The organism is Streptomyces sp. NPDC043870, from assembly GCF_056435785.1.
Map to the genome: position 1 here is coordinate 272,069 of NZ_JBWKDT010000004.1, position 52,634 is coordinate 324,702.

Consider the following 52,634-nt stretch of genomic DNA (forward strand, 5'->3'; position numbering starts at 1 on the left):
GAACCCGAAGAGAGGTGGGGAATGCGCGCTGTGTCTTTTTTCCGTCCCCTCCCCCTCTTCCTCTCTCCCACGTGGGGGGGGCCCTTTCGTTGTCCCCCCCCCCCCCCCCCCCGACGGGCTGGGAAGCAACCCCTTACCGTCGGGCGTGCCGGGAAGTGTCCGTCCTCAAACGCCGGACCGGCCGGAAAGCGGACCGGCAACCCGCCCAGCCAGCCCACACACCCGCACTCACGCGCCCGACCGACTGGAAAATGGACCAGCAACCCGCCCAGCCAGCCCACACACACCCGCACTCACACGCCCGGCGGGCCGAGCCGCGGCGCGTCTCTTACACCTGCGGCGCGTCCGGGAGGAAGCGCAGGGCCCATTCCGCCCGGGAGGCGACGGCTGGGTCGTCGTCCTTGGTCAGGGGCTCCAGGAGCGCGCCGGCCGTCCGCGGGTCCGACTGGACCACGCCGACGATCTCCGTCGCCAGTCCGTCCTGATCGTCACCGAGGTCGACGGCCGAGGCACGCAGCAGCACCGGCAGTACGTCGGTGCCGCCGATCGCCGCGATCACCCCGCCGAGCATCTCGCGGGCGTAGAAGTTCCGTTCACCGATGAAGCGGCCGAGCTCGGTCACCAGGCGCGGGAGCAGACCGCGGTCGCCGGACGCCGCGATGTCGTCGGCCAGGTCGATCGTCTCGTCGACATCGGCGTCGGGGTCGTCGAGGAGCGCGATCAGACGGGTCGTGGGGTCGGTCATCAGAGCTCGGTCACCTTTCCTGCCGCGACCTCGATGCGGCGGGTCGTACGGACCGCGTCGAGCATCCGCCGGTCGTGCGTGACCAGGAGCAGCGTGCCGCTGTACGAGTCGAGCGCGGACTCCAGCTGTTCGATGGCCGGCAGGTCGAGGTGGTTCGTCGGCTCGTCCAGGACGAGGAGGTTGACGCCGCGGCCCTGGAGCAGGGCCAGCGCGGCGCGGGTCCGCTCGCCCGGTGAGAGGGTGGCTGCGGGGCGCAGTACGTGGTCGGCCTTGAGGCCGAACTTGGCGAGGAGGGTGCGGACCTCGGCCGGTTCGGTTTCGGGGACGGCCGCACAGAAGGCGTCCAGCAGCGAGTCGGTGCCGTGGAAGAGGCCCCGGGCCTGGTCGACCTCGCCCACGACGACGCCCGAGCCGAGCACCGCATGGCCCTCGTCCAGCGGGAGGCGGCCGAGGAGAGCGGCGAGCAGCGTGGACTTGCCGGAGCCGTTGGCGCCGGTGATGGCGACGCGGTCGGCCCAGTCGATCTGGAGCGACACCGGCCCGAAGCGGAAGTCTCCCCGCCGCACCTCGGCGTCCCGGAGGGTCGCCACGACCGCACCGGAGCGGGGCGCGGAGGCGATCTCCATCCGCAGCTCCCATTCCTTGCGGGGCTCCTCGACGACATCGAGCCGTTCGATCATCCGCTGGGTCTGGCGGGCCTTCGCGGCCTGCTTCTCGCTCGCCTCGCTGCGGAACTTGCGGCCGGCCTTGTCGTTGTCGGTGGCCTTGCGGCGAGCGTTCTTGACGCCTTTGTCCATCCAGGCGCGCTGCATCTGGGCCCGGCCCTCCAGTGCCGACCTCTTGTCGGCGTACTCCTCGTACTCCTCGCGCGCGTGCCGCCGGGCGGTCGCCCGCTCCTCCAGATAGGCCTCGTAGCCGCCGCCGTAAAGGGTGATCTGCTGCTGGGCGAGGTCGAGTTCGAGGACCTTGGTGACGGTACGGGTGAGGAACTCGCGGTCGTGGCTGACGACGACCGTGCCGGCGCGGAGCCCCTGGACGAAGGTCTCCAGCCGCTCCAGGCCGTCCAGATCGAGGTCGTTGGTCGGCTCGTCGAGGAGGAAGACGTCGTAGCGGGACAGGAGCAGGGAGGCGAGCCCGGCGCGGGCGGCCTGGCCGCCGGAGAGCGAGGTCATGGGCTGGTCGAGGCCGACGGTGAGACCGAGCGAGCCCGCGATCTCCTCGGCGCGCTCGTCGAGGTCGGCGCCACCGAGCGCCAGCCAGCGCTCGAGTGTGGTCGCGTAGGCGTCGTCGGCGCCGGGGGTGCCGTCGACGAGGCCCTGGGTGGCCTCGTCCATCGCGGCCTGGGCCGCGGCGACCCCGGTACGGCGGGCGAGGAACTGCCGTACGGTCTCGCCCTCGCGGCGCTCCGGCTCCTGCGGCAGGTGCCCGACGGTGGCGGTCGGCGGCGAGAGCCGCAGCTCCCCCTGCTCGGGCCGGTCGAGACCGGCGAGCAGGCGGAGCAGGGTGGACTTTCCGGCTCCGTTGGCTCCGACGAGGCCGATCACATCGCCGGGCGCGACGACGAGGTCGAGGCCGGCGAAGAGCGAGCGGTCGCCGTGTCCGGCGGCGAGGTCCTTGGCGACGAGGGTTGCAGTCATGAGGGGGCCGATCCTATCGGGGGCGCAGGTCGGGGCCGGGCCCGGCCGGTAGGGGCCGGGCCCGCCGGGGCCGTCTGGAGCGGCTCAGAGCAGGCCCGCGAGTTTGTAGAGCGCGAGCGATCCGGCGACGGCGACGTTCAGGCTGGCGCCCGTGCCGATCATCGGAATCTCCACGCACTCGTCGAGCAGGTCGAGGGCTTCGGGCGGGATACCTATTCGCTCATGGCCGAGGACCATGACCGTGGGCTCCCGGGCGGGCGCGAGATCGGCGAGACGTACCGCCTCGTCGGCGAGCTCGACGCCCACGATCCGTACGCCGCGTTCGCGCTGCCTCGCCAGCCATCCCAGAGGATCGCCGGTCCAGTGCGTGCAGAGCGGCTTGCGCAGCGTGTTGCCGCGGGCCAGGGCCTCGGGAACCCAGGGGAAGCGCGGCACGGTCAGACACGCGCCGACCGCGTCACAGGTGCGGGCGAGTGTCCCCAGATTGGCGCCGTGCAGCGGCCACAGGGGCGCCGCGTAGAGGTGGTCCCAGCAGGCGTGGGCACGCGGTCTGCGCGATCGGCGCAGCTCCGCCGGGGTACGTGTGCGGATGGACGGACCGTTCCGCCGGGCGCCGCTCATCGGCGCGGGGAGGCGGACCTCCGGTTCGGCTGATGCATGTCGTGTCGGCGATTGACCGGCTCGCCCGGGCCCCTCGGCTGTGTCATCGCGCCACGGGCGCGACCAGCACGCCCCCCATGGCGCGTGCCACCACGAAGGATTGCCCCTTGACCGCCCGCGCGTCCAGCGGAATTCGGTGGGTGCCGGGCTCCAGCATCCCGTCGAAGACGTCGTGCGTGTGGGTGCGGTGGAGCCGGTCCAGGCGGTACGCGACGAGGTGGACTCGGCAGGTGGAGGTGACGGTCACCGTCGCCTCACCACCGGCCGCCGTCAGCCCGGTCAGCCGACGGCGCGCCGACGAGCGGTCGAGGGCGTGCTCGATCTGGGCGACCAGGAGCGGGATGACCGGGGCGAGCCCGTCCACGTACGCGACATCCACCCCGGCCTGTTCGAAGACGGCGCGCACCGCGGCCCGTTCGGGCTCGACGACCGCGCGGCCGAAGGCGACGGCCCCGTAGGTACGGAGCTCCTCGGCGGGGACTCCGGCCGCATCATGGGCGATCTCGGCGCCGATGCCGATGGTGCGCAGGGCGGCGGCGAGTCTGGCGAGGACGGCGACACGGGCGCCGATCAGCAGGACGCGACGGCGCGGCCGGCCCTCCTCGTCGTCGAGGAGCCGTTCCAGCTCCGTGCGGTACTCCCCGCCGCGGAAGCGGAACGGCCCTATCCCGTGGTAGCCGTTGAGTTCCAGGTCGGCGGTCTCGTCGGTCTGCCAGGCGAAGTCCCGCCAGACGATGTCGTCCCCGTCGCGCTCGATGACGGCGGTGACGGCGCCGCAGTCGAGTCCTTCGCACTCGGGGCAGCCGTAGATGACGTAACGCCCGCCGGGAAGCGGGGCCTCTGCCTCCAGCAGCAGAGCGCGGACCTGACGGGTGAAGATCGCGGGCGGGATGTCGGAGGCGAGCGGGGAGACCGCGTCGAGGTCGGAGAGCTGGAAGAGGAGCGGGCAGCCGTCGACGATGAAGTCCATGAAGTCCCGGTGGACCTGGTAGCCACCATCGGCCAGGACTCCCCCGGCTCGCATCGCCGGCGCCAGGGCGAAGGTCGCGTACTCGGCAGACATGTCTGGAGTATCCCCAGCTGTGACGTGATGTGAGCACGGCATCTTCGATTCCGCTACGGTCCGGCCATGAGCGGGGAGGTGAGCGGCGTGGGCGATGTGATCGTGGTGGGCGGCGGGGTCATCGGGCTGACGACGGCGGTGGTACTCGCCGAGGAGGGCCGCCGGGTGCGGCTGTGGACCCGTGAGCCGGCGGAAGCGACCACGTCCGCGGTCGCGGGGGCGTTGTGGTGGCCGTACCGGATCGAGCCCGAGGCGCTGGTCGGCGAGTGGTCGCTCGCGACGCTGCGGGTGTACGAGGAGCTCGCCACGGACCCGGACGGGACCGGCGTGCGACTGGTGGCCGGTGTGCAGTCCGGGGCCCGGCTCGACGCCCTGGGGCCGTGGGCGCGGGAGTTGGCCGGTCTGCGGGAACTGGCGCTGGGTGAGGCGCCGGGCGGCGGCGGGCCCGCGCTCCGGGCCCGGCTGCCGTTGATCGACATGCCCGTGCACCTGGGCTGGCTGCGGGCCCGGCTCGAGGCGGCGGGCGGGACGGTCGAGACCCGCGGGATCACCTCGCTCGACGAGGCGGCGGCGGAGGGCGCCGTGGTGGTCAACTGCACCGGGCTCGGGGCGCGTGGCCTCGTGCCGGACCCGGAGATGTCGCCGGTCCGGGGGCAGTTGGTGCTCGTGGAGAACCCCGGGATCGAGACCTGGTTCACGGCAGTGGACGAGGAGTCGAGCACGCTGACGTACTTCTTCCCGCAGCCCGGCCGGCTGATCCTCGGCGGCACCGCGGTGGAGGGCTCCTGGTCCCTGGAGCCGGACCCGGCGACCGCCGCGGCGATCGTGGAGCGGTGCGCGCGGATCCGGCCGGAGATCGCGGACGCGAGGGTCCTCGGCCACCGGGTGGGTCTGCGCCCGGCCAGGGCCTCGGGGGTCCGCCTGGACGGCGCGCCGGGCCCGTACGGCACGCGTCTGGTCCACAACTACGGTCACGGCGGCGCGGGCGTCACCGCGGCCTGGGGCTGTGCCAGGGCCGCCGCGGACCTCGCCCGGTGAACGGACCTGGACCGGTGAACGCCCCTCGGTGACGGCGTGCAGCGGCCTCAGCTGCCCGGCGGGACGGGGCCGATACGGAGCTCGAAGTCGTCGTCGTACTTCTCGTGGCCGGCGATGACGGCGAGTTCGACGACCTCCTCACCTCGCCGGCCGCGCACGATCAGCGGGTCGTGGCGCAGATCGCGCATCAGCGCGACACACATGCCGATCATCACCAGGGCGAACGGCGCGGCCACCAGGATGGTCAGATTCTGCAGTCCGGCGAGCGCGTCGCCCTGCCCGCCGCCGACGAGGAGCATCACGGCCGCGACAGCCCCGGTGACCACGCCCCAGAAGACGACGACGAACCGGCCCGGTTCCAGGGCGCCCTTCTGGGAGAGCGCGCCCATCACGATGGACGCGGCGTCGGCGCCCGACACGAAGAAGATCCCGACGAGGATCATCACCAGCAGACTCGTCGCCGTGGCGATGGGGAACTGCTGGAGCACGGCGAAGAGCTGTCCCTCGGGCGTCGTCTCCTCGCCGAGCCGCCCGCGTTCCTGGAGCTTCATCGCCGTGCCGCCGAAGACGGCGAACCAGCACAGGCTGACCGTGCTCGGCACCAGGATCACCCCGCCGACGAACTGACGGATCGTCCGTCCCCGGCTGATGCGGGCGATGAACATGCCGACGAACGGCGTCCAGGAGATCCACCAGGCCCAGTAGAAGACCGTCCAGGTGCCCAGCCAGTCGCCGACGCCCGTGCCGCTGGAGGCCTCGGTGCGCCCGGCCAGCTGCGGCAGCTCCCCGAAGTAGGCGGCGATCGACGTCGGAAGCAGGTCGAGCACGATGATGGTCGGCCCGGCGATGAAGACGAACAGTGCGAGGAGCAGCGCCAGCACCATGTTGGTGTTGGACAGCCACTGGATGCCCTTCTCGATGCCGGAGACGGCGGAGAGGACGAACGCGAGGGTCAGTACGGCGATGATGCCGACGAGGAGTGCCGTGCTGACCTTCTCCATCCAGCCCAGTTCGGTGACGCCGCTGCCGATCTGGAGGGTCCCGAGGCCGAGAGAGGCGGCGGACCCGAAGAGGGTGGCGAAGATGGCCAGGATGTCGATGATCCGGCCGCCCGTGCCGTACGCGTGCTTTCTGCCGATGAGTGATTCGAAGACGGCGCTGATGGTCTGGCGCCGGCGCCGCCGGTAGGTGCTGTACGCGATGGCGAGTCCGACGACGGCGTAGATGCCCCAGGGGTGCAGCGTCCAGTGGAAGAGGGTGGTGGCCATGGAGATCTCCATGGCCTCGGCGGCGTCGGCCGGCCTGGTTCCGGGCGGCGGCGTGGTGAAGTGCGCGAGAGGTTCGCTGACGCCGTAGAACATCAGGCCGATGCCCATGCCCGCGCTGAACATCATCGCGACCCAGGAAACGGTGCGGAACTCGGGCTCCTCACCCTCCTGTCCGAGCGGGATCCTGCCGTAGCGGCTGATGGCGAGCCAGAGCGCGAAGCCGACGAAGCCGGAGGCGGCGAGGACGAACGCCCAGCCGCCGTTGTGGATGAGGCCGGAGAGCATGCTGCTGGAGACGCTCTCCAGGGTGTCCGTGGCGACGGAACCCCAGATCACGAAGGCGAGCGTGAGGGCCGCGGTGACGCCGAAGACCACGCGGTCCGTCCGGGAGTCCCCGGACAGGCCGGGGTGGTCCGCCGTCACCGGCAGATCTCCCCGGCTGCCCGGTTTCCGTGCGTCGTGCGATTCGTCGGGCGATTCCTCGTGCGGCACAGGTGGCACCTTTCGGAGGTTCACGGAGCCTGGACTCGCTCTCCGTAAGCCCTCCTACCACAGGTCACGCGGGTCTCGTCGTATCAACAAGCGGTAACAGGATGTCCGGATGTGAGGTGGTATACCGCCCGCTCGTCGAGCAGGAGCGGTACGAGGGCACGCTGGGACTGCCGCAGCGGTACGAAGGCGGCCCCGCCCCCTTCCGCCTTCGCGAGCACGCCGTGCAGGGCGAGTTCGTCCTTCACGTCCGCGTACTGTCCGGCCCTGAGCCGGTAGCCGCAGGGCGGGTCCTGGATGATCTCCTCGGTGGTGGCGGGGTCGTTGTCGGCGCCGCCGGCGTAGACCGGGCCACGGTCCGTGAAGCCCGCGAGACGTGCGGCTCCCGTCGCGGCCTCGATCCGGCCGCGACGCTCGTCGACGAAGTCGAACGCGCCGTCCAGCGCGGCTCGTTGGGTCGCGACCCGGCGCCGGTTGTTGAGGGCCGCGTCCGCCTTCTCGGCGTCGGTCAGAGGATCGACGCGGGTCTCCACGAGCAGCCCGACGGAGTGCTTGATGCCGGCGGTGTTGCGCAGGATGCGCTCCTGACCGTCACCGGCGACCTGCTTCACGGGCTCACCGGTGACCGGATCGGTCCAGATGCCGTAGATGCCGCTGCTGAATCCGGCGTCGTGGGCGGCGGGCCGTACATAGTTCTCGGAGAGCGTGTGCGCTTCCTTGTGGACCCTCGGATCGGTGTTGAGATTGCGCGGCCAGAGTGAGAGCAGTTCCTTGTCGTAGTAGGAGGGCGTGGAGTTGTACTCGTGCAAGTCGTAGATCACGTCCGGGCGCCGGTCACGGATGACGGCGGCCAGGGCGCGGCCCTCGGCGGTCTTCAGGGCGATGTGGTCCCGGTTGATGTCGACGCCGTCCGCGTTCTCCCGGGTGTCGGCGGCGCGGCCGTCGGGGTTGGCGGTGGGGACGACGAGGACGGTCGTACGGTCCAGGAAGCGCCGGGTCCCGGCGTCCTCGGCGTACGCGAGGTCGCGGATGGTGGTGAGGCAGGCTTCGCGGCCCGACGGCTCGTCGCCGTGCTGACTGCAGATCAGCAGCATGGTGTTCGCCGTGGTCCGCTCGCCGCCGATGCGGACGAGCCGGAGCGGGCGGCCCTGCCCTGTCGTGCCGATGGTGTCCAGTGAGACCCGGTCGGCGGCCCGGTCGACGGCGGCGAGGAACTGCCACTCCTCGGCCTGACCGGTCCAGCGCGCGCCGCCCGAGGCTTCGAATCCGGTGCGCGGCAGGCTCTGCGCGGCGGGGGCCGCCTGGGCCGGCGCGGACATCAGGGGCGCGGCGAGGGCGCAGACGGCGACGGCCAGGGCGAGAGTACGGATACGGATACGGATACGGCGGTTCATCGGTTGCTCGCTCCCGGGATCGGGCGGATCGGACGCGGCTCCGCGACACCGTCGAGACGGGACTCGCGCGCGGTGGCGGCCGGCGGGACAGCGCCTGTGGTGGCCCGCACGAAGGCCGGAACGCCTCCGACGAAGGGCAGCCGGGCGGCGGTTCGGACGAAATCGAGGGTGAGGCTCGGCCTCGTGGACGGAGGATCGATGAGGTCCCTGTCGGTGCCGCCGATGATGAGGGCCAGACGGTGACCTGCCGGAACGACATGGTCGGTGGCGTGCAGATCGAGGGTGATGGTGTAGGCCGTGCCGGGCGTGAGCGGGCGGCCCTTGACCGCCGAGGCGTGGTTGCCGAGATCGGCCCAGCCGCGGCTGACCACGGTGTAGTCGACGGCGGCCGTTCGGGCCGCGGTCTCCTTGAAGCAGGAGCTGTCACCGGCCGTGCTCGGGCCCCAGCAGGTGCGCCCGGGGAGGGTCGTGATGCCTTCGCCGGCGGCCGCGTAGTCACGGATGGTGTCCGGGCCGACGTCGACGAGGACCGCGGAGAGATGAGCGGTCGTGGTCGTGGGGGTGGCGGTGACGGTGACCGTGGAGGATCCGGAGAGCCGCAGGTCGCGGCTGAGCACCCGGGTGACGAACCCGGCCTTGGCCGGTGTGGCGCGGTCGATGTCGGCGGCCCAGTCGGTCTCGTCGAGTGCCGGGTCGTCGGTGAATGTCTCCGTGACGCCGGGCGGTGCGGGCTTCAGGGCGAGTGTGCCGACGCCGGGGGTGGCGCCCTTGCCGGGGCGGAGTGTGGTGGTGGCGGTGGAGCGTGGCGGCCAGACACGGTCGGTGGACCACTGGTCGGGAGCGCGCTCGATGTCGGCCATCGGCTCACGGTCGATGCCGTTGTCGTAGCCGAGGAGGTAGTGGTCGAACCAGCGATGCAGCGTCGTGACCCACTCACCGCGGCGGAAGTCGAAGGGGTCGACGTGTCCGGTCCGGGAGAGCCAGACCTTGCGCTCGACACCGTGGTCGCCGAGTGCGTCCCACCACTGCCCGAAGTGCTTCGGGCGTACGTTGAGGTCCTGCATGCCGTGGACGGCGAAGACGCTGGCCCGGACGTTACGGGCGTCCCGGACGTAGTCGCGTTCGCTCCACAGCCGCGTCCAGTCGCCGCTGCGCGGGGCCTCGTCGACGAGCCGCTGCTGGACGGCCCGGCAGCGGGCGCGGGCGTCGGGGCTGTTCACGTAGTTCGAGAGCCAGTCGGGGCCGGAGTCGTACAGCGGCGCGCCCTGGGCGAAGTAGTAGTCGTACCAGGAGGAGATGGCGGCGATCGGGACGACGGTCTTGAGGCCCTCGACCCCGGTCGCGGCGACGCCGTTGGCGATGGTGCCGTCCCAGCTCTTGCCGATCATCCCGACGTTGCCGGTGGTCCAGCCGGCCGTGGCGCGTGCGGCGCCGGTGCGGGTGGTGTAGGCGCGGGCGCGGCCGTTCAGCCAGTCGACGACGGCCTTGGCGGAGTGGATGTCGGAGCGGCCACCGACGTCGACACAGCCGTCGGAGCGGTTGGTGCCGGCGAGGTCGACGGCGACGAAGGCGTAGCCGCGCGGCACGAAGTAGTTGTCGTAGTAGAGCGGGAACTGGACGGGATTCCCGTTCGCGTCGTACGTCTTCTTCTGGCTCTCGTTGCCGCGCCCGCAGCAGGAGTAATACGGGCTGGCATCCATGATGACCGGTATCTTCCGGCCATGTTGCGCCGTTTCACGCGGCCGGACGATGTCGACCGCTACGCGGTCGGTCCTGCCGTCCCCGTCGCCGTCGAGCCGGGTGTCCACCCATACGGATTCCCGGATCGCGTTGTCGTACGAGTAGACGGGTCTGCTCTCGCGGGGCGGGGCGCTCTGGGCGCTGCCCGGCGGTATGAGCACGGATATCAGGGCGGCCGTGGCCGCCACGGCCGGCGATCTGCTCCAAAGGCGGGTGCCCCGCACACGTATCGGCATGGGCGGAAGGTACTCCGGTCAACTCCTGTGCGACAGAGGGCAGTAGAGAACCAGGAGTGGGCCGAGGCGACGGAGGGGACGACGGGCATCGTGTCGGCCGAATGGCGATCGTGTGACAACAGGAGCCGTGGACATGACGGGGCGTCGCACGCATGAATAGGTTCCGAAGAGATCATCCGCCCCGACTATTTGGAGCATTCGTGCACCGCAGAATCCTCGTTCCGAGCGCGCTTGCGGCATCTCTTCTGCTGGCGATCCCGGCATCGGCCGCAGACTTCGAGCCCGGGGCATCGGGCATTGGCGACCCCTACTACCCGGCCAGCGGAAATGGCGGCTATGACGTATCGCATTACGACCTTCGGCTGAAATATCAGCCCAAGACCGATCTGCTGGAGGGTACGGCGACGATCCTCGCCACCACCACGCAGAACCTCTCCCGCTTCAACCTCGACTTCGGCCTGAACGTCAGCGAGGTGCGGGTGAACGGCCGGAAGGCCGTGTTCGCGAAGAGCGGCGACCGGGAGCTGGAGATCACCCCGGCCTCACCGCTGGAGAAGAACCGGTCGGTCTCGGTGGTCGTCCGGTACGCCGGCAAGCCCTCCGAGCTGAAGATCGACGGCTGGAGCGCCTGGCAGCGCACCCCGGACGGCGGCGTCGCCGCCCAGGAGCCGGACTCGGCGGTGTGGTGGTTCCCGTCCAACGACCATCCGCTGGACAAGGCGACGTACGACATCTCCGTCTCGGTGCCGGACGGCACCCAGGCGATCAGTAACGGAGTGCTGCAGTCGCAGAGTTCACGGCTCGGCTGGACGCGTTTCAGCTGGCGGTCGAACAAGCCGCAGGCCACGTATCTCGCGACCCTCGCGGTGGGCAGATTCGACATCACGACCGACAAGACCGCGAAGGGACTACCGGTCCTCAACGCCTACAGCAAGGACCTCGGCGACAACGCGGGGGCGGCGCGGGCCAGCGTCGAGCGGACCATCGAGATCGCGGAGTGGCTGGAGGAGGTCTTCGGGCCGTATCCGTTCAACGCGCTCGGCGGCTACGTCCCGAACGTGCCGAGCGGCTTCGCACTGGAGACACAGACCCGCCCGTTCTACAGCCCGCGGCAGTTCGCCAATGGCGCGAACGCCTCGGTGGTCGTCCATGAGCTGGCCCACCAGTGGTACGGGGACAGCGTCTCCGTCAAGGGCTGGAAGGACATCTGGGTCAACGAGGGCTTCGCCCGCTACAGCCAGTGGCTGTGGTCGGAGAAGGAGGGCGAGGGAACGGCGCAGGAGCTGGCGGACTACGTCTACGCCCTGCATCCGGCCGAGGACCCGTTCTGGACGGTGAAGCCTGGCGACCCCGGCCCGGACAAGCAGTTCGACATCGCCGTCTACGACCGTGGTGCGCTCACTCTGCAGGCGCTGCGGGGAGAGATCGGTGACGAGGACTTCTTCGCGATCCTCAAGGGCTGGCCGACCGTGAACGCCAACGGCAACGGCAGTGTGGACGACTTCGTGAAGTACGCCGAGAGGGTCTCCGGCAAGTCGCTCGCGGAGTTCTTCGACGCCTGGCTGTACCAGCCGTCGAAGCCGGCCGCCCCGGCCGCGGCGGGCGAGCGGATCGCCGCCGGTGCCGACGTCCGGCCGGCGCAGCCGAAGTCCTGGAAGAAGATCGCCGCGACGAACACGATCCACGACCACTGACGTGGGTTCTGATGGTGCCGTCGCCCCTTCGGGGGCGGCGGCACCTGCGGTTACCCTCGTGTCGACACGGTCCGACGCGCCGACGAGGAGCATCCGTTGCCCGATCCGACCACTGGAACCCGGCCCACGCTGGAGGCCGTCGCCGCCCGCGCCGGGGTCTCGCGGGCGACGGTCTCGCGCGTCGTCAACGGCGGGGCCGGTGTCCGCACACCGCTGGCGGACCGGGTGCGCGAGGCGGTGGCCGAGCTCGGCTACGTACCGAACCATGCGGCGCGGAGCCTGGTCACCCGGCGCAGCGGGGCGGTCGCCGTGATCATCGCCGAGCCCGAGTTCCGGGTGTTCTCGGATCCGTTCTTCGAGCGTCAGGTGCGCGGCATCAGCCGGGAACTGGCCGCCAACGACTCCCAGTTGGTGCTGCTGTGGGTGGAGGGGCCCGACGACCACGACCGGATCGCCCGCTATCTCGGCGGCGGCCATGTCGACGGGGCGCTCGCCTTCTCCCTGCACGAGGACGACGCGCTGCCTTCCGTGGTCCGCGGGTCGGGGGTGGCCGCCGTGTTCGGGGGCCGTCCGGGCGGGCCGGGAGCCGGCTCCGAGCACGCGGTCCCGTACGTCGACTGCGACAACCGCGGCGGCGCCCGGGCTGCGGTACGCCATCTGGTCTCCCTCGGCCGCACCCGCGTCGCGCACATCGCGGGCCCGCGCGACCAGACCTCCGCGCTGGACCGGCTCGACGGCTACCGTGACGTACTGCCCGAAGCCGACCCGGCGTTGACCGCCCAGGGCGACTTCACGGCGGAGAGCGGCGCACGTGCGATGGCCGGGCTGCTCGACGGTGGCGCCGCGCCGGACGCCGTGTTCGCATCGAACGACCTGATGGCTTCGGGCGCGCTGAGAGTGCTGCGCGAGCGCGGGCTGCGGGTGCCGGAGGACATCGCCCTGGTCGGCTTCGACGACATGACCCTGGTGGCCGAGACCACCGACCCCCCGCTCACGACGGTCCGTCAGGACATCGAGGGCAACGGGCGGCTGATGGTGCGGCTGCTGATGCGGGTACTGAACGAGAGCGAACCGGGGTCCGGCGCCCCGGCCTCGGTGATCACCCCGACGACGCTGGTGCGCCGCGCCTCGGCGTGAGCCGGGCCGCTTCGCGGGCCGCCCTGCGGGCCTGCCTCGCCAGCGGCAGATAGCGCAGCCGCTCGGGAAGGGCGGGCACCACGGCCCGTACGACGCGGCCCAAGCGCCGCAGTCTGCGCTCCTGCGCGTCGGTCCAGGGGAGCCCTATCGCCTCGCGTGCGTCGGGCGGCATCAGACCGATGGTGACGAAGCGCCGGAAGCGGGCGAGCGGCGGCAGGATCAGCGGCCAAGAGGCGCGCAGCAGCAGCCTGAGCAGGAGCGGCCCGCGGTCCGGTGGCGGTACGGGGCGGTCGGTCGCGGTGAGGTCCTGCACGACGACGGTCGCCTCCAATTCGTCGGCGAGGACCTTGCGGTAGTAGGGCCAGAACTCCTCGATGGTCTGCGGCATGTCCCGGTCGTGGATGCCGAGGATCCGCCCGACCCGCAGCCACTCCGCGTACAGCTTGCGCTCCTGCGCCGCGGTGAACGGGCGGTACAGATAGCGGGCGGCGTGCTGGTAGACCGGGAAGCCGGTGGCATGGACCCATGCGTAGTACTCGGGAGTGAGCGCGTGGTACCGGCGGCCGCGGGTGTCGGTGCCCTGGATGGTCCTGTGCAGTTGCCGCAGCCGGCGGCCCTCCTCGGCCGCGGCTTCGCCGCCGTACACCCAGAGCTGGAGCGAGCGCAGGGACCGCTCTCCGCGTCCCCACGGGTCGGTGCGGAAGACGGAGTGCTCGTCGACTCCGGCACCGACGGCGGGGTGCGCGACCTGCATGGTGAGTGCGGCGGGCAGCATCAGCAGTCCGCGGATGTCGCCGGCGAGGCTCCACAGCACACCGCCGGGCGGTGGCGGTACGGGATCCGGCGGCCTGCTCATGCATGCGCTCCCAGGGTCGGCGGTGGCGGGACTCCGTGTCCGGTCCCTCTCTCCCTTCCAGTATGCGATCACGCCCGTGGTTAGTGTGAGGCCGGCACCCGACCTCTGGAGCTCCCATGACGCACCTCGGGATTCTCGCGCACAGCGCGGAAGGCGCGGCGCTGTGCTTCCGCGAGTTCTGCCGGGAGGGTTTCCGTGAGCTGGGACCGCACGACCATCCGGATGTGACCCTGGACTGCATCGCGCTCGCGCGCAGCATGCCCGCGTGGGCTTCCGGGGACCACGCCACGATCCGGGCCACGCTCGCGGAGAGCGTACGGCGGCTGTCGGGCGCCGGCGCGGACTTCTTCGTCTGCCCGGACAACACCGCCCACGAGGCCCTGGAGCTGCCCGGGGAGGACCTCGCCCTGCCCGGGGTGCACATCGCCGAGGTGGTCGCGGAGCGCGCCGCACGGGACGGGCGCATGCGCGTCGGCGTCCTCGGCACGCGGTATCTGATGGAAGGCCCGGTCTATCCGCGGGCCTTCGGCAGCCGTGGGATCGTCGGCGAGGTGCCGGGGGCGGAGGACCGTTCGGCCGTCGACCGGATCATCTTCGAGGAGCTGGTGAACGGCGAGTTCACGGATGCCTCACGCGCGACGTACGTCCGTGTCATCGAACGGCTGGCGGCGCGCGGCTGCGACGCCGTCGCTCTCGTCTGCACCGAGATCCCGCTGCTGGTGACGCCGGACGTCTCACCCCTGCCGATGCTGGATTCGACGCGGCTGCTGGCCCGCGCGGCATTCGAAACGGCGGTCGGCAGGCGCCCGTTGCCGGTGTGGCGCGGCGGCCCCCTCTGAGTTGTCCGTACAAGTTCCGCGGATGGTGAACCTGCGGAAAGAATTCGGGCACCTAACGGTTACCCGAAGGTAACTCCCGCTGCTTTGATGTGCGCGCCGGTTCAATACCCCCCATCAGAAACGGGAGTTCCAGTGCCGCAATCCGTGCTCCGCCGTATCTCCGGCGCAGCCCTGGCCAGCACCCTCGCCGCCGCCACCCTCGCGGTGGCCGCGCCCTCGGCGTCAGCCGCGCCCGCCGCAGAGGCCGCCGCCGCGACGCCGTCGCTGAAGGTGCTGACGTACAACGTCTTCCTCTTCAGCAAGACCCTGTACCCGAACTGGGGCCAGGACCACCGCGCCGCCGAGATCCCGAAGACCTCGTTCTTCCAGGGCAATGACGTCGTCGTGCTCCAGGAGGCGTTCGACAACTCCGCCTCCGACGCGCTGCAGCAGAACGCCCGCGCCCAGTACCCGTACCAGACCCCGGTGATGGGCCGCAGCAGGACCGGCTGGGACGCGACCGGTGGCTCGTACTCCGCGACGACCCCGGAGGACGGCGGCGTCACGATCCTCAGCAAGTGGCCGATCCTGCGCAAGGAGCAGTACGTCTACAAGGACGCCTGCGGCGCCGACTGGTGGTCCAACAAGGGCTTCGTGTACGTGGTGCTCGACGTGAACGGCACGAAGGTGCATGTCGTGGGCACGCACGCGCAGTCGACCGACCCGGGCTGCGGCGCGGGTGAGGCGGCGCAGATGCGCAGCCGCCAGTTCAAGGCGATCGACGCGTTCCTCGACGCGAAGAACATCCCGGCCTCGGAGCAGGTGCTGGTCGCGGGCGACTTCAATGTGGACTCGCGCACGCCCGAGTACGCGACGATGCTGGCGGACGGCGGCCTCACCGGCGCCGACTCGCGTACCGGCCACCCGTACTCCTTCGACACGCAGGACAACTCGATCGCGGCCGACCGCTACCCCGACGACCCGCGCGAGGACCTCGACTACGTGCTCCACCGGGCGGGCCACGCCAAGCCGGCCGGCTGGAACAACAACGTGATCAAGGAGCAGAGCGCGCCCTGGACGGTCTCCAGCTGGGGAACGGCCTACACGTACACGAACCTGTCCGACCACTACCCGGTCACCGCGTCCGGGCAGTAGCCGCCCGGCAGCGGGCACGGGGCCGCAGCCTCGCGGGAGCAGGCCCGGGCAGTAGCCGCGAGACCGTAGTCGCAAGCCTTTCGCAGCTGGTCAGAGGCCGCTTTTCGACAATGGCTGCAGGGCGGTCCGGCTGCCATGGTGGTGTCCATGAAGGGTCATGGGCACAGTCACAGCCACCGGCATGGACACCACCATCACCATCACGGTGAGCGCATCGACGCCGCGCTCGAGGCCTCCGCCGACGGCCTGCGGACGCTCTGGTTCTCCTTCGGGATCCTCGCCGCGACCACCCTCGTCCAGGCGGTCGTCGCGGCACTGTCCGGATCGGTCGCGCTGCTGGGCGACACCGTCCACAACGCGACCGACGCCCTGACCGCGCTCCCGCTCGCCCTCGCCTTCGTGCTGGGCCGGCGGGCCGCCACCCGCCGCTACACGTACGGCTTCGGGCGGGCGGAGGACCTGGCCGGGGTCTTCGTCGTGCTGGTGATCGCCTCGTCCGCCGTCTTCGCCGGGTACGAGGCCGTCCGGCGGCTGCTGGAGCCGCAGGACGTCAGCCACCTGCCTGCCGTCGCCGCGGCCGGGCTCGTGGGCTTCGCGGGCAACGAGTGGGTGGCCAGGGCCCGTATCCGTACCGGAAAGCGCATCGGCTCGGCCGCACTCGTCGCCGACGGACTGCACGCCCGCACCGACGGGTTCACCTCGCTCGCCGTGCTGCTGGGCGCGGCAGGCTCGGCGCTGGGATGGCGGTACGCCGACCCGCTGATCGGACTCGTCATCACCGGCGCGATCCTGCTCGTGCTGCGGGGCGCGGCGCGGGAGATCTGGCACCGGCTGATGGACGCCGTGGACCCCGCGCTGGTGGACGAGGCCGAGCACGCGCTCTCCCATGTCGAGGGCGTACGGGCGGTGGAAGCCGTACGGATGCGCTGGCTCGGGCACACCCTGCGCGCGGAGACCTCCGTCGAGGTCGACCCGGCGCTGACGGTCGTCCAGGCCCATGCGGTGGCCGTGGCCGCAGAGCACGCGCTGCTGCACGCCGTGCCACGGCTGGCGGGCGCGACCGTCCACGTCGACCACGGGCACACGACGGACCAGGACCCGCATGCGGCCCTGGCCCATCATTTCGCGTAGCTCCCGGTACATGGCTCGAGTGTGACCTCGCGGGTGCCGGGACCGTGGTCCGAGGACCCGTGCGGTACACGACTACAGCCAGGGCCTGTCTTCCGGATCTTGCCGGGCCCCGCGGCGCGTGGAAGGCTGACGCGATGAGCACGGATCTTGTCGACTGGCCGTCGATCGCCGCCGAGGACTTTCCCTTCCCCGACGCCGTACCGGCTTCCCGGCTCAGTGACGAGCTGTCGGCCATGCTCGTGTCTCCTGACCCTGAGGTCCGTGACGACCATGCCTACACCGCGGCCGCGCGCTGGATACGGGAAGGGCACCTGGACGAGGTCCTGGAAGACCTCGGTGACACTGCCGCGGACCGTTTCACCCATCCTGAGATTCAGGCCCGAACCTTCGCTCCGCTGGTGCTCCGGTGCGTTCTGACGCGCGCGGACGCCGCTCCTGGCACCGTGCCGGAGCGGGCCGCGGAGCGCTGGTACGCCGGTTTCGCTTCCTGGTACCCGTCAGAGCGCGACACCCGCGGCTGGGACGACTCCCTCGGCTGGCTGCACGCCGTCGCCCACGGCGCCGACGCGGCCGCGGCGTTCGCGCGGGCTCTGCCTGCTCGCCGCACCGAACTGCTGGAACTGTGCGCCCACCGGATGACGGCCGCACACGCCGACTACCGCTACGAGCAGCTGGAGGACGCGCGCCTCGCCCGCGCGCTCAGCGGGATTCTGCTCGCCCCTGGCCTGACGGCCGAGCAGGCAACCGCATGGTTGAGCGTCGTCGCGGACGCCCTCGAAGGCGGCGGCCCCGGCCCCGTCCCACCGTGGGCCTTCAACACCTTCGCCACGCTTCAGTCCCTTCATCTCCACCTGACCCGCGGCCTCGCCGACGGAGGCGTTCCACCGCACGCTCCGGTGGTGGCCGCGCAGGTTGCCGCGATCCTGCGCCTGCCTTACAGCTGGCTCGCCTGACGTTCGGGTGCGGGGCCGCGGACGTGGGCCGCGGGGCTGTGCGAGCTGGCCGGACAGCCCCGTCGGCCGGCCGACGTGGCCGTCGCTGCTCGGGGCCTGGGTGGCGGTGACGGGACTGGACGGGCGGGTCGTGGGGCCGGCTACCGGTACGCCCCGGCCACGTTGTACGTGTAGAGGGCGACGAGTGCGATCACGCAGACGATGACCACCCAGGACCCGAAGCTCGTGTGCCGTCCGGTTCGTCCGGGCCGCTTGGGTCTCTTGGGTCTCTTGGATCTCTTGGGTCCCTTGGATCTCTTGGGTCCCTTGGATTGCTCGGCCGGGCGGCCGGACCGGGCCGGGCCGCTCGCCTGCATCGCGCCGGGCACGGCATCCGCGGCCGCTTCGGCCAGCAGCCGACGGCAGATCGCGGCGAGTTCGCTCGTCCCGGCGGAGAGCTTCGCGACCACCTCCGAGCGCGCCGGGGCAGTCGTCCCCCCGTCGAGGATCCGGCCCGCACGGACGAGAACCTCGTCCCGGCCGCCCCTGGGGGCAAGGCTGATCCAGCGCTGGACGTGCTCCCCCCGGATGACCACGCCTCCCGCCCGGTCGCGGTACACGGTGTGCTCACGCCACAGGATCTCCGCCAACTCCGTGGCCGTCTCCCTCAGTTGCGCACTCATGCCCTCCCCCTTTGTCGCGCGGCAAATCGAACAAGCACCGCACTCTAGCGCCAGGTACACGCCAAGCCACGGGTGGGGCTACGCGTCGTGGTCGTACACCGTGACCGCTATGCCCCGCGCGGTGAGCCGCTCCGCTATCAGTGGCTCCACCCGCGTCCAGGTGCCGCCCGCCAGCCCGCAGCCGATGCGTGGCATATGGACCGACGCTCCGAGCTCCACCGCCTTGTCGGCGACCGCGCCGAGGGCCGTGCCGATCGCCTCGTACCGCACGGGCACCCCCTTGCTACCCGTGCGCATGCCCCGCTGCCCGACCATGTTCGCCACCCACACATAGCGGCTGACCTGGACGAACTGGACCGCGCCCAACCCGAAGTCGTTCTGCGCCCGCTCGCGGTGCCAGTGCCGGTACGCCGCCTCGGGCTCCGGCCAGCGGCGGGATATCGCGACGACGAAGCCCTTCCCCCAGCCGCCCAGGTCGTTGCAGACATGCGCGATCAGCTTGACGCCCTTGCCGTGCGGCGCGGTGGCGTCCCCCCGTACATACGTGATCCCCGACATGCCACCACCGTACGAGGCACCACTGACAATCCGCCGCGAAGTTTCCGAGCGCTTTCACAACACTGGTGAGACAGCATTACTGTTGCATCGGATGGATGTACGGAGAAGGTGAGGGAGACCATGGCGACCGAGACCGAGGAGCCGACGCTGACCGTCGACGAACTGGCCGCGCGCGCCGGTGTCACCGTCCGCACCATCCGCTTCTACAGCACCCGCGGCCTGCTGCCGCCGCCCGTGATCGGGCCGCGCCGGGTGGGGCACTACGGCGCGGACCATCTGTCCCGGCTGGCGCTGATCGAGGAGCTGCAGCACCAGGGCATGACGCTCGCCGCGATCGAACGCTATGTCGAGCAGCTGCCGGCCGACCTGAGCGCCCACGAACTGGCGATCCACCGGGCCCTCGTGGCTTCCTGGGCCCCTGAGTCGGCGGAGGAGACCACCCGCCAGGACCTGGAGCGCCGGGCCGGGCGGCCGCTGACGGACCAGGATGTCGACCGGCTGGCGGCGATGGGTGTGCTGGGCCGCGGGAGCGCGCCGGACGTGTTCCGGCTCGACGGCGGGCTGCTGCGGCTCGGGGTGGAGCTGCTGGACGTACCCATAGCGCACGAGACGATCCTCGCCTCCCGGGCTGTCCTGCTCGAGCACGCCCGGGCGGCGGCGCACGAGCTGACGCGGCTGTTCCGGGACGAGGTGTGGAACCCGTACCGTGAGCGCGAGTCGGACCCTCATCACGTGGCAACGATGAAGTCGCTGTCGGCCCATATGCAGCCGATGGTCATCCAGGCCCTCGTGACGGCGTTCCAGCGGTCGCTGAGGGAAGAGCTGCGTGCCGCGTTCGGCACCGAGGAGCACGGCGCCGAAGAGGAAGGCGCCGAGGAGGACACCCCCTAGGCGCGGCCCAGCCACAGGCAGAACGGATGCCCTGCCGGATCCAGGCAGACCCGCACATCGTCCTGCGGCTACGCGGCCGGCACGGCTCCCTGGGCCACGGCATGCGCCACGGCGGCGTCCAGATCGTCGACCGCGATCTCCAGGTGGGCCTGCATCTGCTGCGCGCCGGATTCTCCGGGCCATACCGGACGTACGTACCTTTCCTCGGTCTGGAAGGACAGCGCCGTACCGCCCCCGGGCGGGACGAGTATCACCCAGCCCGGCTCCTGTGCCGCCACCGTCCAGCCGAGCAACCGCCGGTAGAAATCGGCGAGTTCGCGGGCGTCGGGGGCATCCAGCGAGGTGCCGCTCAGCACCAGTCGGGGTGATCGGCTCATGCCGAACACCCTGCCCGAGCGGACGGGCCCGCGCCAGTGGCGGGCCCGTCCGCCCCGCGATGCCGGGCCGGGTCAGGCGTCGCTGAAGACCTCGCCCTTCTCCGCCTTCTCCACGAGCAGCGCCGGCGGCTCGAAGCGCTCGCCGTACGCCGCCGCGAGCTCGCGCGCCCTGGCGACGAAACCGGGCAGAGCGCCCTCGTAGCCGTTGATGTACTGGAGCACGCCACCCGTCCAGGCGGGGAAGCCGATGCCCATGATGGAGCCGATGTTGGCGTCGGCGACCGAGGTCAGCACGCCCTCCTCCAGGCAACGGACCGTGTCCAGGGCCTCGGAGAAGAGCATGCGCTCCTTCATGTCCTCGAAGGGGACCGAGACGTCCGCGCGGGTGAAGTGCTCGCGCAGGCCGGGCCAGAGCGCGGCGCGCTTGCCGTCCTCGCCGTACTCGTAGAAGCCGCCGCCGCCGCTGCGGCCGGTGCGGCCGAACTCGTCGACCATCCGGTCGATGACCGCGTCCGCCGGGTGCCCCTGCCAGGTGCCGCCCGCCTCCTCCACGGCCCGCCTCGTCTCGTCCCGGATCTTGCGCGGGAGGGTGAGGGTGAGCTCGTCCATCAGGGAGAGCACCTTCGCCGGGTAGCCGGCCTGGGCAGCGGCCTGCTCGACCGACGCGGGCTCGACGCCCTCGCCGACCATCGCCACTCCCTCGTTGATGAACTGGCCGATGACCCGCGAGGTGAAGAAGCCGCGCGAGTCGTTGACGACGATCGGCGTCTTGTTGATCTGGCGGACCAGGTCGAAGGCGCGGGCCAGCGCCTCGTCACCGGAACGCTCACCCTTGATGATCTCGACGAGCGGCATCTTGTCGACGGGCGAGAAGAAGTGGAGTCCGATGAAGTCGACGGGCCGGTCGACGCCCTCCGCGAGCAGCGTGATCGGCAGGGTCGAGGTGTTGGAGCAGAGCAGCGCGTCCGGCTCGACGATGTCCTGGATCTCCTGGAACACCTTGTGCTTGAGCGCCGGGTCCTCGAAGACCGCCTCGATGACGGCGTCGCAGCCCGCGAGGTCCGCCGGGTCCGCGGTCGGGGTGATCCGGGCGAGCAGCTCTGCGCGCTTGGCCTCGGTCGTACGGCCGCGGCTGAGCGCCTTGTCCAGCAGCTTCTCCGAGTATGCCTTGCCCCGCTCGGCCGCGTCGGCGTTGACGTCCTTGAGGACGACCTCGATCCCGGCCTTCGCGCAGGAGTAGGCGATACCCGCGCCCATCATTCCGGCGCCGAGCACGGCGACCTTGCGGACCGGGCGCGGTTCGATGCCCTTGGGACGGTTCGCACCGGAGTTGACCGCCTGGAGATCGAAGAAGAACGCCTGGATCATGTTCTTCGCGGTCTGCCCGGTCAGCAGCTCGGTGAAGTATCGCGCCTCGATCGTCTGCGCGGTCTCGAAGTCGACCTGCGAGCCCTCGACGGCGGCCGCGAGGATGTTGCGCGGCGCCGGGTACGGGGCGCCGTTCAGCTGCTTCTTCAGGTTGGCCGGGAACGCGGGCAGGTTCGCGGCGAACTTCGGATTCGACGGCGTACCGCCGGGGATCTTGTAGCCCTTGACGTCCCAGGGCTGCTGCGACTCGGGGTTCGCCTCGATGAAGGCACGCGCCTGGGCGAGCATCTCCTCGTTCGTCGCGGCCACTTCGTGGATCAGACCGTTCTCCAGCGCCCGCTGCGGGGAGTACTGGGTGCCCTGGAGGAGCACCTTGAGCAGCGCGTCGGCGATACCCATGAGCCGTACGGTCCGGGTCACACCGCCGGCGGCCGGAAGGAGACCCAGCGTCACCTCGGGCAGACCGATCTTGGAGCCGGGCGCGTCGAGCGCGATGCGGTGGTGGCACGCGAGGGCGATCTCGTAACCGCCGCCCAGCGCCGCGCCGTTGATGGCCGCGACGACCGGCTTGCCGAGGGTCTCGATACGGCGCAGGGCATGCTTGATGCCCATGCCCAGGTCGAAGGCCTGCTGGGCGTTCTCCGGGCCGACCTTGATCATGTCCTTGAGGTCGCCGCCCGCGAAGAACGTCTTCTTGGCGGAGGTGAAGACGATGCCGCGGATGCTGTCCTTCTCGGCCTCGGCGCGGTCGGCGATCGCCGCGATGGAGTCCCTGAAGGCCTGGTTCATGGTGTTGGCGGACTGGTTGGGGTCGTCGAGGACGAGGGTGACGATCCCGGTCTCGTCCTGCTCCCAGCGGATGGTGGAACTCGCCGGCGTTGCTGTCATTGCTGCTTCTCCGTAAAGGAAGGGGAGGGGGAGGGACGGGACGGTCAGAGACGCTCGACGATCGTGGCGATGCCCATGCCGCCGCCGACGCAGAGCGTGGCGAGGCCATAGCGCTTGTCCTGGCGCTCCAGTTCGTCGATGAGCGTGCCGAGGATCATCGCGCCGGTGGCGCCGAGGGGGTGGCCCAGGGCGATGGCTCCGCCGTTCACATTGACCTTGTCCAGGGAGAGTCCCATGTCCCGTACGAAGCGCAGCACGACCGCCGCGAACGCCTCGTTGATCTCGACCAGATCGATGTCGTCGATGGTCAGTCCGGCCTTGGCGAGCGCCTTGCGGGTGGCGGGCGCGGGTCCGGTGAGCATGATGGTGGGCTCGGAGCCGGAGACCGCCGCGGAGACGATCCGGGCGCGGGGCGTGAGTCCGTAGCGCTCGCCGACCTCCTTGGAGCCGATGGCCACGAGCGAGGCACCGTCCACGATGCCCGACGAGTTGCCCGCGTGGTGGACGTGGTCGATCTTCTCCACCCAGTGGTACGTCTGCAGCGCGACGGCGTCGAAGCCGCCCATGTCGCCGATGCCCGCGAACGACGGCTTGAGGGAGGCCAGCGAGTCCGCTGTGGTGCCGGGACGCATGTGCTCGTCGTGGTCCAGGACCGTGAGTCCGTTGCGGTCCTTCACCGGGACCACGGAACGGTCGAAGCGGCCCTCCTTCCAAGCCGCGGCGGCACGCTCCTGCGAGAGCGCGGCGTACTCGTCCACGTCGCGCCGCGAGAAACCCTCGATGGTGGCGATGAGATCGGCGCCGATGCCCTGCGGCGCGAAGTTGGTGTCGAAGTTGGTCATCGGGTCGGCGAACCATGCGCCGCCGTCGGACGCCATCGGAACCCGCGACATCGACTCGACGCCGCCCGCGAGCACCAGGTCCTCCCAGCCGGAGCGGACCTTCATCGCCGCCATGTTGACGGCCTCCAGGCCCGAGGCACAGAAGCGGTTCTCCTGGACGCCCGCGACGGTGTCGGGGAGTCCGGACGCGATGGCGGCGATCCGGGCGATGTCGGAGCCCTGGTCGCCGACCGGGCCGACGACGCCGAGCACGATGTCGTCGATCGCCGCCGGGTCCAGGCCCGGGAAGCGGGAACGGATCTCGTGGATCAGGCCGACGACCAGGTCGATCGGCTTGGTGCCGTGCAGGGCCCCGTTGGCCTTGCCGCGGCCGCGCGGGGTGCGGATCGCGTCGTACACAAACGCTTCGGTACTCACAACAGAGCCTTTCGCATCACGAATGAGGGGTGCGCAGTCGAGGGGTGAGGGGTCAGGGGCCCTGGAAGGGGCGGGAGGGCAAGGGGCTGGCGGGCAAGGGCCGCAAGAGCGAGGGTCAGGAGAGCAACGAGCGGCCGATGATCTCCTTCATGATCTCGGTGGTGCCGCCGTAGATCGTCTGGATACGACCGTCGGTGAAGGCCTTGGCGACCCGGTACTCGGTCATGTAGCCGTAGCCGCCGTGCAGCTGGAGGCACCGGTCCGCGACACGCTTCTGCAGCTCCGTCGCCCACCACTTGGCCATCGAGGCGTGCACTGCGTCGAGCTCCCCGTTCGAGTGGTCCACGATGCAGCGGTCGAGGAACGTACGCGTGACGGCGCACTCGGTGGCCATCTCGGCTATTTCGAAACGGATGTGCTGGAGCTTCGAGAGCGGGCGTCCGAAGGCCTCGCGCTCCTTCACGTACTGGGTGGTGATCTCCAGCAGATACTCGGCGGCGGCGGCCCCGGCGACCGCGATGTTGAGCCGCTCCTGGGCGAGATTGGTCATCAGATGGACGAACGCGCCGTTCAGATTCCCCAGGAGGTTCTCCTTCGGGACCCGCACGTCGGTGAAGAACAGCTCCGCGGTGTCCTGGGACTTCTGCCCGATCTTGTCCAGATTGCGGCCGCGCTCGAAGCCCTCCATGCCCCGTTCGACGACCAGCAGCGACAGGCCCTTCGCCCCGCCCTCCGGGGTCGTCTTCGCGACGACGATCACCAGATCGGCGAGGATCCCGTTGGAGATGAACGTCTTGGAGCCGTTCAGCAGCCAGTGGTCGCCGCGGTCCTCCGCGGTGGTGCGGATGCCCTGGAGGTCGGAGCCGGCGCCCGGCTCGGTCATCGCGATGGCCGTGATGATCTCTCCGCTGCAGAACCCCGGCAGCCACCGCTGCTTCTGCTGCTCGTCGGCGAGCGAGGTGAGGTACGGGCCGATGATGTCGTTGTGCAGTCCGATCGCGAGCCCGGGGGCGCCCGCGCGGGCGAACTCCTCGGCGAGCACCGCGCTGTAGCGGAAGTCGGTGTTTCCCCCGCCGCCGTACTGCTCGGGGACAGCGAGACCGAGCAGTCCCTGCCTGCCCGCCGCGAGCCAGGCCCCCCGCGAGACGATGCCGTCCTTCTCCCACTGCTCGTAGTACGGCAGTACCTCCTTGGCGATGAAGGTGCGGACGGTCTCGCGGAACGCGTCGTGCTCGGTGGTGAAGATCTGCCGTTTCATCTTCCGGTCTCCCTACAGCCAGCCCTTGACGGTTTCGATCAACTTGGCCGGCTCGGCGCCGACGGGAATGACGTTGAGCATGGTGACGCCGGCCTCGCGGAAGGCCTCAACACGCTCACGGACGTAACTCTCCGGGCCGCAGAGCGACATGAGCTCGCAGAACTCGTCGGGGACGGCCGCCTCGGCCTCCTTCTTCCGCCCGGAGAGATACAGCTCCTGGATCTTCTTCGCCTCTTCCTCGTAGCCGTAGGCGACGGCGAGGTCGTTGTAGAAGTTCTTCCCGGGTGCGCCCATGCCGCCGACGTAGAGGGCGATCTGGGGGCGGGCGAGGTCACGCACCGCCGCGGCGTCGTCGCCGATGGCGAGGAGGCCTCCCGCGACGGTCTGCAGGGGCCCGAGTGCCGGGTCGCGCCGGGCGGCGCCCTCGGCGAGGGCGCCGCCCCAGACCTGGTGGGCCTTCTCGGGCACGAAGAGCGTCGGCAGCCAGCCGTCGGCGATCTCGGCGGTCATCCGCACGTTGGCCGGGCCGAGCGAGGCGACGTACAGCGGGATCGTGTCGCGCACCGGCTTGGTGAGGATCTTCAGCGGTTTGCCGAGCCGGCCGCCCTTCTCCGGCGGAAGCGGCATGTCGGTGATGCCGTGGTGGTCGATGACCTCGCGCCGCCAGATCCGGCGGCACAGCTCGATCGCCTCGCGGGTGCGGCCGAGCGGCTTGTCGTAGGGCTTTCCGTGCCAGCCCTCGACGACCTGCGGCCCTGAGGCGCCGAGACCGAGGATCGCCCGGCCGCCGGAGATCGCATCGAGTCCGGCGCCGGTCTGGGCGAGGAGCGCGGGGGTGCGGGAGTAGACATTGAGGATGGCCGCGCCGATCTTCATCCGCTCGGTACGCGCTGCCAGATAGCCCATGATCGTCGGTGAGTCGAAACCGTACGCCTCGGCGACCCACACGGCGTCCAGACCGGCGGACTCCAGCGCGGCGATCTCGTCGGCGGCCCGGCGCGGATCGCCCGCGTAGCTCAACGGAGTGGACAGTTCCATCAGCGGTCTCCCTCCGTGGGCAGGATGCCGGGTACGCCCCAGTCGCGGGCCACCTCTTCAGTGTCCGCGCCGGGCTGGGCGGGCGGGCGGCGCAGGGACCCCGGAGTCACGGAGAACCGCGGCGCGGGGGCCGGCTGGGTGATCCCGCCGTGGTCGGTGAAGGTGCCGCGCTCCGCGAGGTGCGGGTGCCTCGGCGCCTCGCGCAGCGACAGTACGGGCGCGACGCACGCGTCGGAGCCCTCGAAGACAGCGGTCCACTCCTCGCGCGTCTTCGTGCGGAAGCGGTCGGCGACGGCTGCGCGCAGCTCGTCCCAGCGGGCGAAGTCCTTGCGGGCCGGTGTCTCGTCCTTGATGCCGAGCAGCTCGATGAACTCGTTGTAGAACTGCTGCTCAAGGGCCCCCACCGCCATGTACTCCCCGTCGGCGGTCTCATAGTTCCCGTAGAAGGGGCAGCCGCCGTCGAGGAGATTGGCGCCGCGGCGGTCCTGCCAGCCGCCGGCCGCCATCATTCCGTGGATCATCGTGGCCAGATGGGCGGCGCCGTCGACGATCGCCGCGTCCACGACCTGGCCCGTGCCGCCCTCGCCACGGGCGTGCTGCAGTGCGGCCAGCACGCCGATGACGAGATAGAGCGAGCCTCCCGCGTAGTCACCGACGAGATTGGCGGGGACGGCGGGCGGCTCATCGGGTTTGCCGATCATGCCGAGGGTGCCGGTGATCGCGATGTACGCGATGTCGTGGCCGGCGCGCTGGGCGAGCGGTCCGCCCTGCCCCCAGCCGGTCATCCGCCCGTACACCAGCTTGGGGTTGCGGGCGTGGCACTCCTTCGGCCCGACGCCGAGCCGCTCGGCGACACCCGGGCGGTAACCCTCGATGAGGACGTCGGCGCGCTCGACGAGGTCGAGCACCTGCTCCGGTCCGCCGTCGGCCTTGAGGTCGATCAGAACGGACCTTTTGTTGCGATTGGTGAGGTCGTACGCGGGGTCGATCGCGAGTCCCGCCCCGCCGGGGCGGTCGATTCGGACGACGTCGGCGCCGAGGTCGGCGAGCAGCATGGCGGCGAACGGGCCGGGCCCGATGCCCGCCAGCTCGACCACGCGCACCCCGGCCAGCGGACCGCACGGCGGACCGTTCCCTGTCGCTGCCATCAAGCCCCCAGCACTATGACACAACTGATGTAACATCAGTGATGTTAAGAACGGGTTCCACTCCGCACAAGCCCTGTGGGCAAGCGAGCGCTTGTTTTTCCACAAGGCGTGCGGCGGCGGAAGCTCACCGCGCGTCCAGCATCGCGATCAGCTTCTTCGTGGCGATCGTCCGGTAGCTCTCCTCGACCCAGTCGCAGAGCACGTCCGCCGTGGGAGCACCCTTCCGGGCGAGTGGGATCCGCACCCAGCCCGCCTTCCCCAGGCCGTAGCCCGACCGCTCGGCACCCGGGCAGGACAGGGCGTGCGCGTGCATCGCCTCGTCCCTGAGCTTGACGCCGATGCCCAGCGGATAGCTGCCGTCGGTCACACCCATGAAGACGAAGATCTTCTTGTTGACCTTGACGACCGTCTCGCCCCAGGGGAACTCCTCGGCCGCGCCCGGCAGGCCCAGGGCAAAGGACCGCACCTTCTCCCATTTCGCCAGGGCATGCTTCGGTGGTGCCGCCATCCCGTCCTCCCGGTCGCGCGGACTGTCCTGTCTCACGCTAGCCTCGGCCACCGACGTCGGCGCGGGGCGAAATCCTTTCCCGGTCGACGAGCCCGGCGGGATCGGGCAGGCAGGACCTCAAGCCAGGCGGAGGGGCTAGTGAACAGGCAGAACGGGCCGGAGCGGCCGTACGACATCGTGCTCTTCGGAGCCACCGGCTTCGTCGGCACGCTCACTGCCGAGTACCTCGCCGCGCATGTGCCCGAGGGCTGCCGCTGGGCCGTCGCCGGGCGCAGCGCCACCAAGCTGGAGCAGCTGCGCGAGCGGCTCGCCGTGATCAATCCCGCGTGTGCCGGACTGCCTGTGATCGTCGCCGACGCGGCGGACCCGGATTCGCTGCGCGAACTCGCCGAGTCCACCCATGTGGTGGCGACGACCGTCGGCCCGTACGTCTGGTACGGGGAGCCGCTGGTCGCGGCCTGCGCCGAGGCCGGCACGGACTACGCCGACCTCACAGGTGAGCCGGAGTTCGTGGACACCATGTTCGTACGGCACGACGCGCGGGCCCGCGAGACCGGCGCCCGGATCGTGCACGCGTGCGGCTTCGACTCGGTGCCGCACGACCTGGGGGCGTACTTCACGGTCCTGCAGCTGCCGGAGGACGTACCGCTGCGCGTCGACGGATTCGTGCGCGGCGGGGCGATGTTCTCCGGCGGTACGTTCGCCTCCGCGGTCACCGCGATGGGGCGGCAGCGCCAGACCGTCCGCGCGGCCCACGAGCGACGGCTGCACGAACCGCGCCTGGTGGGCCGCCGGGCCAGGGCGCCGTTGTCGGCGCCCCGGTTCAGCAAGGAGACCGGCGCCTGGGCACTGCCGCTGCCCACGCTGGACCCACAGATCGTGGCCCGGTCGGCTGCCGGGCTGAAGCGGTACGGCCCCGACTTCCAGTACCGGCACTACGCCTCGGTCAAGACGCTCCCGATGGCGATCGGCGCCCCCACCGCCCTCGGGGCGCTCGCGGCGCTCGCCCAGATCCCGCCCGCCCGCACCTGGCTGATGAACCGGTACGAGCCAGGCCGGGGTCCCAGCGCGGAGCAGCGCGAACGCAGCTGGTTCCGGGTTCGCTTCGTCGGTGAGGGCGGCGGGCGGCGGGTCTTCACCGAGGTCTCGGGCGGCGACCCGGGCTACGGCGAGACGGCGAAGATGCTCGCCGAGTCGGCACTGAGCCTCGCGTTCGACGATCTGCCGCCGACGGCGGGGCAGGTCACCACGGCGGTCGCGATGGGCGACGCGCTGCTGGAGAGGCTGCGGGCGGCGGGGATCGTCTTCCGGGTCGCGGACGCGCGGTAGGGAGTGCCTTCGAAGTAGCGTCGTCCGTCCGCCGGGCAGACGGACTCCGCCGGGCAGACGGACTGTAAAGACACTCCCCATGGCCCTGTCCGGTGGATCAGGCGAGCCCAGCAGAATCCACCGGCCGGACAGGCGCTGGGCCCCTGCGTTCCCAGGGCGAGTGTCCTCACTCTCCCCCAGGGCCTCCCCTGAGCGGGACGCCCGACGGACTGAAATTCGCCGTCGCCTCACGCAGCGCACGCCGGCAGAGGGCGTCGGCCCTGCGGGTCGACTCCGGAAGGCGGTAGTCCGGCGACAGCGCGAGTGCATGGGCACACGCGTTGTCGAGGGAGACCCGGTGGCCGACCGAGACGAACACGGGCTTGATCCCGGTCTGCGTACGCACCGCCCGGCCGACCTCTTCGCCGTCGTCCGCGCGCAGCGGTGAGGTGTCGCCGCGGGTGTCGCCCGGCGGGTCGTACGAGAACGTGAACGGGTTCTTGGCGACGCCGATCACCGGCAGTCCGGTGAGCACTCCGAGGTGGCTGGCCAGTCCGAAGCGGCGGGGGTGGGCGCGCCCGTACCCGTCGCAGACGACGAGCCCGGGGCCGGAGCCGAGCGATTCCAGCGCGGCCAGCACGGTCGGGATCTCACGGAAGGCGAGCAGCCCCGGTATGTAGGGGAAGGCGACCCGGCCGACCGCGGTGGACTCCTCGACGACGGCGAGCGTACGGGCGTCGAGGACCACCGCGGCAGCGACGACGACATCGCGCTCGTCGTCGTAGGCCACGTCGACCCCGGTGACGAGGCCGGTCCCGGGCAGCGGCCCCGGCTCGTCCAGGACGACGCGGGCGCGCAGCTCGTCCTGGACGGCCCTGGCCTCGGTCTCGTCGGCAGGTGTCCTGATGGTGGTCATGGTGAACCCCACCTTAGACACCTTGGATAGCCTGCCGATCATGTTCGTAATGGAATTGACCTACATCGCCCCGGTAGAGCGCGTCGAGGAGCTCCTCGACGCGCACATCGTCTGGCTGGACGCGCAGTACGAGGCCGGCGTCTTCATCGCCTCCGGCCGGAAGAACCCGCGTGACGGCGGCGTGATCCTGGCCGTCGGGACCGACCGCGCGCGGATCGAGGAGATCGCGGCGGCCGACCCCTTCACGACCGGCGGGGTGTGCGAGTACCGGATCACAGAATTCATCGCGACGAAGACCGCGCCCGGGCTGGAGCCGTACAAGCAGCAGCAGCCTGCGTAGCACGTGGCCGGCGGGGCCGCGGGACGGGATCCGGCCACCTCACGGGCCGCCCGGCCGCCGGACTGCTGGGCCGCCGGACTGCCGGGCCGCCGGACTGCCCAACTACCAGACCGCCCGGCCGCCGGACTGCCTGCCTGCCCAACTACCGGACCTCCGGGCTGCCGGGCGGCGCGCGGCGGCGGGGCTCCGACTGCCGATGGGTCACCGCTGCCGGTGGCGCCCAGTGCCGGTGGGCCGGTTCGGCCCGGGCCCGGATGCCGGGCCTGGCCCCGGCCGGCATCCGGGCCGGCTCGTCAGGGCTCCAGCCTGGCCACCCGGCCCTTCTCGCCCGACGCCCAGCATCCGAAGTCCCGCGTGCAGTCGACGGTGTCGTACGAGCCGGTGTCCACGGTGCGCCAGGTACGGCCGGCGTCCGTCGTCAGGTCCGTGCCGGTGGGGCCGACGGCCAGCGCTGCCGAGCGGCTGTGCGGCAGCCAGGCGACTCCCGAGCGGTACGCGGGCGGCGGGGCCGACGACTCGTGCCAGGTCCGGCCGCCGTCCCGGGTGACCGCGCCCGCCTGCGGCGAGGCTGCCCGGACCGGTAGTCGCCGCCGACGGCGAGTCCGTGCGTACGGTCGCGGAAGGCGAGGGCGAAGACTCCGCGGGCCGGGTCGCCGGCCGGGACCGGCGACTCGGCGGCGGTCCAGTGCAGTCCGCGGTCGGCGGAGTGCAGGACGCGCGCGGTGGCGCCGCCGCCGGTCGCCAGCCAGACGTCCTTCGGGCCCGCGCTCACCAGGCACTGGCCGCTCGCCGCGAAGCCCGCCTCGCCCGGCTGCGCGTCCGGCATCCCGGCGCTGGGCAGCACCTTCCACGACTTTCCGCCGTCGCTGGTCGACAGGATCCGGTACTTGCCGTCGACCGGGTCGCTCATGGCGAGGCCGCTCTGCCGGTCGAAGAAGGTGATGCAGTCGTAGAAGGCCTTCGGGTCGGTGTTGCGGAACGACTCGGTCCAGGTCGCTCCGCCGTCCTCGGTGCGCAGCACGCGCGACGCCTCGCCCTCGCCGATGGCCAGCACGACGGCCCTCCGGCCGTCGAAGGCCTCGACGTCACGGAACTCCAGCTCGCCCGCCCCCGGCGGTGAGACGTTCCGCCAGGTCCGGCCGCCGTCCGTGGTGCGCAGCACGGTGCCCTTGGAGCCCGCCGCCCACGCCGTCGTCCTGCTGACCGCGGCGAGGCCGCGGAACCTTGCGTCCGTGCCCGTCTGTTTGAGCTCCCAGTGCGGTGTGCTGCCCGGTGTCTGTTGCGGCTCCGCCTGCGCCGGGGCGGCCAGGGCCGCGGCCAGCGCCACCCCGCACAGCCCCGCCGACACCATTCGTCTCGACTTCCCCTTGGGTCTCATGGCGCGCGAACGTAGCCGACCCCCGGCACGCGGTCCAGAGCGCCTCCGGCGGTGACACAGGTCACGCTCTCCCCCGATGCACGCATTTCGTTGTTCCGCCGTCTTCCTCAGCGCAAGGAATTGTCAGCCACGTGTCGGCCGAGCCGCAGCGAAGTGAGGGAGCAGGCCTTGTCCAGCGTCATCGAGCAGGCCGTGCAGGCCCGACTGGTCGCCTCCGCACCGCAGATGGAGACCGTACCCGCGACCCTGCGCTACGACCGGCATGATCCGTTCGCCGTCAGCATGGAGTTCCCGCCGCCGGCGACGCTGGAGGGCACCGAGGTGTCCTGGGCGTTCTCGCGAGAGCTGCTTGCCCAGGGCGTGGACGCGCCGGCCGGAGTCGGCGACGTACGGGTGCGGCCGTACGGATACGACCGCACCGTGCTGGAGTTCCACGCCCCGGAGGGCACCGCGATGGTGCACATCCGCACGTCCGAGCTGCGGCGCTTCCTCAAGCGCGCGCAGGGCCTCGTCCCGGCCGGTCGCGAGCATCTCTATCTCGACCTGGACGAGGATCTGGCCGAGCTGATGCGCGACGCCTGCTGAGGTGCGACGCCTGCTGAGGCCTGAGATCTGAGGCCCGATACGCGACGCCTGCTGAAGCCTGTTGCGCGCCGCCGGCCGAGGCGCCCTACCGGGACGCCCGCTGAGCGGGCCGCTCCGCTCCCGCGGCGGCGTTGCCCATGAGTGCGTTCAGCTCCCCGTACGCGTAGCCTCCGGCCAGCTTTCCGCAGGTCCCTTCCGTGAGCAGCTCCCGGGTCGCGTCACGCACCAGGCCGTGGGCGGCGAGGACGATCGAGGACCCCGCGCTGACGCGCGCGACGCCGAGCTCCGCCAGTTCCGCCACCGCCGGCGCCCCTGGCCCGACCAGCACGTTGAGCGGTGCGTCGATGCCTTTGACCAGGGCCCGCACGGTCTCCGGGTCCACGACACCGGGGACGAAGACCCCGTCCGCTCCGGCCGCCACACAGGCGGCGGCCCGCTCCAGGGTGTCCCCCAGCCGGCCGTGCTCCGCCCCCAGACCCATGAGATAGGTGTCGATCCGGGCGTTGACGTAGAGCGGCACGCCTTCACTGTCGGCGGCCGAGCGGGCCACGGCGATCCGCCGGACGTGCTCCGCCGGCGGCCGGGGACCGTCCTCGATGTTGATGCCGACGGCCCCGGCTGCGAGCACCGCGCGGACCGTACCGGCGACCCCTCCCTCGTCCTCCTCGTAGCCGCCCTCGATGTCTGCGCTGAGGGGCAGGTCCGTGGCGGCGGCGATGGTGGCGAGCTGAGCCACGGCGGCGGCCCGGTCCATCCGGTCGCCGTCGGGCACGCCCCGCTCCCAGGAGATTCCCGCGCTCGTGGTGGCGATCGCAGCGGCTCCGGCGGCGGTGATGATCCGGGCGCTCGGAACGTCCCAGGCGTTGGGCAGGACCAGCGGGCGGCCGGGGATGTGGAGGGAACGGAAGTGGCGGGCGCGGTCGGCGAGGGTCGTCATGCGGATCACTCAAGCACCCGTGGGCCGGTCCGGTCCGGCGACTTTCCGACATCGACGTACGCCAGGAGCCGGGCCATCGGCCCGGACGACGTGAACAACCGAAGCACGGAACAAGCGAAGCACGGAACAACCGGGGAACGGGGCAAACGGGAACGGCGCAACCGGGAACGGACCCACCGGGGAGCTGAAATAAATCGATTGCCGGGCCGATTCATCCGGGCGTACCTTCGTACCTGGCCCTGTTGTCGTCGATCGGAGAAGGACGTTGCTCGTCTGAGGTCTTGAGACACCGTGTCACGCGGCTTCTGCCCGCGTGCCCGTGTGCGACCTCGGCGTTCGAGCCGTCCCGTCCCCCGGACCAGGGCCTTTGTGCTGTCCCGACCGGTGTCTCACCCGTTGCCCCACCCCCTTCCACTGCAACAGGGAGACCCGTATGTCTACATCCCCCACCTATGTCACCTGCTCCTCGCTGTCCTTCTCCTGGCCCGACGGAACCCCCGTCTTCGAGGACTTCCAACTCGCGGTCGGCCCCGGCCGGACCGGACTGATCGGACTCAACGGCTCCGGCAAGTCCACGCTGCTGCGGCTCATCGCCGGTGAACTCGCCCCTGCCGAGGGAGCCGTGCGGATCGCGGGCGAAGTCGGCTACCTGCCGCAGAACCTGGTGCTCGACACGGCGCTCCGTGTCGACGAAGCACTCGGCATCGCGGCAACCCGCGCTGCGCTGCACGCGATCGAGTCGGGCGACGTACGCGAGGAGCACTTCACGGCGGTCGGTGACGACTGGGACGTGGAGGAGCGGGCCCGTGCCACGCTCGATCAGCTCGGGCTCACGCACATCGGCCTCGACCGGACCATCGGCGAGATGTCGGGCGGCGAATGCGTGCTGCTGCGGCTCGCGGCGCTGCTGCTGGCCGGGCCCGATGTGCTGCTGCTCGACGAGCCGACCAACAACCTCGATCTGTTTGCGCGCCGGCGCCTGTACGACGCTGTGGAGGCCTGGTCCGGCGTGATGATCGTGGTCAGCCACGACCGCGAGCTGCTGGAGCGCGTCGACCAGATCGCCGATCTCCGGGACGGCGAAGTGACGTGGTACGGCGGCACCTTCTCCGCGTACGAGGAGGCACTGGCCGTGGAGCAGGAGGCGGCCGAGCGCATGGTCCGGGTCGCGGAGGCCGATGTGCAGCGGCAGAAACGTGAACTGGCCGATGCCCAGGTCAAACTGGCCCGCCGTAAGCGCTACGGACAGAAGATGTTCGAGAACAAGCGCGAGCCGAAGATCGTCATGGGCGCGCGCAAACGCCAGGCGCAGGTCTCGGCGGGCAAGCACCGCATCATGCACACGGAGAGGCTCGGCGAGGCGAAGGAGCGGCTCGCCGAGGCGGTGGAGGCGGTGCGGGACGACGACGAGATCCGCGTCGAGCTGCCCCACACGAAGGTGCATCCGGGGCTCGGTGTGCTGCGGCTGTCCGGCGTGGAGCTGGTTTACGGGGCCAGGATCGCGGGCGAGTTCGAGCTCCGCGGCCCGGAGCGGATCGCGCTCGTGGGACGCAACGGGGCCGGCAAGACCACGCTGTTGCGCACCATCGCCGGCGAACTGACGCCGGTCGCGGGCGAGGTGGAGGCGCAGGTGCCGCTGCGCTTTCTTCCGCAGCGCCTCGATGTGCTCGACGACGGGCTGAGCGTGGTGGAGAACGTGGCCCGTTTCGCGCCGGCGGCGACGGACAACGCGATCCGGGCGCGTCTCGCGCGATTCCTCTTCAGGGGGGCGCGCGCGGACCGGGCGGCGGCCACCCTCTCCGGCGGGGAGCGGTTCCGCGCCTCGCTGGCGGCGCTGCTGCTCGCCGAGCCCGCGCCGCGGCTACTGATGCTGGACGAGCCGACGAACAATCTGGACATGGCGAGCGTGCGGAGTCTCACCGCGGCGCTGGAGGCGTACGAGGGAGCCCTGATCGTGGCGAGCCACGACGTGCGGTTCCTGGAGTCTCTCGGGATCACCCGCTGGCTGCTGCTCGACGGAGAGCTGCGCCCCACGACCGAGGCAGAAGTACGGGAGGTGCTGGCGATGGAGTGACACCTGGTCGCCGGAGTGACATCTGGTCGCCGGAAGGCAGCAGTCCGCGTCGCGCGCGACCGCCCACGCGCCATCCCCCCGGCCCGCCCGCCCGTGCGGATCGTCGTCGTCGGCCGGGGGGCGGGCCCAGCGGGCTGTCTTCCGAATCAGCCCGGCAAGATCCGGAAAAGACAGGCCCGATGTCGGGAGTGGGCCTGTGTGGGTCTTTACGGGACGGGGCAGGTGTGGCTGATGATGACGCCGTCATCCCCGAGTCCGCCCCCTGGAGATCCCGTGTCGAGCAGAAAAGCTCTGATCCGACGCCCGAGCCCGCGCCTGGCCGAGGGCCTGGTCACACATGTGGAGCGCCGCCCCGTCGACACGAAGGCGGCGCTCGCACAGTGGGAGGCGTACGGGGACGCCCTGCGCGCCCACGGCTGGGAGACGGTCGAGGCCGAGCCGGCCGACGAATGCCCGGACGGGGTCTTCATCGAGGACACGGTGGTGATGTTCCGGAACGTGGCACTCATCGCCCGTTCCGGGGCCGAGTCCCGCCGTCCGGAGACCCCCGGGGTCGAGGAGTCCGTGGCCCGGCTCGGCTGCTCGGTGAACTGGGTGTGGGAGCCGGGCAGCCTCGACGGCGGCGATGTCCTCAAGATCGGCGACACGGTCTATGTGGGGCGCGGCGGACGGACCAACGCGGCGGGCGTGCAGCAGCTGCGCGCGGCCTTCGAGCCGCTGGGGGCGCGCGTCGTCCCCGTACCGGTGTCGCGCGTGCTGCACCTGAAGTCGGCGGTGACGGCGTTGCCGGACGGCACCGTGATCGGCTACGAGCCGCTGGTCGAGCAGCCCTCGCTGTTCCCGCGCTTTTTGCCGGTGCCCGAGGAGTCCGGAGCGCATGTGGTGCTGCTCGGTGGCGGAAAACTACTGATGGCGGCCAGCGCGCCGAAGACGGCCGAGCTGTTCACGGATCTTGGATATGAACCGGTTCCGGTGGACATCAGCGAGTTCGAGAAGCTCGAAGGGTGCGTGACCTGTCTCTCGGTGCGGCTACGAGACCTGCACTCATAACGGGACGCTACAGAACATGACGGTCACGGGCTTGGCCGACGGCTTACCCGACCTTTAACCTACGGTTTCGTAACCTACGAGGCCGTAGGTACGACGCACGCCTGTATCCGGTCAGCGCCTTGCCCGGCGCTGCTCCGGTTCCGCTCGTTTCTCCGTTCCGTCCCCCGTACCCGTCCTCCCCAGGAGCCCCCGTGACGATCACCTCTCCCCACCTCGGCAGTTCGGAAGCGTGGACCGACGCCCGGCTGCTGTACGCGCTGGAGGAGGTGGTCGAGAAGGAACTCAACCGCCATCTCAAGGTCGCCAAGGACTGGATGCCCCACGAGTACGTCCCGTGGTCGGACGGCCGGAACTTCCCGGGGCTCTTCGACGACGGCGAGGCCTGGGAGCCCGGTCAGTCCAAGGTCACGGACATCGGCAAGACCGCCCTCATCGTGAACCTGCTGACCGAGGACAACCTGCCCAGCTACCACCACGAGATCGCGACGCTCTTCGGCCGCGACGGCGCCTGGGGCACCTGGGTGCACCGCTGGACCGCCGAGGAAGGCCGGCACGGCATCGTGATGCGTGACTACCTGCTCACGTCGCGGGCCGTCGACCCGGACAAGCTGGAGCAGTTCCGCATGTCGCACATGTCGGAGGGCTTCGAGTCCGACAACCGCCACTCGATGCTCCACTCCGTCGCGTACGTCGCCTTCCAGGAGCTCGCGACCCGTATCTCGCACCGCAACACCGGTCACCAGTCGGGCGACCCGGTCTGCGACCGGATGCTGGCGCGTATCGCCACCGACGAGAACCTGCACATGGTCTTCTACCGGAACCTGCTGGGCGCTGCCTTCGAGTTCGCTCCGGACCTGACCATGCAGGCGGTGCGGGACGTCGTGGTCAACTTCCGGATGCCGGGGCACGGGATACCGGGATTCGAGCGAGCGGCGGCGCAGATGGCGATCGGTGAGATCTACAACATGCGGATCCACCACGACGACGTGCTGCAGCCGGTGCTGCGCTTCCTGAAGGTCCTGGAGATCGGCGGACTCGGCCCCGAGGGCCTGAAGGCGCAGGAGGAACTCGGGATGTTCATGGGCGGGCTGGACTCTGAGGCACGGAAGTTCGACGAGAAGCTCGCGGCCCGCAAGGCGCGGATGGCGGCGCGCGCGGCGGGCTGACCGGGGGCTCCGCCCCAGACCGCTGTACGGCCTTCGGCCGTGTCCTCGAGCGCCGGGCAGGCTCTCGCCGAGCCCGTCCGGCGCTAGAGGCGTCGGGCAGGGGGGAGCCCCGGCGAAGGCGGGGTGAGGCGCGCCGTACTCTGTGCCGCGTGAAGCCTGTGACCCGCATCGTCCTCATCGGCGCCCCGGTCGCCGTCGCCGTGTCCTTGGTCCTCGGCGTCGGCGGCGAGGACGACATCCCGCTCGCCGACCGGCCGCCCCAGACGACTCAGCAGGCGCCGGGCGTCGCGTCGAACCCTCTGAAGGCCGGCACTGCCTCGGAGCAGCAGGCACTGGAAGCCCGGATCGCCAAGCTGCCGCCCGGCCTCGCGGACCCCGCCAAGAAGGAGATCGCCGCGCGGCTCGTGGCCAGCGCCGAGTACTCGACGCTGGACTGGCGCGGCCAGTACGACGCGATCGAGGACCTCGGCGACGGCAACGGCTACACCGCGGGAATCATCGGCTTCTGCTCCGGCACCAACGACATGCTCCAGCTCGTCGAGGCGTACACCGCCGCACACCCGGACAACGGCCTCGCCCGTTATCTCCCCGCCCTCAAGCAGGTCGACGGCACCGACGCCCACGACGGTCTGGACCCCGGCTTCACGGACGCCTGGGCGGCGGAGGCACGGAAGCCCGCCTTCCGCCAGGCTCAGGACACGGCGCGCGACCGGATCTACTTCGACCCGGCCGTACGGCTCGCGAAGATGGACGGCCTCGGCCCGCTCGGCCAGTTCATCTACTACGACGCGATGGTGCTGCACGGCCCCGGCCTGGACGAACACGGCTTCTACGGGATCCGTGAGGCGGCCATGCGGGAGGCGAGGACGGCCGCCGAGGGCGGTGACGAGAAGGCGTACCTGAACGCCTTCCTCGACCAGGGCCGTTCCGTCACGAAGGCCAGTTTCACCAAGACCCAGCGCGACACCTCGCGCATCGACACCGCACAGCGGGTGTTCCTGCGGAACGGGAACATGGATCTGGCGACGCCGCTGGTGTGGCAGATGTACGGGGAGACGTTCCGTATCCCGGCGTCCTGACGGGATCGTCGGGACGGCGACCCGACGGAGCGGGACGGCCTCCTGACGGAACGGGAGAGCGACCCGACGGAACGGGGCGCGTGCCGGCGGAACGGGGCGCGTGCCGGCGGAACGGGGCGCGTGCCGGCGGACGGCCGACCCGGCGTCGGGCCGTCGGTCACCAGTCGGCCACCCGGTAGTCCTTGAGGAAGACACCGGCCACCGGCGCACCCGCCTCGCCCCGCACGATCGGGTCGTACACGCGCGCCGCGCCGTCCACGATGTCCAGCGGCGTACGGGTACCCGCTGCGGCGATCCGTGCCTTGCGGGGGGCGGGGTTCTCGTCGGTGATCCAGCCCGTGTCCACACTGCACATGTGCACCCCCTGCGCGGCGAGTTCCTGGGCGCTGGTACGGGTCAGCATGTTCAGCGCGGCCTTCGCCATATTGGTGTGCGGATGTCCGCCGGTCTTGTTGCGCACGGCGAACCGGCCCTCGACCGCCGACACGTTGACGATGTAGCGGCGCGGGCGTGGCGACGCGAGCAGCAGCGGCAGCAGCCGGTCGCAGAGCAGCGCGGGCGCGACGGCATTGACGAGCTGCACCTCCAGCAGCTCGGCCGGGTCGAGCTCACCGATGCGCGCCGACCAGGAGTTGGCCGCTGAGGCGTCGGGCAGCAGCCCTGCCTCGTCCGCACCGGGGAGCACGAGGTCGAGTGAACCGGCCCGCCGGCCGATCGCGGACATCGGCGCGTACCCCGGTGCGGCGAGCACACCCGGCGGACGCGCGCCCTCCTCGGCCGCGGCCAGCAGGGCATACGACTCGGGCGGCCTCCGGATCGTCTGCGCGGCGTTGTTGACGAGTATGTCGAGCGGTTCGCCGTCCGCACGCAGCCGGTCGCACAGGCCGAGCACCTGGCGCGGGTCGCGCAGATCGATCGCGACCACGGTCAGCCGCTCGATCCACTCCTCGCTGCCCTTCGCCGCGCGGAACCGCCGCAGGGTGTCCTGCGGGAAGCGACTCGTGACGAGGACGTCGGCCCCGTCGCGGAGCATCATGAGCGCCAGCTGGAAGCCTATTTTCACCCGGCCGCCGGTGAGCAGTGCACGGCGGCCGGACAGGTCGGTGCTCAGGGCGCGCCGGGCAGCGTTGTCAAGGGCGCAGTCCGGGCAGAGCCGGTGGTAGAACGCATCAGCCTGTCGATAGAGCGACTTGCAGACATAGCAATGACGGGGCTTCAGGTACTCCCCCGGGCTCCCCTCCCGGAGCGCCAGAGCGGTGTCCTCTCGACGGTCGAGCGCACCGGTCGCGGTGGCGGCGCCGAGCGCGGCATCGGCCTCGGAACGCGTCCGCTGACGGGCCTTGCGGCGCTTGTTCCGGCTCTCCCGGGCGAAGGAGGCGGCGAGCTCTTCGGCCCGCGCGCGGGTGGGATCGTCCAGCGGCGCCCGCCTCAGCCTCTCCACCGTGCGGCCGAAAGCGGCCAGCTCCTCGTCCGTCAGCGCGTGCCTCTGCTCCATGCGCAGGTGATCTTAGTGGCGCGCAGGCGGCGTCAGCATCCCGGTTTCCTGCCGCTCGGGAGCGGTATGCGCGCGGAGCAGCTCGGGTCGCTACCCGCGCTGCTGGATCTCGGAGCGCCGCAGCCTGCCCCGCTCCTTCTCCGACAGTCCGCCCCACACACCGAACCGCTCGTCATTCGCGAGCGCGTACTCCAGGCACGCCACCCGCCCTTCGCACGCGCCGCACAACTGCTTCGCTTCGCGTGTGGAGGAACCAGGGGCCGGGAAGAAGAACTCGGGGCCGGCCTGGGCGCACAGGGCCGTTTCCTGCCAGGCGAGTTCGTGGTCGGCGGTACTGGAGACAGTGGTGTTGATCGGCATGGTGGACACCGTGCCCGGTGTCGATAAACACCATGTCAATGAAAGCTCAACGACCCGACCGGACCCGCCTGCCCCTGCCCGGCCCGATCGTCCCGGCCCGATCGTCCCGGCCCGATCGATCCGGCCCGATCGATCCGCCCTGATCGACCCGGCCCGATGGATCCGCCCGATGGATCCGCCCCGACCTGACCCCCGGCCCGGACACCGCTCGACGCGCTCGCGCCTCAGTCCTGGCTCCGCGGCGCGCTCTTGATCACCGCGAAGCGCGCCCCGTACGGATCCGCGAGTTTCGCGATGCGGCCGACGTCCTCCAGGTCCATCGGCTCCATCCGGACGTGGCCGCCGAGCTTCTTCGCCCGGGCCGCGGTCGCGTCCGTGTCGGTGACCTCGAAGTACGGGAGCCAGTACGGTCCGTCCGCCGCCTCCACCGGGTCGGCCTCCAGGGGGACGAGGCCCGCGAACATCGTGTCCGCTCCCGCGCCCGCCGGGTTGACGGTCGTGTACGTGTCGCCGCCCGGGATCGGTACGCCGAAATCGTCCCAGCCGAAGACGGACCGGTAGAAGGCCAGAGCCGCGTCCGTGTCCGGGGTGTAGAGCTCGGCCCAGCACAGCGCGCCCGTCTGGTTCACCACGTCAAGGCCCTTGTTCGTGCCCGGCTGCCAGGTCGCGAAGCCGACGCCGGCCGGGTCGGAGAAGATCGCCATGCGGCCCAGGTCCCATACGTCCATCGGTTCGGACTCGACGGCTCCCCCGCCGTCCCTCACCCGCTTGGCCGTGTCGTCGGCGCTGGTGGACTGGAAATAGAGGGTCCACGCGGACGCGCCCTGCTCCACGGGCACGGTCATGCCGCCGGCCGCGGTCTTCCCGTCGAGCTGGAACATCCCGTAACCGCCGGCTTCGGGCCCCATCGACTGGAAGGTCCAGCCGAAGAGACCGCCGTAGAAGGTGCCGGCGCCCTCGAGGTCGGGGGTACCGAGGTCGAGCCAGTTCGGGGAACCGGTGAGATAGCGGGTGGTGAGCATGGCGCGTCGCTCCTTCGTGGGCGGGCCGGGGTGCGGTCCCCGCCGTCGTGCCTCGTCGGGCCTCGTCGTGCCTCGTCCTGTCCCACGAGTCTCCTACCGATCCATGCCCGCCGCACGCAGTGCCGCCCGGGCCGCGTGATGCCCGCACATTCCGTGCACGCCCGTGCCCGGCGGAGTGGCCGCCGAGCACAGATGGACCCCGGGAACACCGGTCGCGTACGGATCGAACGGGGCGGGGCGGGGCCGCAGGGCCAGCTGGAACATGCCGGTGGAGCCGGTGATGATGTCGCCGCCGATGTGGTTGGGGTTGTACGTCTCGGTGGCGGCGACCGACCGTACGGCGATCCCGACGATCCGCTCCCTCGTCCCTGGCGCGAACCGTTCGAACTGCCGCAGCACCGCGTCCGTTGCGTCCCCCGGATATCCGTTGGGCACGTGCGCGTACGCGTAGACGGGGTGGACCGCGCCGTGCGACCGGCCGGGATCGGCGAGATACTGCTGCGCCACGAGCACGAACGGCCGGTCCGGCATCCTGCCCCGGTTGATCCTCCGCTCGGTGTACGCGACCTCCTCCGCCGAGCCGCCCAGGTGAAGGGTCCCCGCGCGCCGACAGGCCTCGTCGCGCCACGGCACACCGCCTTCGACGGCGAGGTCGACCTTGAACGCGCCCGGTGCGTACCTGAACCGCGCGTACGCCCGCCGCACCCGCGCCGGCAGCCGGTCGCCGACGATCCGGATCGCGGCCTCGGGTGTGACGTCGAGCAGCACGGTGTCGTACGGCGGGAGTTGGTCCAGCGAGTCGACCCGTACGCCGGTCTCGACCGTCCCTCCGAGATCCTTGAGCAGGGCGATGAGCGCGTCGCTCACGGCCCGCGAGCCACCGCGGGCGACAGGCCAGCCGTACGCATGGCCGGCGGCGATCAGCATCAGCGGAATCGCGCTGGTCAGCGGACGGTTCTGGGGATGGAAGCCATGCGCCGCCACCCCGGCGAAGAGGGCCCTCGCAGCGTCGGTGCGCCACCGTCCGGCGAGGACGGACGCGGGCAGCGCCGCGTGGAGCCCGTAGCGCGCCAGTCGGAGCGGATGCGCCGGGACATGCGCCATCGGGCGCATGATGTCGGTCAGCAGCGCGTCGAACCCGGCCGCGAGCGGCCCGAAGAGCCTGCGCCAGGCGGGCCCGTCCGGCGCGCCGAACGCGGCCGCGGTCGCGTCGAGGGAGCGCAGCATCACCCCGGGCGGCCCGGAGTCCAGGGGATGCGCCAGGTCGACCTCGGGCCAGGCCCACTCCAGGCCGTACCGCGCCAGACCGAGGGAGTTCAGGAACGGCGAGGCAACTCCCATGGCGTGAACTGCGCAGCAGTGGTCGTGCACGAGCCCGGGCGCCGTGAGCTCACCGGACCGACAGCCTCCGCCGGGGGTGGCCGCGGCTTCGAGGACGGTGACGCGCATGCCCGCCTGAGCGAGGGTCACCGCGCCTGCGAGCCCATTGGGGCCAGATCCCACGACGATCGCGTCTGCCACGCCATACAGCGTACGGGGAGGCATGGTCATGATCTCCGTATGACGATCAGAAAGGCTCATGCCGGGTAAGCGCCGCCGTCCGCTCTGCTTCCCTCGGCCAACGCGCCGCCGGGCTCCGCGCACATATCGCCGCGGAAGCCCGTCCAGCCCTTGCCGAGGAGCGAAAGTGCAGGTCACACCTGTGCAGGCCACGCCCTTACGGTGGTTTCGTCCTCGTGAGCGCCCGTGCGGGCAGGCCGGGCGAGCAGGCGCAGGTGTTCGACGCGCTGGGACACACGTCGTGGACGTTCGGCCTGGGCGATGCCGTCGAGCACCTGCTCGTCCACTGCGAGCTGACCGACTATGCCCGGCGTCGCCCCTCGTCCTGTGTGATCACTCGTCACGGTGGTCCGGCCGTGTTACGGCCCTGGCACACCTGTGCACTGCGGCAGGGTGGGCGGATGCGCCACCGGATCAGGCCTCTCACCCTTGCCGTACTCCTCGCCGCGACCGGCTGTGTCTCCGTGCCCGCCGCGCCGCCGGAACCGCCGACGCCGGGGCTTGCCCCGGCAGGGGACCGGTCGCCGTCATCGGCCGGACCGGAGCAGCGGGTCCAGTCGCCGGCACATGGCGAACTCGCCACGACCGGACCGGAGAAGTCACCGCAGCCGCAGAGGCAGGACGCGCGTGAGAAGCAGAAGGAGAGGGAGAAGCGTGCCCGGCCGGACCGCGTGGATCCGCCGTCGGCGCCGAGGCAGCGCCCCCGGAAGGAGCAACGCAATCCGGCTCCTGCGGATCACGTCCGGCCGCCACGGACGCACAAGCCGCGTCCCGCCGTACACCCGCCCCGTCCACGGCCGGACCACGGCATGAGGGATGTGTGCGCTTCGTCGGAAGGGGTCGCGGATCCGTCCCTCGTCGAGCTGTGCCGGGCGCACTACGGCCGCTGAAGCCGTCCGGCACGGCGTGCGGGAACGTCCGCACGGCCATACGTTCAGCACTGTGGCGGATGCGACGGGCGGCGGCACACGGACGGACGGACGCGTCGAGCGCGGCAACCGGACCCGGCGGCTGGTGCTGGGCCGCACCATGAACATCGCGTCGGTGGAAGGGCTGGCGGGGCTCTCCCTCGGCCGGATCGCCACCGAGCTGAACCTCAGCAAGAGCGGTGTCTTCGCCCTGTTCGGTTCGAAGGAGGAACTGCAGCTGGCGACGGTACGGGCGGCGGTCGCCGTGTACGTCGGCCGTGTCGTCGCCCCGGTGCGCGCGCTGCCGCCGGGGCCGGGCCGGGTATGGGCGCTCTGCAGGAACTGGCTGGCCTATTCGGCGGACCGGGTGTTCGACGGCGGGTGTTTCTTCTGCGGCGTCTCGGCGGAGTTCGACGCCCGCAGCGGCCCGCTCCACGACGCGATCGCGAAGGCCCGCAAGGACTGGGTGGCCTATGTACAGCGGACGCTGGACGCGGCGCGGAAGGCGGGCGGGCTCGTCGCGGAGGCGGACGTACCGCAGCTCGCCTTCGAGATCATCGCGTTGCTGGAGGCGGCGAACGCGCAGTCGGTGCTGCACGACGACGCCTCGGCCTACGACCGGGCGGCGCGGGGTGTTCTGCGCCTGCTGCGCGCCGTGGCCACGGACCCGGGCACCCTCCCGGACCGGCCACCCGTCCGCGGCATCGCGGACCGCCTGCGCCGTCAGTGGGCGTGATCTCCGGAGGAGTCCGGCGACTTCGCGCCCTGCGCGGCCGGATGATGCGGCTCGTACCCCGGAATCGTCCCGTCCGGCTTCGCCACCAGGAACAGCCCAGCCATTCCCATGTCCGAATGGCTCTGCACATGGCAGTGGTACATCCACGCACCCGCGCCCACCTGCTCGCCCGCGATGATCTGCAGGCCGAAGGAGTCGGCCGGACCTGTGATCTTGTTGTCGACGACGCGTGACGGGTCGTCCGGTCCCGTGAGCAGTCCGGTCCTGTTGTCCGCCCAACGGTGACCGTGGATATGGAACGTGTGGTAGTACTCGCCGTGAGTGATCATGACGATCTCGACCCGGTCGCCCACCGTGGCCTGGAAGTTCGGGCTCTGATGCGCCGGCTTGTTGTTGATCGTCATGTCGTTGAAGACGATCGTGAACTGCTTGTCCGGGAGGATGTCGCCCTTCCTCCGCACCACCACCGGGCCGTACAGGCCCTTGCGGATGCCGCCCGTCCCGTGGTCCGTGCCCACGACATGGTCGTGGTAGTGCCAGTAGCCCGCGCTGCCCGGCCGCCAGGTCCCGTCCTTGCGCCTGCCGGGGGCATGGGTGCGCCAGGTGTACGTACGCGTGCCACCGGGCTCGACATGGCTCTTGTTCATCCTCGTGCCGTCGCTGGCGATGTCGTAGTCCACGCCGTGCACATGGAGACTGGCCGCCACATCCATCGTGTTCTCGAACTCGATGTGCAGGGTGTCCCCTTCGATCAGCTCGATCATCGGCCCGGGCACGGTGGCCTTGCCCTTCTCGAGGCCGTATCCCATCTGACCGTCCGGCAGTTTCTCCGCGTACAACTTGAGATGGCGTATCCGACCGCCGGCCGGGGCAGTCTCCGGTGTGCCGTCGGCGGAGGCGGCGGCCGGGGCGACGACAGGAGACACAGAAGACAACGATGTCACCCCCGTCGCCGCGACCGCACCTCCCGCCAGCAGACGCCGGTTGAAGCTCCGTCTGTCCATGCGAACTCCCCAGTGCCGTCGGGAAATTGGGTCGAGCCGGGCACACGGTAACCGGGTGATCTACGTTTCTCCACACCCAGGACAAAGTTCGTCCGATTGCAGCCATACCTATTGGCGACTCGTCAAAAGGGGTCTAGCTTCACCGCTGTTGCTGTGACCAATGAGGGGTGGGTGACCACATGCACCGTGCACCACATCACCGGTCGAGATCCCGGCGCGGGACGGCGGCGGCACTGCTGGCCGGATCGCTGGCCGTGTCCCTGCTCGGCGGGACAGCGGCGGCCCGGCCCGCACCGGATCCGCCGACAAGCACGTCAGCCGACACGCCGACCACGCCGAACACTCCGAACACTCCGAACACGCCGACAACGTTGTCTCTGCCCTCACCGCCGGGCGGTGCGAACGTACGGGTGCTCGTCTTCCATGCCTCGGCCACCGGCGAGTCGGCGACCGTCGACGCCGGTATCGCGGCGATCGAGCAGATCGGCCTGACCGGACCGGCCGCGGGCCGCTTCCGTACCGAGGCCACCGACGACGCCTCCGTCTTCACCAACGCCAAGCGGCTCGGGAAGTACAACGCCGTGGTCTTTCTGACCGGCGGCGGGGACGTGCTCGACCCGGAGCAGGAGGCGGGCCTGGAGGCGTACATGGAGGCGGGCGGCGGCTTCGTCGGCATTCATGACGCGGCTCGCACCGAACCGTACTCGGACTGGTTCACGGGCCTCGTCGGCGCCCGGCCCACCACCTCCCCCGCCACCGTGCAGCGCGCGGTCGTCGAGGTCGGCGACCGTCAGCACCCCGCCACCAAGAGCCTCCCGCTGAACTGGAAGCGGCCCGACAAGTGGTTCAACTGGGCGGTGAACCCGTCCGGTTCCGTCCACACGGTCGCCCGGCTCAAGGAGAGCTCGTACCAGCCCGGCCAGGGCGCGAACGGCTGGGACCACCCCGTCTCCTGGTGCCGTGACTACGACGGCGGCCGGTCCTTCTACACCGGAATGGGCGGCACGGTCGACTCGTACGCCGAGACCGACTTCCGCGACCATCTGCGCGGCGCGCTGGCATGGACCTCGCGGACCTCTCGTGCCGACTGCAAGGCCACCATCACCGCCAACTACACGGCGGAGCGCGTCACCCAGCCCAACCAGCCCGGCCGGAACGACCAGATCGGCGAGCCGCACGGCCTGGTCGCGGCCCCCGACGGGCGGATGCTCTACATCGGGCGGGGCGGCGCCGACTCCTCCCAGCCGGTGGTGACCGACTGGAACAACCCCGACATCGGCAAGGGCAAGGGCGAGATCCACGTCTACGACCCGAAGACGAAGCAGGTGACGCTCGCAGGCGCGCTCACGGTCTTCGGCAACAAGGGCGGCGGCGACGAACTCACCAAGAACGAGGAGGGGCTCCTCGGCATCGAGCTCGACCCGGACTTCATGACCAACGGCTGGGTGTACCTGCACTACACACCGCACTCGCGGATCAACCGCGACACGCACATGGCCGAGCGGTACGTCTCCCGCTTCACCCTGGACCTCGCCACCGACAAGCTGGATCTGGCGAGCGAGAAGGTGCTGCTGAAGTGGCCGGTGCAGATCCACAGCTGCTGCCACGCGGGCGGCGGGATGTCCTGGGACTCCAAGGGCAATCTGTACATCGCGACCGGTGACAACAACTCCTCCGGATTCAGCTCCGGTTACTCGGGCAACAACCCGGAGCCGAACTTCAAGGGCGTCTCGTTCGCGGACGCGCGCCGCACCGCCGGCAACACCAACAATCTCAACGGCAAGATCCTCCGTATCCACCCCGAGGACGACGGCACCTACACCCTCCCCGAGGGCAACCTCTTCACCGGCAAGGAGCCCGACGAGGGCGGCGGCAGGACGCGCGGCGAGATCTATGTGATGGGGGTCCGCAACCCGGCACGCATCTTCGTCGACAAGAGCACCGACATTCTGTACGCGGGCTGGGTCGGCCCGGACGCCGGTTCGCCGTCGACCACCTGGGGCCCGGCCAAGTACGACACCTTCGCCGCCATCACCAAGGCGGGCAACCACGGCTGGCCGTACTGCATGGGCAACAAGCAGCCCTACCGGGACCGTAATCTGCCCGATCCGAGCAGGCCGCTCGGCTGGTACGACTGCGACGCGCCGAAGAACGAGTCGCCCAACAACGACGGCCTGGTGAAGCTGCCGCCGGTCACCGCCAACACCATCTGGTACTCGCCGCAGGGCGGCGGCCCGGACTACCCGCGCGACGCCGCCGGCATCCCGAGCTACAAGGTGGAGGAGCAGAAGCTGCTGCTGCCGTGGCTCAGGGGCGGCGGCCAGGCGACGATGAACGGCCCGGTGTACCGCTTCGACGCGGCGAGTGACTCCGCGGTGAAGTGGCCGTCGTACTGGGACGGGAAGTGGTTCGTCGGCGACTTCTACGACGGCGACCAGCCGCGTCACGCGGTGCTGACCGACCCGAAGACCGTCGGCAAGGGCGGGATCCCGGTCCACGCCGAGTCCCTGAAGAAGATCGTCCCGACCGGGACGACCGGTATCCGCAACCTCATGGACTGGAAGTTCGCACCGGACGGCTCGTTGTACGTCCTCGACTACGGGCGCGGCTTCTTCACCTCCGATTCCAAGTCCGCGCTGTGGCGCGTGACGTACAAGGGCGGCGGGCCGACCCCGGCCGCCGATCAGCTCGCGAGGAAGGCGGCCGTCCAGTGAGACACGTACCGCACCGGCAACTCCGTCTGTGGACCGCGCTGCTCGGGGCGCTGGCGATGGTCCTGGGGCTGACCTCGACCGTCGCGCACGGGCAGGCCGGCGAGAGGGAGGCCGACGTGGCCGCGGCCCAGGTCCTCACCTGGACCGCGGGCGACGCCATCGACCGCTATGCGTCCTTCCCCACCAGCGCGGTGGCGGGGCCGACGACGATCGTCTTCGAGAACAGCACGGCGACCGGCAACACCACCGGGATGCCGCACACGCTGACCTTCGACGTCTCCGACCCCGAGTACAACAACGACGTCCCGCTCAACATCCTGGCGAACCCCAATGACGACCAGGGCGGAAAGCATTCGGTGGAGGTCACGCTCACACCGGGCCGCTACCGCTTCCACTGCACGATTCCCGGCCACGGGCAGATGCAGGGCATCCTCACCGTGACCGAGGGCGGCGGCGAGGACACCACCGCGCCGGAGACCTCGGCGAAGGTGGAGGGCGAGAAGAACGCCGACGGCGCGTACATCGGGCATGCCACGGTGACCGTGTCGGCGACCGACGCCGGCTCGGGCGTGGACAAGGTCGAGTACGCGGTAGGGGCGGACGGCCCCTGGCAGCCGTACACGGCGCCCGTGATGATCCATGAAGTGGGCACCCACAAGGTCCGCTACCGGGCCACCGACAAAGCCGGCAACACGGCTGCCGAGAAGGCCGTCGACTTCACGGTCGTCGCCCCGCCGACGGACGACAGGACACCGCCGGAGACCTCGGCGACCGTGACCGGCGAGAAGAACGAACAGGGCCAGTATCTGGGGATGGCGACGGTCACCGTCGCCGCCTCGGACACCGGTTCCGGCGTCAACACCATCGAGTACGCGCTCGGGGCGAACGGCCCCTGGCAGCCCTACACGGCGCCCGTGATGATCCATGAAGTGGGCACCCACAAGGTCCGCTACCGGGCCACCGACAAAGCCGGCAACGCGGCTGCCGAGAAGGCCGTCGACTTCACGGTCGTCGCCCCGCCGTCGCAGGACAAGACACCGCCGGTGACCTCGGCGACCGTGACGGGGGCCAAGAACTCGGACGGCGCGTTCATCACGAGCGCCACGGTGACGGTGACCGCGACCGACGCGGACTCCGGTGTGGACAAGGTGGAGTACTCGCTCGACGGCGGTCCGTACCTCGCCTACACCACGCCGGTGATCGTCGACCGGGTCGGCTTCCACACCGTGCAGCACCGGGCGACCGACAAGGCCGGCAACACGTCGGAGGCGCAGAAGGTGTCCTTCACCGTCGCGGAGAGCGGTGGCGTTCCGGCGCCCAACTGCCCGGAGTTCGACGAGCGGCTGACCGTCATCGTCGGCACGGTCGACACGGGCGTACCGAACCGGATCACCCGCTCCCGCTGCACCATCAACGAGCTGATCGAGGACGAGAAGGACTGGACGTCGCACGCGCTCTTCCTCAAGCATGTCGACAAGGTGCTGGACAACCTGCTCGCGGACGGGGTCATCGACCAGCGCGAACACAAAAAGATCTACCGGGCGGCCAAGCAGTCCGGCATCGGGAAGCCGGGCCAGAACACCGGCTACCGCGATCTGTTCGACGGCACGGCCGCCTCGTTCGCCAAGTGGCAGCACGTGGGCGGGGGTTCCTTCGGGCTGAACACCGACGGCTCGATGACCAGCGGCACCACCAAGGGTGGCCTGGGCATGCTGTGGTTCCCGCAGCGGCAGTACGGCGACTTCTCGCTGAAGCTGCAGTGGCGGGACGACGCCCCGGGAACGGGGAACGCGAACAGCGGTGCCTTCGTGCGCTTCCCGTACGTCCACGACAACCCGGAGGAGCCGCGCCCCGAGTGGGTCGCGATCAAGTACGGCCATGAAGTGCAGGTCCTGGACCGGCCCGACGGCGACATGTACAAGACGGGGTCGATCTACGGCTTCGACCGCGTGGGCCTCGGCGGCGCCGGGGTCACCCCGAAGGGAACCTGGAACGACTACGAGATCCGCGTGGTCGGCCAGCACTACTCGGTCCACCGCAACGGTGTCCTGATCAACGAGTTCGACAACACCGGCGGCCAGGACTTCGTCCCGCCGCGCGCCGACGACCCGGGTACGGACGGCCGGCGCTACGCGCAGGGGTACATCGGACTCCAGGTCCACGGGACGACGGACGTGATCTCGTACCGCAACATCCGGATCAAGGAGCTGTAGCGCCGGACCGCAACGGTTCCTGGGTCTGCCGCACGCGGCGTCGTCAGTGGCGTGCGGCAGACCTGCGGGGCGGCGCGTGATCCGGGCACGGCCGGCGTCCGAAAGGTCTCTGTACTGAAAGTTCGTGGTCGGGTGAGGCCCGGTCCCGGCCGAGGACCATGGGTCCGCGGTAGGCCCGTGGACCCTGTCTCTGGGCCCAAGTCCGGACCTAGCGTGGGTGGTGCTCTCGGGGGACGCACAAACGTGCGGGAACAGTCCGGCGGACCTGATGCCTGGTTTCGACGGGGCTCTTCCTGTCAGTTGGTGTGGCGCTGGTCAATTCATGCGCAGACGGGAGAGGTTGAGTGAGGAGCTTGTCGGGGCTCGGTCTCCGCACGCATTCCGGCGTCACGTACGCCGGTGTCCCCACGCCGTACGCGGGCGACCGGCGCACACTGCCGCCCTCGCTCAAGGCCGCGCGTATTCTGCTGCACGCGCTGTTCGCGTTCACGGTCGTCGGCGGACTCGGGGTGATCGGCTCCGCCATCGCCACTGAGTTGATGACTCCGGGACTGTTCGGCCTTGCGCTGTACGCCGCCACGCCTGGTGTCCTGGCCGGGGTGCTCGTGTGGCATGTCCCCAGAGGCGACAAGCGCGTCTGGGGCGGACTGGTCGCCATTCAGGTGTGGCTGATCGCCGGCAGCCTGTTCAACCTCGCCACCGGGTCGTACCTGGGTCTCAGCCAACTACTGTTACCGGTACTGATCCTGACGTTCCTCACCCAGCCCCAGAGCCGCACGTGGTTCGGGGTGCCGGCGCGGACACGGAACCTTCGTGAGGCGCTCTCCCGGTTGTCCCTCACGTGGATGCTCTTCTGGCGACGCGACCGGGGACAGACGGCTGTGGAGTACGTCGGACTCCTCGTGCTCGTCGTGGTGATCATTCTGGCCTTGGTGACCGGTGGGATATCGCGTCGCATCAACGACGGGCTCCATGCCGCGGTCTGCAACATCACCGACTCGTCGTGCGGGACGGGCGGCGGCGGGCCAGGTGGCGGCGGAACGGGCGGTGCGACCGGTGGAGACACCGGCGGCACCGGCGGCACGGGGAGCACCGGCGACACGGGGAGCACCGGCGGCGGGGACAACGGCGCGACCGGTTCGAATGGTTCGACCGGCGGCGACAGCGGAGGCACTGACGGAGGTTCGGGTTCGGGCGGCACGGGTTCGGGCGGCACGAGCTCTGGCGGGACGAATTCCGGTGGAACTGACTCCGGCGGCTCCACTTCCGGCGGTTCAAGCTCCGGTGGTTCAAGCTCCGGTGGCTCGACGGGTGGCGACACTGGCGGGAGCAGTGGCGGCGCCGACGGTGGGTCCAGTTCGGGCGGGTCGAGTTCGGGCGGGTCGACGGGGGGCAACAGCGGTGGCTCTGACGGAGCTACGAGCTCCGGTGGTGCCTCCGGTGGCAGCAGCGGCGGTTCGTCCGGTGGTTCTTCCGGAGGTTCATCGGGCGGCAACACTGGCGGTGCGTCCGGAGGCGCGTCAGGCGGCTCCAACTCCGGCGGGTCAACCGGCGGCAACAACGGCGGCTCCTCCGGCGACACGTCAGGCGGCTCCAGCTCCGGCGGATCAACCGGCGGCAGCACCGGCGGTTCGTCCGGAGGCGCGTCAGGCAGCTCCAACTCCGGCGGCTCCGACTCTGGCGGCTCCAGCTCCGGCGGTTCATCGGGCGGCAGCACTGGCAGTTCGTCCGGAGGCGCGTCAGGCAGCTCCAACTCCGGCGGCTCCGACTCTGGCGGCTCCAGCTCCGGCGGTTCATCGGGCGGCAGCACTGGCAGTTCG

General features: G+C 70.7%; 44 protein-coding genes and 2 pseudogenes. 20 read left to right on the forward strand and 26 right to left on the reverse strand.

Annotated features, from left to right (window positions below; translation table 11 throughout):
- Positions 1-328 precede the first annotated feature (328 nt).
- From AC0699_RS07670 to AC0699_RS07685, 4 genes are all read right to left on the reverse strand, one after another.
- Positions 329-745: a hypothetical protein gene (locus AC0699_RS07670; protein ID WP_478656920.1), complete on the reverse strand. Its 417-nt coding sequence runs from the start codon at positions 743-745 to the stop codon at positions 329-331.
- Positions 745-2,382 carry a ribosomal protection-like ABC-F family protein gene (abc-f, locus tag AC0699_RS07675; RefSeq protein ID WP_478656922.1) on the reverse strand — a complete coding sequence of 546 codons (1,638 nt, stop codon included), beginning with the start codon at positions 2,380-2,382 and terminating at the stop codon, positions 745-747. Before abc-f ends, AC0699_RS07670 begins: the two co-directional genes overlap by 1 nt.
- Before the next feature lie 84 nt (positions 2,383-2,466).
- A complete protein-coding gene (locus AC0699_RS07680) occupies positions 2,467-3,003 on the reverse strand; it encodes a TrmH family RNA methyltransferase (RefSeq protein ID WP_478656925.1) in 537 nt (178 codons plus the stop codon).
- A gap of 82 nt (positions 3,004-3,085) precedes the next feature.
- The gene (locus AC0699_RS07685) at positions 3,086-4,105 is read right to left on the reverse strand and encodes an oxidoreductase (RefSeq protein WP_478656927.1); all 1,020 of its coding nucleotides are present in this window, start codon (positions 4,103-4,105) and stop codon (positions 3,086-3,088) included.
- 66 nt (positions 4,106-4,171) lie between these two features.
- On the opposite strand from AC0699_RS07685, the gene AC0699_RS07690 reads away from it, so the two are divergent.
- A complete protein-coding gene (locus AC0699_RS07690) occupies positions 4,172-5,143 on the forward strand; it encodes an FAD-dependent oxidoreductase (RefSeq protein ID WP_478656930.1) in 972 nt (323 codons plus the stop codon).
- 47 nt (positions 5,144-5,190) lie between these two features.
- Here AC0699_RS07690 and AC0699_RS07695 read toward each other — a convergent pair whose 3' ends face one another.
- The 3 genes from AC0699_RS07695 to AC0699_RS07705 form a co-directional block, all read right to left on the reverse strand.
- Entirely contained in the window at positions 5,191-6,912 is a 1,722-nt protein-coding gene (locus AC0699_RS07695; RefSeq protein WP_478656933.1) for a BCCT family transporter, read from the reverse strand.
- A gap of 74 nt (positions 6,913-6,986) precedes the next feature.
- Entirely contained in the window at positions 6,987-8,294 is a 1,308-nt protein-coding gene (locus AC0699_RS07700) for a M14 family metallopeptidase (protein ID WP_478656936.1), read from the reverse strand.
- On the reverse strand, positions 8,291-10,270 hold the full coding sequence (locus tag AC0699_RS07705) for a Xaa-Pro dipeptidyl-peptidase (protein WP_478656939.1): 1,980 nt from the start codon (positions 10,268-10,270) through the stop codon (positions 8,291-8,293). Before AC0699_RS07705 ends, AC0699_RS07700 begins: the two co-directional genes overlap by 4 nt.
- Positions 10,271-10,470: 200 nt before the next feature.
- Between AC0699_RS07705 and AC0699_RS07710 the strand changes: the two genes are divergently transcribed.
- Together AC0699_RS07710 and AC0699_RS07715 are read left to right on the forward strand one after the other, a co-directional pair.
- Positions 10,471-11,964, forward strand: a complete 1,494-nt coding sequence (locus tag AC0699_RS07710) for a M1 family metallopeptidase (protein WP_478656942.1) — start codon at positions 10,471-10,473, stop codon at positions 11,962-11,964.
- A gap of 96 nt (positions 11,965-12,060) precedes the next feature.
- Positions 12,061-13,101 (forward strand): LacI family DNA-binding transcriptional regulator, encoded by a 1,041-nt coding sequence (locus AC0699_RS07715; RefSeq protein WP_478656944.1) that lies wholly within the window; start codon positions 12,061-12,063, stop codon positions 13,099-13,101.
- On the opposite strand, the gene AC0699_RS07720 is transcribed toward AC0699_RS07715, so the two are convergent.
- A complete protein-coding gene (locus AC0699_RS07720) occupies positions 13,064-13,957 on the reverse strand; it encodes an oxygenase MpaB family protein (protein WP_478656946.1) in 894 nt (297 codons plus the stop codon). The genes AC0699_RS07715 and AC0699_RS07720 overlap by 38 nt on opposite strands.
- A 116-nt stretch (positions 13,958-14,073) precedes the next feature.
- Between AC0699_RS07720 and AC0699_RS07725 the strand changes: the two genes are divergently transcribed.
- The 4 genes from AC0699_RS07725 (at position 14,074) to AC0699_RS07740 (ending at position 18,014) form a co-directional block, all read left to right on the forward strand.
- Complete coding sequence (locus AC0699_RS07725) at positions 14,074-14,796, forward strand: aspartate/glutamate racemase family protein (protein WP_478656948.1); 723 nt, start codon at positions 14,074-14,076, stop codon at positions 14,794-14,796.
- 132 nt (positions 14,797-14,928) lie between these two features.
- Positions 14,929-15,930 carry a sphingomyelin phosphodiesterase gene (sph, locus tag AC0699_RS07730; RefSeq protein ID WP_478656951.1) on the forward strand — a complete coding sequence of 334 codons (1,002 nt, stop codon included), beginning with the start codon at positions 14,929-14,931 and terminating at the stop codon, positions 15,928-15,930.
- Between the two features lie 147 nt (positions 15,931-16,077).
- The gene (locus AC0699_RS07735) at positions 16,078-17,061 is read left to right on the forward strand and encodes a cation diffusion facilitator family transporter (protein WP_478656953.1); all 984 of its coding nucleotides are present in this window, start codon (positions 16,078-16,080) and stop codon (positions 17,059-17,061) included.
- A gap of 134 nt (positions 17,062-17,195) precedes the next feature.
- Positions 17,196-18,014, forward strand: coding sequence for a DUF2785 domain-containing protein (locus AC0699_RS07740; protein WP_478656955.1), 819 nt, complete (start codon positions 17,196-17,198; stop codon positions 18,012-18,014).
- A gap of 140 nt (positions 18,015-18,154) precedes the next feature.
- Here AC0699_RS07740 and AC0699_RS07745 read toward each other — a convergent pair whose 3' ends face one another.
- Both AC0699_RS07745 and AC0699_RS07750 read right to left on the reverse strand, forming a co-directional pair.
- Entirely contained in the window at positions 18,155-18,676 is a 522-nt protein-coding gene (locus tag AC0699_RS07745; RefSeq protein WP_478656957.1) for a hypothetical protein, read from the reverse strand.
- Between the two features lie 78 nt (positions 18,677-18,754).
- Positions 18,755-19,234: a macro domain-containing protein gene (locus AC0699_RS07750; RefSeq protein ID WP_478656959.1), complete on the reverse strand. Its 480-nt coding sequence runs from the start codon at positions 19,232-19,234 to the stop codon at positions 18,755-18,757.
- A gap of 120 nt (positions 19,235-19,354) precedes the next feature.
- Between AC0699_RS07750 and AC0699_RS07755 the strand changes: the two genes are divergently transcribed.
- On the forward strand, positions 19,355-20,125 hold the full coding sequence (locus AC0699_RS07755) for a MerR family transcriptional regulator (RefSeq protein ID WP_478656961.1): 771 nt from the start codon (positions 19,355-19,357) through the stop codon (positions 20,123-20,125).
- Between the two features lie 68 nt (positions 20,126-20,193).
- On the opposite strand, the gene AC0699_RS07760 is transcribed toward AC0699_RS07755, so the two are convergent.
- The 7 genes from AC0699_RS07760 to AC0699_RS07790 form a co-directional block, all read right to left on the reverse strand.
- A complete protein-coding gene (locus AC0699_RS07760) occupies positions 20,194-20,502 on the reverse strand; it encodes a VOC family protein (RefSeq protein ID WP_478656964.1) in 309 nt (102 codons plus the stop codon).
- Between the two features lie 72 nt (positions 20,503-20,574).
- Complete coding sequence (locus AC0699_RS07765; RefSeq protein WP_478656966.1) at positions 20,575-22,758, reverse strand: 3-hydroxyacyl-CoA dehydrogenase NAD-binding domain-containing protein; 2,184 nt, start codon at positions 22,756-22,758, stop codon at positions 20,575-20,577.
- 44 nt (positions 22,759-22,802) lie between these two features.
- On the reverse strand, positions 22,803-24,017 hold the full coding sequence (locus tag AC0699_RS07770; protein ID WP_478656969.1) for an acetyl-CoA C-acetyltransferase: 1,215 nt from the start codon (positions 24,015-24,017) through the stop codon (positions 22,803-22,805).
- A gap of 115 nt (positions 24,018-24,132) precedes the next feature.
- On the reverse strand, positions 24,133-25,275 hold the full coding sequence (locus tag AC0699_RS07775; RefSeq protein ID WP_478656972.1) for an acyl-CoA dehydrogenase family protein: 1,143 nt from the start codon (positions 25,273-25,275) through the stop codon (positions 24,133-24,135).
- A 12-nt stretch (positions 25,276-25,287) separates the two neighbouring features.
- The gene (locus tag AC0699_RS07780) at positions 25,288-26,313 is read right to left on the reverse strand and encodes an LLM class F420-dependent oxidoreductase (RefSeq protein ID WP_469766564.1); all 1,026 of its coding nucleotides are present in this window, start codon (positions 26,311-26,313) and stop codon (positions 25,288-25,290) included.
- Positions 26,313-27,461: a CaiB/BaiF CoA transferase family protein gene (locus AC0699_RS07785; RefSeq protein WP_478656974.1), complete on the reverse strand. Its 1,149-nt coding sequence runs from the start codon at positions 27,459-27,461 to the stop codon at positions 26,313-26,315. Before AC0699_RS07785 ends, AC0699_RS07780 begins: the two co-directional genes overlap by 1 nt.
- A gap of 124 nt (positions 27,462-27,585) precedes the next feature.
- The gene (locus tag AC0699_RS07790) at positions 27,586-27,969 is read right to left on the reverse strand and encodes an MmcQ/YjbR family DNA-binding protein (protein ID WP_478656977.1); all 384 of its coding nucleotides are present in this window, start codon (positions 27,967-27,969) and stop codon (positions 27,586-27,588) included.
- Positions 27,970-28,107: 138 nt separating this feature from the next.
- Between AC0699_RS07790 and AC0699_RS07795 the strand changes: the two genes are divergently transcribed.
- Positions 28,108-29,298: a saccharopine dehydrogenase family protein gene (locus tag AC0699_RS07795; protein WP_478656979.1), complete on the forward strand. Its 1,191-nt coding sequence runs from the start codon at positions 28,108-28,110 to the stop codon at positions 29,296-29,298.
- A gap of 166 nt (positions 29,299-29,464) precedes the next feature.
- Here the strand turns inward: AC0699_RS07795 and AC0699_RS07800 are convergent, their stop codons facing one another.
- The gene (locus AC0699_RS07800) at positions 29,465-30,193 is read right to left on the reverse strand and encodes an endonuclease V (RefSeq protein ID WP_478656982.1); all 729 of its coding nucleotides are present in this window, start codon (positions 30,191-30,193) and stop codon (positions 29,465-29,467) included.
- Positions 30,194-30,233: 40 nt separating this feature from the next.
- Here AC0699_RS07800 and AC0699_RS07805 point away from each other — a divergent pair, with 40 nt between their 5' ends.
- On the forward strand, positions 30,234-30,533 hold the full coding sequence (locus AC0699_RS07805) for a YciI family protein (RefSeq protein ID WP_478656985.1): 300 nt from the start codon (positions 30,234-30,236) through the stop codon (positions 30,531-30,533).
- A gap of 293 nt (positions 30,534-30,826) precedes the next feature.
- Here the strand turns inward: AC0699_RS07805 and AC0699_RS07810 are convergent.
- Positions 30,827-31,911 (reverse strand): annotated as a pseudogene (locus AC0699_RS07810) (WD40/YVTN/BNR-like repeat-containing protein).
- Between the two features lie 168 nt (positions 31,912-32,079).
- Here AC0699_RS07810 and ssgD point away from each other — a divergent pair.
- Positions 32,080-32,496, forward strand: coding sequence for a spore wall synthesis regulator SsgD (gene ssgD, locus AC0699_RS07815; RefSeq protein WP_478656988.1), 417 nt, complete (start codon positions 32,080-32,082; stop codon positions 32,494-32,496).
- Positions 32,497-32,581: 85 nt separating this feature from the next.
- Here the strand turns inward: ssgD and AC0699_RS07820 are convergent, their stop codons facing one another.
- The gene (locus AC0699_RS07820; RefSeq protein WP_478656991.1) at positions 32,582-33,433 is read right to left on the reverse strand and encodes an isocitrate lyase/PEP mutase family protein; all 852 of its coding nucleotides are present in this window, start codon (positions 33,431-33,433) and stop codon (positions 32,582-32,584) included.
- A gap of 433 nt (positions 33,434-33,866) precedes the next feature.
- On the opposite strand from AC0699_RS07820, the gene AC0699_RS07825 reads away from it, so the two are divergent.
- The 4 genes from AC0699_RS07825 to AC0699_RS07840 all read left to right on the forward strand — a co-directional run bounded on the left by AC0699_RS07825 (position 33,867) and on the right by AC0699_RS07840 (position 38,802).
- Positions 33,867-35,507 (forward strand): ABC-F family ATP-binding cassette domain-containing protein, encoded by a 1,641-nt coding sequence (locus tag AC0699_RS07825; RefSeq protein WP_478656993.1) that lies wholly within the window; start codon positions 33,867-33,869, stop codon positions 35,505-35,507.
- A gap of 273 nt (positions 35,508-35,780) precedes the next feature.
- Entirely contained in the window at positions 35,781-36,557 is a 777-nt protein-coding gene (gene ddaH / locus AC0699_RS07830; protein WP_478656996.1) for a dimethylargininase, read from the forward strand.
- A gap of 191 nt (positions 36,558-36,748) precedes the next feature.
- The gene (locus AC0699_RS07835; protein WP_478656999.1) at positions 36,749-37,723 is read left to right on the forward strand and encodes an acyl-ACP desaturase; all 975 of its coding nucleotides are present in this window, start codon (positions 36,749-36,751) and stop codon (positions 37,721-37,723) included.
- A gap of 158 nt (positions 37,724-37,881) precedes the next feature.
- Complete coding sequence (locus AC0699_RS07840) at positions 37,882-38,802, forward strand: chitosanase (RefSeq protein WP_478657213.1); 921 nt, start codon at positions 37,882-37,884, stop codon at positions 38,800-38,802.
- Between the two features lie 157 nt (positions 38,803-38,959).
- On the opposite strand, the gene AC0699_RS07845 is transcribed toward AC0699_RS07840, so the two are convergent.
- The 4 genes from AC0699_RS07845 to AC0699_RS07860 all read right to left on the reverse strand — a co-directional run bounded on the left by AC0699_RS07845 (position 38,960) and on the right by AC0699_RS07860 (position 43,200).
- A complete protein-coding gene (locus AC0699_RS07845; protein ID WP_478657001.1) occupies positions 38,960-40,297 on the reverse strand; it encodes an SDR family NAD(P)-dependent oxidoreductase in 1,338 nt (445 codons plus the stop codon).
- Positions 40,298-40,387: 90 nt separating this feature from the next.
- Positions 40,388-40,657, reverse strand: coding sequence for a WhiB family transcriptional regulator (locus AC0699_RS07850; protein WP_478657002.1), 270 nt, complete (start codon positions 40,655-40,657; stop codon positions 40,388-40,390).
- Between the two features lie 224 nt (positions 40,658-40,881).
- A complete protein-coding gene (locus AC0699_RS07855; protein ID WP_478657005.1) occupies positions 40,882-41,679 on the reverse strand; it encodes a VOC family protein in 798 nt (265 codons plus the stop codon).
- Positions 41,680-41,772: 93 nt separating this feature from the next.
- Complete coding sequence (locus tag AC0699_RS07860) at positions 41,773-43,200, reverse strand: phytoene desaturase family protein (RefSeq protein WP_478657007.1); 1,428 nt, start codon at positions 43,198-43,200, stop codon at positions 41,773-41,775.
- A 215-nt stretch (positions 43,201-43,415) separates the two neighbouring features.
- On the opposite strand from AC0699_RS07860, the gene AC0699_RS07865 reads away from it, so the two are divergent.
- Together AC0699_RS07865 and AC0699_RS07870 are read left to right on the forward strand one after the other, a co-directional pair.
- Positions 43,416-44,129 carry a hypothetical protein gene (locus tag AC0699_RS07865; protein WP_478657009.1) on the forward strand — a complete coding sequence of 238 codons (714 nt, stop codon included), beginning with the start codon at positions 43,416-43,418 and terminating at the stop codon, positions 44,127-44,129.
- Between the two features lie 52 nt (positions 44,130-44,181).
- Positions 44,182-44,883: a TetR/AcrR family transcriptional regulator gene (locus tag AC0699_RS07870; RefSeq protein WP_478657012.1), complete on the forward strand. Its 702-nt coding sequence runs from the start codon at positions 44,182-44,184 to the stop codon at positions 44,881-44,883.
- On the opposite strand, the gene AC0699_RS07875 is transcribed toward AC0699_RS07870, so the two are convergent.
- Both AC0699_RS07875 and AC0699_RS07880 read right to left on the reverse strand, forming a co-directional pair.
- Positions 44,871-45,887, reverse strand: a complete 1,017-nt coding sequence (locus tag AC0699_RS07875) for a multicopper oxidase domain-containing protein (RefSeq protein WP_478657014.1) — start codon at positions 45,885-45,887, stop codon at positions 44,871-44,873. The two genes, AC0699_RS07870 and AC0699_RS07875, sit on opposite strands and share 13 nt — an antisense overlap.
- A gap of 196 nt (positions 45,888-46,083) precedes the next feature.
- Positions 46,084-46,248 (reverse strand): hypothetical protein, encoded by a 165-nt coding sequence (locus AC0699_RS07880; RefSeq protein WP_478657016.1) that lies wholly within the window; start codon positions 46,246-46,248, stop codon positions 46,084-46,086.
- Between the two features lie 49 nt (positions 46,249-46,297).
- Here AC0699_RS07880 and AC0699_RS07885 point away from each other — a divergent pair, with 49 nt between their 5' ends.
- From AC0699_RS07885 to AC0699_RS07895, 3 genes and pseudogenes are all read left to right on the forward strand, one after another.
- Positions 46,298-48,601 carry a ThuA domain-containing protein gene (locus AC0699_RS07885; RefSeq protein WP_478657215.1) on the forward strand — a complete coding sequence of 768 codons (2,304 nt, stop codon included), beginning with the start codon at positions 46,298-46,300 and terminating at the stop codon, positions 48,599-48,601.
- A 56-nt stretch (positions 48,602-48,657) separates the two neighbouring features.
- Positions 48,658-50,814, forward strand: a complete 2,157-nt coding sequence (locus AC0699_RS07890; RefSeq protein WP_478657218.1) for an OmpL47-type beta-barrel domain-containing protein — start codon at positions 48,658-48,660, stop codon at positions 50,812-50,814.
- 344 nt (positions 50,815-51,158) lie between these two features.
- A pseudogene (locus tag AC0699_RS07895) lies at positions 51,159-52,634 on the forward strand (hypothetical protein); the annotation flags it as partial.

Excerpts from the sequence above, each read along its gene's own strand:
- AC0699_RS07850 (WP_478657002.1), bottom strand. The coding sequence starts at position 40,657 with ATGCCGATCAACACCACTGTCTCCAGTACCGCCGACCACGAACTCGCC.
- AC0699_RS07680 (WP_478656925.1), bottom strand. The coding sequence starts at position 3,003 with ATGAGCGGCGCCCGGCGGAACGGTCCGTCCATCCGCACACGTACCCCG.
- AC0699_RS07745 (WP_478656957.1), bottom strand. The coding sequence starts at position 18,676 with ATGAGTGCGCAACTGAGGGAGACGGCCACGGAGTTGGCGGAGATCCTG.
- AC0699_RS07780 (WP_469766564.1), bottom strand. The coding sequence starts at position 26,313 with ATGGAACTGTCCACTCCGTTGAGCTACGCGGGCGATCCGCGCCGGGCC.
- AC0699_RS07820 (WP_478656991.1), bottom strand. The coding sequence starts at position 33,433 with ATGACGACCCTCGCCGACCGCGCCCGCCACTTCCGTTCCCTCCACATC.
- AC0699_RS07700 (WP_478656936.1), bottom strand. The coding sequence starts at position 8,294 with ATGAACCGCCGTATCCGTATCCGTATCCGTACTCTCGCCCTGGCCGTC.
- AC0699_RS07790 (WP_478656977.1), bottom strand. The coding sequence starts at position 27,969 with ATGGCGGCACCACCGAAGCATGCCCTGGCGAAATGGGAGAAGGTGCGG.
- AC0699_RS07785 (WP_478656974.1), bottom strand. The coding sequence starts at position 27,461 with ATGGCAGCGACAGGGAACGGTCCGCCGTGCGGTCCGCTGGCCGGGGTG.
- AC0699_RS07685 (WP_478656927.1), bottom strand. The coding sequence starts at position 4,105 with ATGTCTGCCGAGTACGCGACCTTCGCCCTGGCGCCGGCGATGCGAGCC.
- AC0699_RS07670 (WP_478656920.1), bottom strand. The coding sequence starts at position 745 with ATGACCGACCCCACGACCCGTCTGATCGCGCTCCTCGACGACCCCGAC.
- abc-f (WP_478656922.1), bottom strand. The coding sequence starts at position 2,382 with ATGACTGCAACCCTCGTCGCCAAGGACCTCGCCGCCGGACACGGCGAC.
- AC0699_RS07725 (WP_478656948.1), top strand. The coding sequence starts at position 14,074 with ATGACGCACCTCGGGATTCTCGCGCACAGCGCGGAAGGCGCGGCGCTG.
- AC0699_RS07720 (WP_478656946.1), bottom strand. The coding sequence starts at position 13,957 with ATGAGCAGGCCGCCGGATCCCGTACCGCCACCGCCCGGCGGTGTGCTG.
- AC0699_RS07805 (WP_478656985.1), top strand. The coding sequence starts at position 30,234 with ATGTTCGTAATGGAATTGACCTACATCGCCCCGGTAGAGCGCGTCGAG.
- AC0699_RS07825 (WP_478656993.1), top strand. The coding sequence starts at position 33,867 with ATGTCTACATCCCCCACCTATGTCACCTGCTCCTCGCTGTCCTTCTCC.
- AC0699_RS07890 (WP_478657218.1), top strand. The coding sequence starts at position 48,658 with ATGGTCCTGGGGCTGACCTCGACCGTCGCGCACGGGCAGGCCGGCGAG.
- AC0699_RS07705 (WP_478656939.1), bottom strand. The coding sequence starts at position 10,270 with ATGCCGATACGTGTGCGGGGCACCCGCCTTTGGAGCAGATCGCCGGCC.
- AC0699_RS07845 (WP_478657001.1), bottom strand. The coding sequence starts at position 40,297 with ATGGAGCAGAGGCACGCGCTGACGGACGAGGAGCTGGCCGCTTTCGGC.
- AC0699_RS07690 (WP_478656930.1), top strand. The coding sequence starts at position 4,172 with ATGAGCGGGGAGGTGAGCGGCGTGGGCGATGTGATCGTGGTGGGCGGC.
- AC0699_RS07735 (WP_478656953.1), top strand. The coding sequence starts at position 16,078 with ATGAAGGGTCATGGGCACAGTCACAGCCACCGGCATGGACACCACCAT.
- AC0699_RS07755 (WP_478656961.1), top strand. The coding sequence starts at position 19,355 with ATGGCGACCGAGACCGAGGAGCCGACGCTGACCGTCGACGAACTGGCC.
- AC0699_RS07855 (WP_478657005.1), bottom strand. The coding sequence starts at position 41,679 with ATGCTCACCACCCGCTATCTCACCGGTTCCCCGAACTGGCTCGACCTC.
- AC0699_RS07875 (WP_478657014.1), bottom strand. The coding sequence starts at position 45,887 with ATGGACAGACGGAGCTTCAACCGGCGTCTGCTGGCGGGAGGTGCGGTC.
- AC0699_RS07750 (WP_478656959.1), bottom strand. The coding sequence starts at position 19,234 with ATGTCGGGGATCACGTATGTACGGGGGGACGCCACCGCGCCGCACGGC.
- AC0699_RS07800 (WP_478656982.1), bottom strand. The coding sequence starts at position 30,193 with ATGACCACCATCAGGACACCTGCCGACGAGACCGAGGCCAGGGCCGTC.
- AC0699_RS07775 (WP_478656972.1), bottom strand. The coding sequence starts at position 25,275 with ATGAAACGGCAGATCTTCACCACCGAGCACGACGCGTTCCGCGAGACC.
- AC0699_RS07760 (WP_478656964.1), bottom strand. The coding sequence starts at position 20,502 with ATGAGCCGATCACCCCGACTGGTGCTGAGCGGCACCTCGCTGGATGCC.
- AC0699_RS07765 (WP_478656966.1), bottom strand. The coding sequence starts at position 22,758 with ATGACAGCAACGCCGGCGAGTTCCACCATCCGCTGGGAGCAGGACGAG.
- AC0699_RS07740 (WP_478656955.1), top strand. The coding sequence starts at position 17,196 with ATGAGCACGGATCTTGTCGACTGGCCGTCGATCGCCGCCGAGGACTTT.